This is a genomic window from Blautia sp. DFI.9.10, from assembly GCF_024461705.1.
GTDB lineage: Bacteria > Bacillota > Clostridia > Lachnospirales > Lachnospiraceae > Blautia_A > Blautia_A fusiformis.
In genome coordinates this window covers 1-57,671 of the sequence record NZ_JANGAA010000007.1, presented here as the reverse complement: position 1 = coordinate 57,671, position 57,671 = coordinate 1, and the positions used below count along the sequence as shown (strand labels likewise).

General features: G+C 46.3%; 57 protein-coding genes, 1 tRNA gene, 2 pseudogenes and 1 CRISPR repeat array (1 of these 61 running past the window's edge). Of the genes and pseudogenes, 21 read left to right on the top strand and 39 right to left on the bottom strand.

Going from position 1 to position 57,671, the window contains the following annotated elements:
- The 18 genes and pseudogenes from NE671_RS06165 to NE671_RS06085 all read right to left on the bottom strand — a co-directional run.
- Window positions 1–764, bottom strand: the 5' portion of a protein-coding gene (locus NE671_RS06165) for a sensor histidine kinase (protein ID WP_173739334.1). 592 nt of this gene lie to the left of the window's left edge; 764 of the gene's 1,356 nt are visible here — the first part of the coding sequence; the start codon lies at window positions 762–764; its stop codon lies beyond the left edge, outside the window.
- Window positions 761–1,435, bottom strand: coding sequence for a winged helix-turn-helix domain-containing protein (locus NE671_RS06160; protein ID WP_044961949.1), 675 nt, complete (start codon window positions 1,433–1,435; stop codon window positions 761–763). Before NE671_RS06160 ends, NE671_RS06165 begins: the two co-directional genes overlap by 4 nt.
- A 154-nt stretch (window positions 1,436–1,589) precedes the next feature.
- Entirely contained in the window at window positions 1,590–3,410 is a 1,821-nt protein-coding gene (locus NE671_RS06155; protein WP_256163777.1) for a Na/Pi cotransporter family protein, read from the bottom strand.
- 286 nt (window positions 3,411–3,696) lie between these two features.
- A complete protein-coding gene (greA, locus tag NE671_RS06150) occupies window positions 3,697–4,197 on the bottom strand; it encodes a transcription elongation factor GreA (protein ID WP_015527340.1) in 501 nt (166 codons plus the stop codon).
- Complete coding sequence (locus NE671_RS06145) at window positions 4,194–4,346, bottom strand: hypothetical protein (protein WP_015527341.1); 153 nt, start codon at window positions 4,344–4,346, stop codon at window positions 4,194–4,196. The genes greA and NE671_RS06145 overlap by 4 nt, the downstream gene beginning before the upstream one ends.
- Window positions 4,334–4,867, bottom strand: a complete 534-nt coding sequence (locus tag NE671_RS06140) for a CarD family transcriptional regulator (protein ID WP_110102861.1) — start codon at window positions 4,865–4,867, stop codon at window positions 4,334–4,336. Before NE671_RS06140 ends, NE671_RS06145 begins: the two co-directional genes overlap by 13 nt.
- Window positions 4,868–5,083: 216 nt before the next feature.
- Entirely contained in the window at window positions 5,084–8,098 is a 3,015-nt protein-coding gene (locus tag NE671_RS06135) for a translation factor GTPase family protein (RefSeq protein ID WP_256163776.1), read from the bottom strand.
- 84 nt (window positions 8,099–8,182) lie between these two features.
- A complete protein-coding gene (locus NE671_RS06130) occupies window positions 8,183–9,052 on the bottom strand; it encodes a patatin-like phospholipase family protein (protein ID WP_256163775.1) in 870 nt (289 codons plus the stop codon).
- A 122-nt stretch (window positions 9,053–9,174) separates the two neighbouring features.
- Window positions 9,175–10,731 carry an ABC-F family ATP-binding cassette domain-containing protein gene (locus NE671_RS06125; protein ID WP_021652255.1) on the bottom strand — a complete coding sequence of 519 codons (1,557 nt, stop codon included), beginning with the start codon at window positions 10,729–10,731 and terminating at the stop codon, window positions 9,175–9,177.
- A 222-nt stretch (window positions 10,732–10,953) separates the two neighbouring features.
- Window positions 10,954–11,943 carry a choloylglycine hydrolase gene (gene bsh, locus NE671_RS06120; protein ID WP_256163774.1) on the bottom strand — a complete coding sequence of 330 codons (990 nt, stop codon included), beginning with the start codon at window positions 11,941–11,943 and terminating at the stop codon, window positions 10,954–10,956.
- Window positions 11,944–11,960: 17 nt separating this feature from the next.
- Window positions 11,961–13,518: pseudogene (gene cls, locus NE671_RS06115) on the bottom strand (cardiolipin synthase).
- A 436-nt stretch (window positions 13,519–13,954) separates the two neighbouring features.
- On the bottom strand, window positions 13,955–15,688 hold the full coding sequence (locus NE671_RS06110) for an ABC transporter ATP-binding protein (RefSeq protein WP_256163773.1): 1,734 nt from the start codon (window positions 15,686–15,688) through the stop codon (window positions 13,955–13,957).
- The gene (locus NE671_RS06105; protein WP_330605317.1) at window positions 15,685–16,890 is read right to left on the bottom strand and encodes an ABC transporter ATP-binding protein; all 1,206 of its coding nucleotides are present in this window, start codon (window positions 16,888–16,890) and stop codon (window positions 15,685–15,687) included. Before NE671_RS06105 ends, NE671_RS06110 begins: the two co-directional genes overlap by 4 nt.
- The gene (locus NE671_RS15925; protein WP_330605318.1) at window positions 16,887–17,435 is read right to left on the bottom strand and encodes an ABC transporter transmembrane domain-containing protein; all 549 of its coding nucleotides are present in this window, start codon (window positions 17,433–17,435) and stop codon (window positions 16,887–16,889) included. Before NE671_RS15925 ends, NE671_RS06105 begins: the two co-directional genes overlap by 4 nt.
- Before the next feature lie 3 nt (window positions 17,436–17,438).
- Window positions 17,439–18,416 (bottom strand): helix-turn-helix domain-containing protein, encoded by a 978-nt coding sequence (locus NE671_RS06100; protein WP_244095975.1) that lies wholly within the window; start codon window positions 18,414–18,416, stop codon window positions 17,439–17,441.
- 169 nt (window positions 18,417–18,585) lie between these two features.
- A complete protein-coding gene (locus tag NE671_RS06095; protein ID WP_147602902.1) occupies window positions 18,586–19,362 on the bottom strand; it encodes a ZIP family metal transporter in 777 nt (258 codons plus the stop codon).
- 261 nt (window positions 19,363–19,623) lie between these two features.
- On the bottom strand, window positions 19,624–19,854 hold the full coding sequence (locus NE671_RS06090) for a hypothetical protein (RefSeq protein WP_244095976.1): 231 nt from the start codon (window positions 19,852–19,854) through the stop codon (window positions 19,624–19,626).
- Window positions 19,835–20,038 carry a hypothetical protein gene (locus tag NE671_RS06085; RefSeq protein ID WP_244095977.1) on the bottom strand — a complete coding sequence of 68 codons (204 nt, stop codon included), beginning with the start codon at window positions 20,036–20,038 and terminating at the stop codon, window positions 19,835–19,837. The genes NE671_RS06090 and NE671_RS06085 overlap by 20 nt, the downstream gene beginning before the upstream one ends.
- A gap of 638 nt (window positions 20,039–20,676) precedes the next feature.
- Between NE671_RS06085 and NE671_RS06080 the strand changes: the two genes are divergently transcribed.
- Entirely contained in the window at window positions 20,677–21,192 is a 516-nt protein-coding gene (locus NE671_RS06080) for a DUF2798 domain-containing protein (protein WP_173740653.1), read from the top strand.
- A gap of 92 nt (window positions 21,193–21,284) precedes the next feature.
- On the opposite strand, the gene NE671_RS06075 is transcribed toward NE671_RS06080, so the two are convergent.
- From NE671_RS06075 to NE671_RS06050, 6 genes are all read right to left on the bottom strand, one after another.
- Window positions 21,285–21,506, bottom strand: a complete 222-nt coding sequence (locus NE671_RS06075; protein WP_147602900.1) for a hypothetical protein — start codon at window positions 21,504–21,506, stop codon at window positions 21,285–21,287.
- Between the two features lie 10 nt (window positions 21,507–21,516).
- A CRISPR array of direct repeats spans window positions 21,517–22,014; the repeat unit is 36 nt; unit sequence GTTTGAAATCCTTCCGTATTAACAAGACTCTCAAAC.
- A gap of 49 nt (window positions 22,015–22,063) precedes the next feature.
- Window positions 22,064–22,741, bottom strand: a complete 678-nt coding sequence (gene csn2 / locus NE671_RS06070; protein ID WP_147602899.1) for a type II-A CRISPR-associated protein Csn2 — start codon at window positions 22,739–22,741, stop codon at window positions 22,064–22,066.
- A complete protein-coding gene (gene cas2 / locus NE671_RS06065; protein WP_147602898.1) occupies window positions 22,738–23,043 on the bottom strand; it encodes a CRISPR-associated endonuclease Cas2 in 306 nt (101 codons plus the stop codon). Before cas2 ends, csn2 begins: the two co-directional genes overlap by 4 nt.
- Before the next feature lie 4 nt (window positions 23,044–23,047).
- Window positions 23,048–23,923, bottom strand: coding sequence for a type II CRISPR-associated endonuclease Cas1 (gene cas1 / locus NE671_RS06060; protein WP_147602897.1), 876 nt, complete (start codon window positions 23,921–23,923; stop codon window positions 23,048–23,050).
- A gap of 13 nt (window positions 23,924–23,936) precedes the next feature.
- Window positions 23,937–28,055: a type II CRISPR RNA-guided endonuclease Cas9 gene (cas9, locus tag NE671_RS06055; protein ID WP_256163772.1), complete on the bottom strand. Its 4,119-nt coding sequence runs from the start codon at window positions 28,053–28,055 to the stop codon at window positions 23,937–23,939.
- Window positions 28,056–29,271: 1,216 nt separating this feature from the next.
- Window positions 29,272–29,964: an ATP-binding protein gene (locus NE671_RS06050; RefSeq protein WP_147602894.1), complete on the bottom strand. Its 693-nt coding sequence runs from the start codon at window positions 29,962–29,964 to the stop codon at window positions 29,272–29,274.
- A 199-nt stretch (window positions 29,965–30,163) separates the two neighbouring features.
- On the opposite strand from NE671_RS06050, the gene NE671_RS06045 reads away from it, so the two are divergent.
- The 17 genes from NE671_RS06045 (at window position 30,164) to NE671_RS05965 (ending at window position 41,497) form a co-directional block, all read left to right on the top strand.
- Window positions 30,164–30,742 carry a TetR/AcrR family transcriptional regulator gene (locus NE671_RS06045; RefSeq protein ID WP_147602893.1) on the top strand — a complete coding sequence of 193 codons (579 nt, stop codon included), beginning with the start codon at window positions 30,164–30,166 and terminating at the stop codon, window positions 30,740–30,742.
- A 78-nt stretch (window positions 30,743–30,820) separates the two neighbouring features.
- Window positions 30,821–31,429 (top strand): class I SAM-dependent methyltransferase, encoded by a 609-nt coding sequence (locus tag NE671_RS06040; protein WP_147602892.1) that lies wholly within the window; start codon window positions 30,821–30,823, stop codon window positions 31,427–31,429.
- A gap of 3 nt (window positions 31,430–31,432) precedes the next feature.
- A complete protein-coding gene (locus NE671_RS06035) occupies window positions 31,433–32,221 on the top strand; it encodes an alpha/beta fold hydrolase (protein WP_147602891.1) in 789 nt (262 codons plus the stop codon).
- A gap of 1 nt (window position 32,222) precedes the next feature.
- Window positions 32,223–33,011, top strand: a complete 789-nt coding sequence (locus tag NE671_RS06030; RefSeq protein ID WP_147602890.1) for a class I SAM-dependent methyltransferase — start codon at window positions 32,223–32,225, stop codon at window positions 33,009–33,011.
- A 6-nt stretch (window positions 33,012–33,017) separates the two neighbouring features.
- Window positions 33,018–33,632 carry a class I SAM-dependent methyltransferase gene (locus tag NE671_RS06025; RefSeq protein WP_256163771.1) on the top strand — a complete coding sequence of 205 codons (615 nt, stop codon included), beginning with the start codon at window positions 33,018–33,020 and terminating at the stop codon, window positions 33,630–33,632.
- Between the two features lie 28 nt (window positions 33,633–33,660).
- Complete coding sequence (locus tag NE671_RS06020; protein ID WP_147602888.1) at window positions 33,661–34,404, top strand: alpha/beta hydrolase; 744 nt, start codon at window positions 33,661–33,663, stop codon at window positions 34,402–34,404.
- Between the two features lie 148 nt (window positions 34,405–34,552).
- Window positions 34,553–35,305 carry an MBL fold metallo-hydrolase gene (locus NE671_RS06015; RefSeq protein WP_330641786.1) on the top strand — a complete coding sequence of 251 codons (753 nt, stop codon included), beginning with the start codon at window positions 34,553–34,555 and terminating at the stop codon, window positions 35,303–35,305.
- Window positions 35,302–36,078 (top strand): alpha/beta hydrolase, encoded by a 777-nt coding sequence (locus NE671_RS06010; protein ID WP_147602886.1) that lies wholly within the window; start codon window positions 35,302–35,304, stop codon window positions 36,076–36,078. The genes NE671_RS06015 and NE671_RS06010 overlap by 4 nt, the downstream gene beginning before the upstream one ends.
- A gap of 12 nt (window positions 36,079–36,090) precedes the next feature.
- A complete protein-coding gene (locus NE671_RS06005; RefSeq protein WP_147602885.1) occupies window positions 36,091–36,414 on the top strand; it encodes an L-2-amino-thiazoline-4-carboxylic acid hydrolase in 324 nt (107 codons plus the stop codon).
- Window positions 36,414–36,899 (top strand): hypothetical protein, encoded by a 486-nt coding sequence (locus NE671_RS06000; RefSeq protein ID WP_147602884.1) that lies wholly within the window; start codon window positions 36,414–36,416, stop codon window positions 36,897–36,899. Before NE671_RS06005 ends, NE671_RS06000 begins: the two co-directional genes overlap by 1 nt.
- 13 nt (window positions 36,900–36,912) lie before the next feature.
- Window positions 36,913–37,848 (top strand): acyl-CoA thioester hydrolase/BAAT C-terminal domain-containing protein, encoded by a 936-nt coding sequence (locus NE671_RS05995; RefSeq protein ID WP_147602883.1) that lies wholly within the window; start codon window positions 36,913–36,915, stop codon window positions 37,846–37,848.
- The gene (locus NE671_RS05990) at window positions 37,845–38,477 is read left to right on the top strand and encodes an L-2-amino-thiazoline-4-carboxylic acid hydrolase (RefSeq protein ID WP_147602882.1); all 633 of its coding nucleotides are present in this window, start codon (window positions 37,845–37,847) and stop codon (window positions 38,475–38,477) included. Before NE671_RS05995 ends, NE671_RS05990 begins: the two co-directional genes overlap by 4 nt.
- A gap of 1 nt (window position 38,478) precedes the next feature.
- Window positions 38,479–38,607: a hypothetical protein gene (locus NE671_RS05985; RefSeq protein WP_255639047.1), complete on the top strand. Its 129-nt coding sequence runs from the start codon at window positions 38,479–38,481 to the stop codon at window positions 38,605–38,607.
- A gap of 9 nt (window positions 38,608–38,616) precedes the next feature.
- Window positions 38,617–39,186, top strand: coding sequence for a hypothetical protein (locus tag NE671_RS05980; protein ID WP_147602881.1), 570 nt, complete (start codon window positions 38,617–38,619; stop codon window positions 39,184–39,186).
- Window positions 39,183–39,329: a hypothetical protein gene (locus NE671_RS05975; protein ID WP_173740655.1), complete on the top strand. Its 147-nt coding sequence runs from the start codon at window positions 39,183–39,185 to the stop codon at window positions 39,327–39,329. Before NE671_RS05980 ends, NE671_RS05975 begins: the two co-directional genes overlap by 4 nt.
- Window positions 39,330–39,661: 332 nt before the next feature.
- Window positions 39,662–40,087 (top strand): MarR family winged helix-turn-helix transcriptional regulator, encoded by a 426-nt coding sequence (locus tag NE671_RS05970; protein ID WP_147602880.1) that lies wholly within the window; start codon window positions 39,662–39,664, stop codon window positions 40,085–40,087.
- 69 nt (window positions 40,088–40,156) lie between these two features.
- Window positions 40,157–41,497 (top strand): MATE family efflux transporter, encoded by a 1,341-nt coding sequence (locus tag NE671_RS05965; RefSeq protein WP_244095978.1) that lies wholly within the window; start codon window positions 40,157–40,159, stop codon window positions 41,495–41,497.
- Between the two features lie 52 nt (window positions 41,498–41,549).
- Here NE671_RS05965 and NE671_RS05960 read toward each other — a convergent pair.
- From NE671_RS05960 to NE671_RS05895, 14 genes and pseudogenes are all read right to left on the bottom strand, one after another.
- Window positions 41,550–41,852: pseudogene (locus NE671_RS05960) on the bottom strand (hypothetical protein); the annotation flags it as partial.
- A 68-nt stretch (window positions 41,853–41,920) separates the two neighbouring features.
- The gene (gene rpsI / locus NE671_RS05955) at window positions 41,921–42,313 is read right to left on the bottom strand and encodes a 30S ribosomal protein S9 (RefSeq protein ID WP_021650596.1); all 393 of its coding nucleotides are present in this window, start codon (window positions 42,311–42,313) and stop codon (window positions 41,921–41,923) included.
- A 16-nt stretch (window positions 42,314–42,329) separates the two neighbouring features.
- Window positions 42,330–42,758 carry a 50S ribosomal protein L13 gene (gene rplM / locus NE671_RS05950; RefSeq protein WP_021650595.1) on the bottom strand — a complete coding sequence of 143 codons (429 nt, stop codon included), beginning with the start codon at window positions 42,756–42,758 and terminating at the stop codon, window positions 42,330–42,332.
- A gap of 243 nt (window positions 42,759–43,001) precedes the next feature.
- The gene (gene truA / locus NE671_RS05945; protein ID WP_173722439.1) at window positions 43,002–43,739 is read right to left on the bottom strand and encodes a tRNA pseudouridine(38-40) synthase TruA; all 738 of its coding nucleotides are present in this window, start codon (window positions 43,737–43,739) and stop codon (window positions 43,002–43,004) included.
- Window positions 43,740–43,896: 157 nt separating this feature from the next.
- Window positions 43,897–44,700 carry an energy-coupling factor transporter transmembrane component T family protein gene (locus NE671_RS05940; protein ID WP_015527359.1) on the bottom strand — a complete coding sequence of 268 codons (804 nt, stop codon included), beginning with the start codon at window positions 44,698–44,700 and terminating at the stop codon, window positions 43,897–43,899.
- Window positions 44,697–45,584: an energy-coupling factor transporter ATPase gene (locus tag NE671_RS05935; RefSeq protein WP_015527360.1), complete on the bottom strand. Its 888-nt coding sequence runs from the start codon at window positions 45,582–45,584 to the stop codon at window positions 44,697–44,699. The genes NE671_RS05940 and NE671_RS05935 overlap by 4 nt, the downstream gene beginning before the upstream one ends.
- Window positions 45,569–46,420 carry an energy-coupling factor transporter ATPase gene (locus NE671_RS05930; protein WP_015527361.1) on the bottom strand — a complete coding sequence of 284 codons (852 nt, stop codon included), beginning with the start codon at window positions 46,418–46,420 and terminating at the stop codon, window positions 45,569–45,571. The genes NE671_RS05935 and NE671_RS05930 overlap by 16 nt, the downstream gene beginning before the upstream one ends.
- A 14-nt stretch (window positions 46,421–46,434) precedes the next feature.
- Complete coding sequence (yihA, locus tag NE671_RS05925; protein ID WP_015527362.1) at window positions 46,435–47,046, bottom strand: ribosome biogenesis GTP-binding protein YihA/YsxC; 612 nt, start codon at window positions 47,044–47,046, stop codon at window positions 46,435–46,437.
- Between the two features lie 69 nt (window positions 47,047–47,115).
- A complete protein-coding gene (lon, locus tag NE671_RS05920; RefSeq protein ID WP_022426170.1) occupies window positions 47,116–49,428 on the bottom strand; it encodes an endopeptidase La in 2,313 nt (770 codons plus the stop codon).
- A 17-nt stretch (window positions 49,429–49,445) separates the two neighbouring features.
- The gene (gene clpX / locus NE671_RS05915; protein WP_022426169.1) at window positions 49,446–50,759 is read right to left on the bottom strand and encodes an ATP-dependent Clp protease ATP-binding subunit ClpX; all 1,314 of its coding nucleotides are present in this window, start codon (window positions 50,757–50,759) and stop codon (window positions 49,446–49,448) included.
- Between the two features lie 111 nt (window positions 50,760–50,870).
- A complete protein-coding gene (clpP, locus tag NE671_RS05910; protein ID WP_015527365.1) occupies window positions 50,871–51,452 on the bottom strand; it encodes an ATP-dependent Clp endopeptidase proteolytic subunit ClpP in 582 nt (193 codons plus the stop codon).
- Window positions 51,453–51,476: 24 nt separating this feature from the next.
- Entirely contained in the window at window positions 51,477–52,763 is a 1,287-nt protein-coding gene (gene tig / locus NE671_RS05905; protein WP_015527366.1) for a trigger factor, read from the bottom strand.
- Window positions 52,764–52,919: 156 nt separating this feature from the next.
- Complete coding sequence (locus tag NE671_RS05900) at window positions 52,920–54,200, bottom strand: InlB B-repeat-containing protein (RefSeq protein ID WP_173740656.1); 1,281 nt, start codon at window positions 54,198–54,200, stop codon at window positions 52,920–52,922.
- A complete protein-coding gene (locus tag NE671_RS05895) occupies window positions 54,197–54,754 on the bottom strand; it encodes a DJ-1 family glyoxalase III (protein WP_147602973.1) in 558 nt (185 codons plus the stop codon). The genes NE671_RS05900 and NE671_RS05895 overlap by 4 nt, the downstream gene beginning before the upstream one ends.
- A gap of 182 nt (window positions 54,755–54,936) precedes the next feature.
- On the opposite strand from NE671_RS05895, the gene NE671_RS05890 reads away from it, so the two are divergent.
- The 3 genes from NE671_RS05890 to proC all read left to right on the top strand — a co-directional run bounded on the left by NE671_RS05890 (window position 54,937) and on the right by proC (window position 56,429).
- Window positions 54,937–55,386 (top strand): CYTH domain-containing protein, encoded by a 450-nt coding sequence (locus NE671_RS05890; protein ID WP_173740657.1) that lies wholly within the window; start codon window positions 54,937–54,939, stop codon window positions 55,384–55,386.
- 109 nt (window positions 55,387–55,495) lie between these two features.
- Window positions 55,496–55,566, top strand: a tRNA-Gly gene (locus NE671_RS05885).
- A gap of 68 nt (window positions 55,567–55,634) precedes the next feature.
- Window positions 55,635–56,429, top strand: coding sequence for a pyrroline-5-carboxylate reductase (gene proC / locus NE671_RS05880; RefSeq protein ID WP_015527371.1), 795 nt, complete (start codon window positions 55,635–55,637; stop codon window positions 56,427–56,429).
- 90 nt (window positions 56,430–56,519) lie between these two features.
- Here proC and NE671_RS05875 read toward each other — a convergent pair whose 3' ends face one another.
- Entirely contained in the window at window positions 56,520–57,542 is a 1,023-nt protein-coding gene (locus NE671_RS05875; protein ID WP_022426165.1) for a threonine aldolase family protein, read from the bottom strand.
- Window positions 57,543–57,671: the final 129 nt, after the last annotated feature.

Below are 57,671 nucleotides of genomic sequence, written 5' to 3'. Positions count from 1 at the left end.
ATGCCGTTCATCATAAGCTCCGCATAACCGGAAATGGACATCAGCGGGGTCTTCAGCTCATGGGAAACATTTGCAGAAAATTCCTTCCGGATCTCCTCTGCCTCCTTCAGTTCTTTTACCTGCTGCCGGATCTGCCGGTTCTGTTCATCCACCCGCACAAGAAGGGGACGCAGCTCCTCATAGCACACATTGTTCAGCGGATGCTCCAGATCCAGATCGTTGATCGGACGGATCAGCTCTCTGGTCTGTCTCTGTGCAAAAACAAACTCCAGGATCAGTACCAGGAGCATCAGAAGTCCCAGCACAGCAAGACTTGAGATCCATGTGGAATATATGGAGTCTACGGTTTTTCCTACACGGAGCACGTTTCCGTCATCCAGCTTCACCGCATAATAAAAGGTCTTTTTTGCAAAGGTTTCTGAATAACGGATACTTTCGCTTTTTCCATTTTTTTCTGCCTGTATAAATTCCGGACGATCACTGTGATTTGCCAGTTTTTTCGGAGAGGCCTCAGAATCGTAGAGAACGGTTCCGTCTTTACGGATGAGAGTCACACGACTTGATGATACTGTCTGAAGCTTTTTTGTGAGAAAGGAATCTCCATACTCATCCATGGCAAGGCAGATATACTGCGCTTCCTCACGGACTCCCCGCTGCATGTATGTGTTTAATTTATTGTAGGTGACCACACTTGCTGCCAGAAACGTGACAAGAACAGCAAAAATGATCATAATGCTTGTATGATGCAGAATTTTCTTTTTCATACATGATCTCCGATCCGGTATCCCACGCCACGCACTGTCTCGATCAGATTTCCGGCTTCCCCCAGCTTTTGTCGGAGAGTCCGTACATGAACATCTACAGTCCTTGTTTCTCCGTCAAAATCATAGCCCCACACATGGCACAGGATCTGGTTTCTGGACATGACCAGTCCTTTGTTCTCCATAAGATATTCCAGAAGCTCGAATTCCTTTCTGGTCAGCTCCTTCACCTCACCCTGATAGCTGACTTCATGACGGGACACATTGACACGAAGACCCTTACAGTGCAGCTCCCTCTCTTCGCTCTGCCTTGCGCAGCGCCGAAGGACCGCTTTAACCCTGGCTACAAATTCCATCATCCCGAAGGGCTTGGTGATGTAATCATCTGCGCCGCCCTCCAGACCTTTTACCTTGTCAAACTCCGCTTCTTTGGCTGTGACCATGATCACCGGGATATCCCGGGTCCTGGTGTCACTTTTCAGTCGTTTCAAAATATTATACCCATCTTCACCCGGGAGCATGATATCCAGCAGGATCAGTTCCGGCATATTTTTTTTCATGGCTGTGTCAAGTTCTGCCCCGGTTTCAAAACCTTCTGCCTCAAAGCCTGTTGTCTCCAGGGTATAGACAAGAAGCTCTCTGATATTTCTCTCATCTTCCACACAGTAGATCATTCTATATCCTCTCTGTTCGTTTTTTGCCGTTGGCACTTCATAATCGTCTGGTCTTTTTTGTTCCATGCCTTCAGTATAACTGCTTTCTTTTTACTGCACAAGCCCTGGCCGTCTGCTGATACAGATAACCAGGGCATAGCATTTCGATATCTTTTTATTGGCTGCCTGCCGCTGCCATCTGGGCTGCCGCCTGCTCATCCTTTATTTCCGGAAGCTGATACTGATTCCGGATCACCTCCAGCGCACGGTAGAAGGTTTCGTCCGGCCCATGTTTGATCTGCTTCAGGTGCTGATGTGTATCAAAAGCATCTTCATGAACCTGTGTCACACAAACACCGATATTGGAACAGTGATCTGCCACACGCTCCAGGCTGGTAGTCACATCGGACAGGATGAATCCCATTTCAATGGTACATTCTCCGGCGCGAAGTCTCTGGATATGCCGGTACTTCAGTTCCTTGCTGAGTTCATCGATTACTTCCTCCAGTGGCTCGATCTCTCTCGCAAGCTGCACATCCTGATTTTCGTAAACCTTGTAAGCAATATCTACAATGTCTTCCACCGCATGCTCCATGACACGTAACTCTTCCAGCGCCTTATCCGAAAACTTCAGGCCTTTTTCATAAAGCTCCTGTGCGGATTCCATGATGTTCACACCGTGATCGGAAATCCTCTCGAAATCACCGATACAGTGGAGCATGATGGAAACACTGTGACTGTCATGAACGGAAAGATCCTTCTGGTTCAGTTTTACAAGATAGGTTCCAAGTTCATCCTCATAACGGTCTACCTTTTTCTCTGCTTCTTCCACCAGAGCCTTTCCTTCTGCGCTGAAATTCTTCAGAAGGTCCAGGGCGGTAAACAGAGTTCTATGAGAATCCTCTGCCATTTTTTTCGCTGCATTCCTGCTCTGCTCAACTGCAAATGCAGGTTTCTCCAGAAAACGGCTTTCCAGGATCATGAAATCCGGATCTGCTGCCACCTTCTCCTCCTCTTCCTTCCTGTCGCGGATAGTAAGACAGGCAAGCTTCTCCAGAGCCTTTCCAAACGGAAGAAGAACAAGAGTTGCCGTGATATTGAAGGCACTGTGCAGGATCGCGATCCCGGCCGGAGTCGCTGCCTGTGCCATAAATGAAAAATGTACTGCTGCATTTATCGCATAAAATACTGCCATGAACAGCATGGTTCCGATCAGATTGAAATACAGATGGACCATAGCCGCACGTTTTGCGTTTTTGCTGGCTCCGATGGCTGAAAGGATCGCAGTGATACAGGTACCGATATTCTGTCCCATGATAATAGGAAGTGCTGCACTGAACGGTACCATTCCGGTAAGGCACAGTGCCTGGAGGATACCAACCGATGCGGAAGACGACTGGATGATCGCTGTCAGCACTGCTCCGGCCACAACTCCAAGGATCGGATTGGAGAATTTCACCAGCATTCCGGTAAACTCCGGTACCTCTGCAAGAGGTTCCACAGCTCCGCTCATGGCATTCATTCCATACATCAGGATCGCAAAGCCTACAAAGATCGCTCCCACGTCCTTTTTCTTCTGGCTTTTTGTAAACATGATCAGAACCACGCCGATCAGTGCCAGTATCGGTGAAAATGACATCGGCTTAAAAAGTCGGATAATAGAGTTATCACTCTGGATACCTGTAAGACTTAAGATCCATGAGGTTACGGTAGTACCGATATTGGCACCCATGATGATTCCCACAACCTGGGACAGCTTCATGATTCCCGAGTTTACAAAACCAACGACCATAACGGTAGTTGCCGAGGATGACTGGATCACTGCAGTCACACCCATTCCAAGAAGAACGGCTCTGATGGGATTGGAGGTAAGTGTCTCCAGGATCCGCTCAAGCTTTCCGCCTGCAACCTTCGCAAGCCCGTCTCCCATTAAGTTCATTCCATAAAGGAAAATAGCAAGGCCGCCAAGCAATGCCAGTACGCTGAAAAAGTCCATAATACTCTCCTTCACTTTCTCTTTTTGATATGTTTGATTTCCTTTTTTCTCATTTCAACGATTTTCATAATAGCGGCCTATTGTAAAATTTTCCCCACTGGAATGTAAAATCTGTGTAAAAAAAATAAAACAGAGGATCCTGTTACGGGAAACCGATTTCCCGTCAGGATCTCTCTGTCCTATATATCGTACAGTGGTTTTTATCCTTATGATGTGTTTTGTGCTGCGGATATTCTCATTCCGCTGAGCTGCATGCTCATGAGCAGAGCTGCCCTGCGATCTGTGATCAGAATCCGCGGATCTCCTCATCCTCAGATCCGGTCTTGTCGATGGATTTTATTACAAGGTAATAGCTGTAATCATCATTGACCTTTACTTCCACCCGGTCTCCTACACGATGACCGCGCAGTGCCTTGCCGATAGGCGATTCAATACTGATACGGTTTTCCATGGAATTTCCGCGGATGGAAGTAACCAGCTTGTACTTCTCCACCTCATTATCTTCTTCAAAAAGAACTTCCACGATATCGTCCATTCCCACTTCGTCAGATCTGGAAGCATCGGATACAATGGATGCCGTCTTCAGCATCCTCTCCAGATAACGGATGCGGCTCTCGTTCTGATTCTTATGCTTCTTGGCTGCATAATACTCAAAGTTCTCACTTAAGTCTCCCTGGGCACGTGCCTCCTTGACCGCCTCAATGGCTTCCTTACGTACTACCAGTTTACGGTGTTCGATCTCCTGCTCTATTTTTTCAACATCCTTGCGGGTAAGCTGTTCTCTCATTTCTCTGGCATCTCCTTTTCTTTATAACATTCAGACTGATCCTGAATCTGTTCTCCACTTCCTGTGAAGCTTCTGTCACAGATACAGGATTTCTGGAAGGTTACCGGAAATACCATAGCAGATACGCTCTGCTTTGTCAAACAGCGCATACCTGTTCTTCGGCTTCCTCCTGCTGGTGTACTCGCTGTTCAATATAATCTGCCATATGTTCTTTGGGGATATCCAGTAACATGGAAAATTCAGAATAGAGATGATCCTCTGCAAGCTTCAGATACCGCTCGTCTGTAGCGGTTGTTTTTTTGCCATGAGATAATCTGGCCTGTTTTCTGACGTAGATCGTCTTGATGATCCGAAGAAGATCTCTGCATTCACAGGTACGGATGCATTTCTTGTAGCTATCCTCCCGGAATTTCTCATTCTCAATACTCAGTGTCTCAATGGATGGAATCTCATCGATAAGCCTCTCCGCTTCTTCCCTCGTAATGATTCCGCGAAGCACCTGCTTTCCACCTTCCACCGGTGTAAATATCTTCCCATCTGTTTCTCCTCCGGGCCTCAGTACATAATAAAGCTTCTCGCCGGAGGAACCATCCACCCTCATTGTGGTAACTCCTGTTACCTGGCAGATGCCGGTACGACCATACACAACATATTCGCCTGTTTCAAACATTTTTCCACTTCCTTTCATTTTTTTACTTTTCTTTTGTTATCCTGGCGCTTATTGTGCTCTAATGAAAGCTCCCTGCCAGGTTATATATCCAGACAAGGAGCTTCTCACTGAGGATTCTATCCTTATTTTACTACTTTTCCCATTTATTTGCAAAAGAATTCAAAAAGTTTTTTTATTTTTGTGAAATATGCCCACAATGAGGGCATATATTTTTTGTTATAATTCTTCTTTTTTCTTTCTTCCCAGACGGATGTCTTCCATATGAGATTTCAGTTCCGGTGTCATACTGTCAAAGAGATAGGTTTTGCTGTTGTCTCTGCGCTCCTGCCATTCTTCTCTCATCTGCTGTTTTGCGGAAGCGATCTCATCTTTGAATCCGCGCGCTGAGATCCTGGCGGCTCCCTGTCCCATAATGATGATCTGCTCCAGTCCGTCTGATGTGGCAACTGTCACGTTATGCTTCCGTCCAATTTTATGGACAGTGCGTTCAATATACTGGTCTGCAGTTTCCGCTTCTTTTGTATAGACAACATGAATGTTATGATACTGGAAGGTTTCCTCCGGATGGCCCTCCACACGGTAGGCATCAAATACCAGGATCAGGATGCAGCCCTTGATTCCCTGATAATCGCTTAATATATCCATTAACCTGGACTGTGCCGCATGAAAGTCTGCCTGTGCCAGATCTCTTAAATCCTCCCAGGCAAATATGATATTGCAGCCGTCCACCAGCAGATAGTCCTCTCTGTGGATGGCCGGACTGCTGTTTCTCCAGGCGCCGTGATCGGATTTTGCCGGAAGGCCAGAATCTGCTGCATCTTTGCCTCCCTTCCCGGAAAAGCTGCTTCCGCTTTCCGTATTTCCGAAGCTTCGGCTGTTACTGCTGTATTTTTTTGAGCTCACCGGACCAAAGGTTTTCTCAAAGATTGCCTTCAGTTCTTTTTCCTCTTCGTAGCTTCCATACATGGAGGTATATTTTCCACGGCCGGCATTGGCTGTTCTGTGATCCGGACTGTTTTTGGCTGTTCCCTGAACTGAACGCACTCCTGCAAAGCTGTTGTCGGAATCCTCATAGGTATCATTACTGTCCGAAAGCTGAGCTCCTTCCAGATGCATATATTCTTCTACCTCATACCAGGGAACCACGAAGCCTGCTCCATGGGCACAGAATACAGAGCCTGTAGGATTCTCAAGATCTCTCTCGGAATCATAGCCGATCTCCTCTGCGATCTGCTCCTGATCCTGACAGGGTTCATAGCCCTTCAGAGTACAGGTCAGATGACCTCTGCCTCTTGTGTAGGAAACTACCTGGCTCTGATAATCCCTCATTTTTGCCACCGGCGCACTTCCTGTGATCACCGACAGCTCTCCCTGGGTTTCCGGCCCCTGAAAGGTTCCCTGCATCCTCTGGATATCCGTCATGGCACGTCCTACATTTTCTGCCGGAACCTCAAGTCGGAAGCTGTAATAGGGTTCCAGAAGAACTGTCTCCGCTTTCTTGAGGCCCTGGCGCACAGCACGGTAGGTCGCCTGCCGGAAATCTCCACCTTCCGTATGCTTCTGATGTGCCCGCCCGGTGAGAAGTGTGATCTGCATATCGGTGATGGGTGATCCGGTAAGGACTCCCAGATGCTCTTTTTCCTCCAGATGTGTCAGGATCAGCCGCTGCCAGTTCCGATCCAGCTGATCTTCATTTGCCGCGGTAAAAAACTGCAGTCCGCTTCCTCTCTCTCCCGGTTCCAGAAGAAGATGCACCTCTGCATAATGACGAAGCGGTTCAAAATGTCCCACGCCTTCCACCGGTGCGGCAATGGTTTCTTTGTATACGATATTACCGGTTCCAAATTCTACTGCCACATGAAAGCGCTCCCAGATCAGATGCTTCAGGATCTCGATCTGTACCTCGCCCATCAGCATGGCGTGGATCTCTCCCAGCTGCTCATCCCACATGATATGAAGCTGCGGTTCTTCCTCCTCCAGCTCCTTCAGGCTTTTCAGCATCCTGTGAGCGTCACAGCCCTCCGGAAGGATGATCTGATAATTCAGTACCGGTTCCAGCACCGGCATGGCAGAATCCGCCTCAATGCCAAGTCCCTCTCCCGGATATGTTTCGGTAAGACCTGTAACTGCACAGACGGTTCCTGCCTCTGCCTCTTTGAGCATTTCAAATTTTGCACCGGAATAGATACGGATCTGATCTGCCTTTTCCTCCCAGATCTCCTCTGCCGGAATACCATTTCTTCCTGCATTGGTCAGCGTCTCCTTAACCTTCAGGCTGCCGCCGGTGATCTTCATATAAGTGAGACGGTTTCCCTGCTCATCTCTGGCGATCTTAAAGATCCTGGCTCCGAATTCTGCGGGATAGGACGGTACTGCCATGTAGGTCTCCATTCCATGGATAAAAGCATCTACGCCTTCCATCTTCAGGGCAGATCCAAAGAAGCAGGGAAAAAGCTTTCGCTCCAGGATCAGCTCTGCCACGTCCTTTTTTGCGATCGTTCCTGTTTCCAGGAAGCTTTCCAGAAGGTTCTCCTCACACATGGCGATATTTTCCAGAAAATCATCCGTTCCATTTATTTTATCAGAAGCGCCCTGCGTTCCGGATATATTCTCTTTTTCTGCTTCACTGGCGTTGTCTTTCAGCTGCATTCCTTCAGCTGACGGATATTTCCCGGAGTTATCCACAGGATTCTCCTTTTTCCCTGCTGCTTCTGCACCGGAGCATTCCAGTTCTCCACTAAAATCCACACAGCATCCGCTTAATTTCTTCTTCAGCTCCTCAAGAAGTCTTTCCCTGTCTGTTCCTTCCTGGTCCATTTTATTTACGAAAAGAAATGTTGGGATCTTATACTGTGTCAGCAGTCTCCACAATGTCTGTGTATGCCCTTGCACACCATCTGCGCCGTTGATCACCAAGATCGCATAATCCAGCACCTGCAGGGTACGCTCCATCTCAGCAGAAAAATCCACATGCCCCGGCGTATCCAGAAGTGTCACTTCCATATCCCCCATGGAAAAAACTGCCTGCTTTGAAAAAATGGTGATTCCTCTCTCCCTCTCAAGCTCATAGGTATCCAGATACGCATCCTTGTGATCGACTCTTCCGATTTTCCGGATCCTTCCGCATTTAAAAAGCAGGCCTTCCGATAATGTCGTCTTTCCTGCATCCACATGGGCAAGCACGCCCAAGCTTATATGTCTGTGTTTTATATTCTGAGGTTTTTCTCCCATTGAAAATACCCCTTTCTGTTGTAATGATATCCAATATCATAACATAGAAAGGGGTATAAGTCGAATCTTGTTTCGGTCTGTGATTCAGGAATCCAGGTAGGCTTTCAGCTTCTCCAGATCCTTTTTCATATCTGCTCTTCCTGTCTGGTAGATCCGCTCCAGATTGCTCTCATCACGCTCGATCATCGCCGCCTGGATGGGACTGCTCGGACGGATGATATGAACGCGCCCCTCTTTTTCCAGAGAAGCCAGTTCCTCCAGTGTTTCATTATAATGGATATGCCGTTCCTCCAGATCCTTCAGAAAAGCCGGATATTTATGTAATACTGCTTTCAGAAAAAGCTGCATCTTCGGGTTTGCTTTTTTTCGGTACTTCACATCTCTGGTAAGCACCACTACGTTTTTTTCGTATCCCCTGGAAAGCATCCACTTAACCGGGATCGGATCAGACACACCACCGTCCAGAAGTCTCTTTCCCCCAAGCTTCACCGGTCGGGAGGCTACCGGGATCGATGCAGACGCACGCATCCATTCAATATCCTCCACATCTCCGTTGGGACATTCATGATACACCGGTTTTCCTGTATCCAGGTCCGTACACACCACTGTAAATTTCATGGGATTTTCCGCGTAGGTCTGACGGTCAAAAATATCCAGCTTCCAGGGCAGTTCATAATATCCGAATTCCCGGCTGTATACATCTCCTGTGGTGATCCAGTTCCGGATGCTTGCAAGTCTTTTATCCTTGCAGTACTTTTTGTTATAGCGAAGAACTCTTCCGATCTGCCTGGACTTATAATTGCATCCAAAAACAGCTCCAGCCGATACGCCCACCGCACTGTCTGCGTAAATCTCATTTTCCATCAGAACATCGATCACACCGGCGGTATACAAGCCTCGCATACCGCCGCCCTCCATAACGATACTGAATTTTTTCAATTGTGTTTCTTCCATTTATTTGTCCTCTGTATTCTGTCTGGCAGACTCTGCTGCCCTTATGCTGTCATCTTTTATGTCCCATTTATTGTACTTTTCGAATTATATCGGTCTTTTCTGCCATACATCTATATCCATTATCAGAATATCTTGGTTGTCCACTTGCTCATATCCCAGACTTCATTTACCACATCCTGGTAAAATTCCGGTTCATGGCAGATGAGAAGGATACTTCCGCGGTATTCCCGGAGAGCTTTTTTCAGCTCGTCTTTTGCATCTACATCCAGATGATTGGTAGGCTCGTCCAGAAGAAGAATATTGGTGTCACGGTTCACCAGCTTGCAAAGACGCACTTTTGCCTGCTCACCACCGCTTAAAACTCGTACCTGGCTCTCAATATGCTTGGTCGTCAGGCCGCATTTCGCCAGTGCGGAACGCACTTCATACTGGGAAAATGACGGAAATTCCTGCCAGAGTTCTTCGATACAGGTAGTTCGATTCTCACCTTTAACTTCCTGCTCAAAATATCCGATCTCAAGGTTCTCGCCCTGCTCCACACTTCCGGAAAGAGGCTTAATCAATCCAAGAAGGCTTCGAAGAAGTGTTGTTTTTCCTATTCCATTGGTTCCCACCAGTGCGATCTTCTGTCCTCGCTCCATAGTAAAATTCAGCGGCTTGGAAAGCGGCTCATCATAACCGATCACAAGATCATGTGTCTCAAAAAGCATCTTTCCTGGTGTTCGGCCATAACGGAATTTGAACTCCGGCTTCGGCTTCTCTGCCGCCAGCTCGATCACATCCATCTTGTCCAGCTTTTTCTGGCGGGACATAGCCATGTTTCTTGTGGAAACACGGGCCTTATTCCTTGCTACGAAATCCTTCAGCTCACTGATCTCCTGCTGCTGTTTGCGGTAAGCAGCCTCCAGCTGTGCCTTCTTGACCGCATAGACCTCCTGGAAATGATCGTAATCTCCTACATAACGGTTCAGTTCCTGATTTTCCATGTGATAGATAATGTTAACTACAGAATTCAGGAAGGGAATATCGTGGGAAATAAGGATAAAGGCATTCTCATAATCCAGAAGATATCTTTTCAGCCATGCAATATGCTCCTCATCCAGATAGTTTGTAGGCTCATCCAGAAGCAGGATGTCAGGCTTCTCAAGAAGAAGCTTCGCAAGAAGTACCTTGGTTCTCTGTCCGCCGCTTAGATCCGTAACATCACGGTCAAGCCCCAGATCCAGAAGGCCCAGAGCTCTGGCAACCTCCTCCACTTTGGCATCGATCGCATAAAAATCGTGAAGTGTCAGTTCGTCCTGGATCGTTCCAAGCTCTTCCATCAGACCATCCATCTCGTCAGGATCTGCAGTTCCCAGCTTGTCGCAGATCTCGTTCATCCGTTCTTCTTTTTTGAGAAGAGGATCAAAAGCGGATTTCAACACCTGGCCGATGGTCATCCCCTTTTCCAGAACTGCATGCTGATCCAGATAGCCTGCGTGAACATTTTTTGCCCACTCTACCTTGCCCTCATCCGGCATCAGTTTTCCGGTCACGATACTCATAAATGTGGACTTTCCTTCGCCATTAGCGCCTACAAGTCCGATGTGTTCTCCCTTAAGAAGCCGGAAAGATACATCTTCGAAAATCGCTCTGTCTCCAAACCCGTGGGTCAGGTGTTCTACATTTAAAATACTCATTTGTTATATTCCTTTATCATTGTGGTTTTTCTGTTTTCCCGGAAGGGATTTTTAATAATGCTATAGTATTATACTTGATATTTTTCTCTGCTGTAAAGTCAAATCTCTGTATACACTGCGATCGGCTGACTGGCAGCTTTTTGTATTACCGGTTAAGCTGCTGAATACTATTGAATAATTTTCCATCTTCCTATCTCATTATCTTCTGTAAAAATCCTGTTCTTATTTATTATGCCATCGGATCTCACCGTTTAATATGATCGGATAACGGATCAGCTTGTCTGAATCAAGGTTTTCCGCATACATATCTACTGCGGTTATCTGGTGATTATCATATGTGGTATAATAATAGATTCCCTTTGTCGTGTTGCAGCATGAAGTATAGATCGTGATCTCATATGCGCCCTCTGATACCTCACAGCATCCCCGCTGCTGATCAACAGAGCCTAAAATATGGAAAAACTGGCTGACACTTTCGTTTTCCCCATCTCCGGATATTGCGTTTAATTTTGTAAATGCAACCTTTACAAATCTTGACTGGCTTGAAAGATCTCCCGGAATTCCCATTCCGCCCATTCCTCTGCTGTATGGATCCAGCTCCAGCACTCCTGCAAATGTACTTTCCGGCTGCTTTCTGGATACACCCGCATAATTGTTAAGTGCAAACATCTGACCGGGGAATGGAGGATTATTTGTAAGTACGCCAACAGGACCGTCATAGATGTGCATTCCGTCTTTCATGGATTCTACAACGATGCATTCCTCCTTGTCTGCGATCATCCAGTGAAGCTGTGCCGTTGGAAGCTGTTCACTGAAGGGTGTTCCCATAAGCTTCATATTGGAAAGCATCCTCCTTGCTTCAGCCACCGAAGCACACTGGGTAAGGATCCATGGAATAAATTCATATTGCGCCACCTGGACAAGATCCTTATCTGCCTCTGTCACTTCATCTGCATATGCCGCATTCCCCACAAAGTTAAGTCCTGCCATACCCAGTCCCTTTTCATTAGCCGCGTCATAATAAAGCGGATAATCTCCTGCTACAAACGCCATTCCTATGAGAGCATAATGTGTTTTTGATTTTCCTGCATATCGAAAATCGAACTCATAATTTCTTGGGGTTATGGTCACCTCTTCTCCATAGGAAAACTCATAGTCAAGAGTTCTTCCCATATAAAAATCCTTTGTCTGATACGTTGCTGCTGTACACATAGATCTACACCTCTTCCTTACAATAATCCTGCAAATAATCTCATGAAAAGCTGTCCCAGACGAAGATATGCACTGCGTCCTGTACGGTATTGTTCTGTTACTTCCCGACATTCCTTCATTGTTTCTTCCAGGTCATTTCTTATAGATAACACAGCCGGACTGTCTGCCATAAAGCATCCGTTTTCAAAATGATGATAAAGACTTCTGTAATCCAGATTTATGGTTCCGCAGGTTGCCATACAGTCATCTACCACGCTCATCTTGGCGTGACAGAAGCCAGGTGTCCACTCGTAGATCCGCACTCCATTTTTAACCAGTCCATGATAAAAGGAACGTGTAACACTGTAAATCATTTTTTTATCCGGGATTCCCGGTGTAATGATCCTGACATCAACTCCCCTCTTTGCAGCAAGACACAGCGCATGTGTCATTTCATCCGTAATGATCAGATATGGCGTTATAAACCAGCAGTATTTTTCAGCTTTGTTGATCATGCTGATATAAACTTCCTCTCCTACCTGTTCATCATCCATTGGACTATCTGCATAAGGCTGTACAAATCCGTTCTGAGTTGCCTTATATTCTGATCTTATAAAATATTTGCTGAAATCCTCATTATTATTCCTGTCATTGGCTGCATTCCACATTTCAAGGAATGTTGCTGTCAGCGACTGAACTGCATCGCCTTCAAGACGGATCCCGGTATCCTTCCATTGTCCGTAAGGATTGGTGTAATTAAAATTATTCATTTGCCAGATTATAGCCGCCTGTGAAAGCTACTTTTCCATCGATCACAGTTATTTTTCGATGATCACGGTTGTTCAGAAATACATTCAGTCCCGGCATAAACGGATTAAATACCCGGCAGTGGATTCCGATCCGCTCCATCTTTTTTACAAAATCCGTATTAATAAAGCCAATAGAGCCCATATCATCATAAAATACTCGCACTTCCACGCCTGCCTGTACACGCTCCTCCAGCACTTTCTGGATCTTTTTCCAGGCCTCTGCATCTTCTATCGCATGGTATTCCATAAAAATAAACTTTTCAGCCTTTGACAGTGCTGATAACTGTGCTTCTAATCCCTTTACCGCCTCATCATAATAAACAATATCCGTATTCTGGTATACGGGATAACCTGCATTTTTCCAAATATACTCACTGATATTTCCTGCTTTGGGGATTTTATTTTTGATATTTTCCAGTTTTTCCCGATTATCCGGCAGAAGCGGCAGAAGCTTTCTGTCGATATCCGCATATCGTTCTCGCATTTTACGGGTTCCGCCATTTAATCCGATCAGCAGATACAGCGCTACTCCCATGATCGGAAACACAAGTATCAGAATGATCCACGGCATTTTCATGGAAGAGGTCTGATTGGATGCATATAGTGCCAGAACCAGAATTCCTGCAAAGACTCTAGTCAGCAGATTAACGATCTCCGCATATTCATTCAGCCTTGTGATCACGATAATGATAAAAGCTGCTTCCAATAAAATACAAAGCACCGAAAAGCATAATCGAATGACACCGTTTTTCGTTTTTGCTCTGCCCTCCAGTGTATCCTGCCTCATAAAACCGCCCCTTTCTGCATTGAATGAGAATTTTCTGTTGTGCGTAAGCCTAACTGAATATTCCTGTTTCGTAGTAAACTCAACAATTATCTTTTGTACTGCAAACAGCGCAGCTCTTACCTGGTGGTTACTTATCCACTGTAATAAAAAATGAAATAAGAAGAAAGCCCTGGAAGCTGCAACTTCGAGGGCTTTTGCTTTTTCTGTTATAAACACTTTAATTCTTTTTTGCCTGCGAGCATTATATCATATGCGATTTTTCTTCGCAATATACTCTGTATATTTTTCAGTTCATAAATACCACATGGCTTTTTCATATTATAATCAGCAGTATGCAGATACATCTTTGCAATTTCTAACGGTTTAAAAGGAAAATTCCACCGTTGCAATCCACGATTGGGAGTTTGTTGTCGTTCTTGTTGTTTTCTTCTTTCTTTTATACTTTCCAGCCAACGGCCAGTTCTCTGGACTCCACAAATCTACGATAGATACCGCCTTGCTGCATGAGCTGTTCGTGAGTACCGCTTTGGACAATTTTGCCACCGTCAATAACGAGGATGTTGTCAGCGTGGCGAACGGTTTTCAGTCGATGGGCAATCATGATGATGGTTTTCTCTTTGGTCAGTGCTTCAATGGCATTGGTCAGCTCCTGCTCGCTTTCCGGCTCAACATTGGCAGTTGCCTCGTCCAAAATGACAATGGGGGCATCCTTCATAATGGCTCTGGCAATGGAAATGCGCTGTTTTTCACCGCCGGAAAGATTTGCGCCGCCCTCACCGATAATGGTTTCATACCCATCGGGCAGTGCCATGATGAAATCGTGACAGCAGGCCTTTTTCGCTGCTTCGATAACCTTTTCCATCGGTGCATCCGACTGACCGAAACGGATATTGTCGGCGATGGTGTCCTGGAACAGATAGACGCTCTGGAACACAAAGCTGAAATTGCGCATCAAACTGTCCATGCTGTATTCCTTTACATCCACACCTCCTAAGCTAACGCAGCCCTTATCCATATCCCAGAACCGGGCGATGAGATGGCAGAGCGTTGTTTTGCCACCACCGGAAGGACCCACGATGGCTGTGGAGGTTTTCTGCGGAATATGCACGGAAATGCCGTCAATAATCTTTCGCTTGTCGTAAGAGAACTCCACATTCTCCACATCAATATCGTAACTATCCGGGGTAATATCTTTTCCGTCAATATCCATAGTAGGCATATCCAGCACAGAGTTTGCCTTGCTTACATTCAAGTCAACATTTCGCAGGAGTGCCGAGTAACTGCCAGCACTGTCCAGTGCGCCGAACAGAATAAAGGCGGCAATGACCATGACCACGGCGTTCAGAAGTTCCATTGTGCCGTTCAGATAAAACGCAACGGATACGCCCGCAATGACCACGCCGATGAACTTGGCTGTCAGACTTTGCAGGAACATGATGGGGACAAAAGTAATCTCCGATTTTATGTTTGCCGCTGTGTTTTCGTCGATGGCCTGATTCAGGGCCTTGCTCTTTTCTCCGGTCAGATTGTAAGACTTGACTTCCGCAATACCCTGAATGTACTCCAGCACCTTTTCCACCAGCTTGCGGTCAGAAGCATCCTTTACCGGTGCGACCGTCTTTGCTTTCTTCTGCAAGCAGCTGTTGACGGCAAAAAACAGGAGCACACCAATTACTGCGATGCCGCCAATCCGCAGGTCAAAGTACAAAATCATCAGCGCAACTACCGCCGTGGTCAAAATGCCCTGGGTCACCATCATGACGACACGGGTGGCAACATCTGCCAGAGCCTCCATGCTGTTGGTGGCGACGGAGGTGATGTAGCCAAGGCTGTTTTGGTTGAAGTAGCCCATAGGGAGATACTTCAAATGCTCGGCAATTTCAATGCGTTTGTCGGCACAGGTGCCGTAGCCAGCCTCGCATTGGAGCATGGTGGAGCGGTAATTCGCAAAGGCATTGCCTGCGATACTAAGCAACATAATACCGAAAGACAGCAAGATACTCTTTACCGTCAGATTTCCGCTCAAAACGCCATGTAAGGTCACGGCGATAGCCGGAATTTTCAAAGCCTCAAACAGAGCCTTCAGCACACCGAGGAAAATGGACTTTGTAAATTTGCGTTTGTTGATCTCACCGCAAAAATCGAAAAAACGTCTAAATATCCGGATCATTGTGCTGCACCTCCTTCCTCCATATCCCGCACAGCAATATGAGAACGCCACATCTGTGCGTACAGGCTGTCCTTTTCCAGCAGCTCCTGGTGGGTACCACTGGAGCGGATATTGCCATCCTCCACCACAAATATCCGGTCGCTGTTGGTGATAGTGGAGAGCCTATGGGCTATGACCAGCAGGGTCTTTCCTTTTGTCAGCTTGGCTACGGAGGACTGAATGAGGGCTTCATTTTCCGGATCGGTAAAAGCTGTTGCCTCGTCCAGAATGACGATAGGAGCGTTTTTCAACATGGCACGGGCAATGGCGATACGCTGACGCTCGCCACCGGAGAGATGCCCACCGGCACCGCCCACAATGGTCTGGTAGCCGTGATCCAAACTCATAATAAAGTCATGGCAACCGCTGTTCTGGGCCGCCTCAATAACTTCTTCGTCCGTTGCGCTCTGATTGCCCATACGAATATTTTCCATGACGGTGGTGTCAAACAGATAATTGTCCTGAGAGACATAGGCAATGTACCGATTGTAGTCCTGCTGGGTCATTTGGCGAATATCCACGCCACCGAAAGAAATACTGCCTCCGTCCACATCCCACAGTCCCGCAATGAGTTTTGCAATGGTGGATTTCCCGCTGCCGGAAGGACCAACGAGGGCGTTGACCGTGCCTTCCCGAATGGTCATGTTGATGCCATGAAGCACCTCTTTCTCGTGGTAACCGAAGGTCACGTCATGCAGCGTAATATCGTTATTTTTCGGCTGAGCTGCGGAAACCTGCGGGCGGGTCTGCTCCTCCTGCTCTAAAACACCGGTCACTTCTCCGATGATGGTACTCAGCTTTGCCAGATCGTCGCCGTAGGACATAACGGTGATCAGGGATGCGATCAACAAAATGACCTGAATAAAGGTATTGGCATCCAGCGTACCGGCACGGAACAGCAGACCGCCGATGGGAAGAACCGCCACCATGGTCGCCGGGAAAATGGACATGGCAAGGCAGAAATAGATATTGCATCGCCGCATCCATTCCACATAACAGCTTGCGCCCTCTTTGGCGGCGACCACGAATTTTTCATAGGAGCTTTGTGCCTTGCCAAACGCTTTGATGACCTCAATGCCGTTGATATACTCTACCGCAGTATCATTGAGTATCTTGGTTTTATCCACGGTGTTCTGATAGCTTTCCGCATAGCCACGGGTCATTCCTGCATAGCACCCGAATCCGATGGCACTGTTACCAGCACAGCCAGAGCCATGCGCCAATCCAGTACAAAGAGATACACCAGCAGGGCAATAGGCACCAACAGGTTTGATGTAAATTCGGGAGTGATATGCGCCATAGTGGTCTCGATGCTGTCGATGCGCTCCACCAGTACATTTTTCACCGAACCGGAGGGCATATCCAGCACCGTGCCCAGCGGCACACGAGTCAGCTTCTCACATACCCGTTTGCAGATGTTACCCAACACCGCAAAGGTCGCCTTGTGAGAAAGCGTGGTGGAAATGCTGTGAAAGCCGCATCGCCCCACCCAAAGAAGCGCCATCACAAGGCAGTGTTGTAAGTAAATATTCGTGTCCCGGCATCCACCCAGTAAATCGCCAATCATATTTGCCATGACGAAATAGGGCAAAAGGCCGCAGATCACGCCGCACACAGCACTGAGAACGCTGAGTACATAACGGGAGCGATATTCTCCCGCAAAGTCCCAGATCCACGTTGCTGTGGAGCGTTTCATTTTTGTGTTCATGTTCTATCTCCTGTCATTTCTGTATTCAGCAGGGGTCGTATCAAAGATTTCCCTGAAAGCCGCTGCAAATTTACTTGGGTTATCGTAGCCGACAGCAGATGCAATCTCAATAATCCGCTTTTTACGGTCTGTTACCAGCATGGACGCTGCCACATTCATCTTGTAGTTGCGGATATAGGTATAGATGGGGCTGCCATACACACCCTTGAAGCCGTTTTTCAGGGCCGATGTGCTGAGATCAAATTGCTTTGCCAGTTCTTCGGTGGTGTAATTTCGGGTCAAATCGTTAGTCAGCAGCTTATGTACCGCCCTGATCTTCTCAGCCTGGCTGGAATAGAAGTACGGGCGTTCATCCTTGTACTCAGACAGTTCCAAAGCCCGCAGGAACACCAGCAGCTCCATGACCTTAATTTTGAAATAGTCCATGCGTATCTTTGCCGGAACATTGTAAAGCTCCGAGAAGATATGCTCAATGGAAGGGTGTTTGCGCAGGATATAGATACTGTCCTTACCGCAGAATTTGTCTGCCAGTTCCGATAAGTCAAAGGACACACCAGGCATTGCCTCCCGCACGGATTGTTCCGCATGATCGAGGAAGAAGCCAACCGTGATACCATGATAGTGAGACACAGGAAAATACATATCGCCGCTGTGATGCACCCGGCGATCCATTCGCAAATCGCCCTGTTCCATGTAATACCGCATATCTTTGTCCGTCCGATGCTCAATACGTCCTTCCCGACAATGGTCAATGCTGAAGATGCGGGACGAACTGTTAAAACGGCTGTAACAATGGGTCATGTGAAAATCGTTATATATCAGGTACACACCGTCAAATACCCGATAAATGGTCATAAGTCCATCGCCGCTGGGATCGTTCATCCGCAGCACCTTGCAATCCTCAGTCTCCACCATTTCTTCCAGATTGTCACCCAGGTCCGTACTGTGAAACATTGCCCAGGGACTATATTCATTTTCCAAATTAACACCTCCTCAAAGGCAAGTTATAGGTAGCTAACTTGCATTGATTAAGGAAAGCCGGTTTTCACGGCTTCCGTAGTAATTATATTCATTTTACAGTTTACTTTCTAATCCGATCCGCTTTTTTCGCTCCATTTGGTAAAAAATATTTGCAGCAAAGCTGAAATTCTTATCCCAGCACCACATCCAGTACCATCATCACGCTGAATCCCAACGCAAAGAATACTGTACCGATGTTGGAATGCTTTCCAGCAGACATCTCAGGAATCAGTTCTTCCACTACCACATAGAGCATAGCTCCTGCGGCAAAACTCAGCAAATACGGCAAAGCGGGGACAACAAACTGTGCTGCAAGAATTGTTAACACCGCCCCCAGTGGCTCTACAATGCCGGATAGGACACCGCTTAGAAAGGCTTGCCCTTTCTTCATTCCCTCTGCCCGCAGAGGCATAGAGATAATGGCACCCTCCGGGAAGTTTTGAATGGCGATACCGAGAGATAATGCCAACGCACCCGCGGCTGTAATTTCACCGTTTCCGGTCAAAAGGCCTGCATAGACCACGCCTACTGCCATTCCTTCGGGAATGTTATGGAGCGTTACTGCCAGCAGCAGCATAGTTGTCCTGCCAAATCCACTTTTTACACCTTCCGGCTGGTCAGCATTGCGGTGCAGGTGTGGGATGAGCCTATCCAAAATCAGCAGGAACAGGATGCCAAGCCAGAAACCGGCTGCGGCAGGAATCACCGCACCTTTGCCCATATCCGCCGCCTGTTCCATAGATGGAATCAGCAAACTCCAGATAGAGGCCGCCACCATAACCCCGGCGGCAAAGCCGGTCAATGCCCGCTGCACTTGCGTTCCAAGTGATCTTTTCAAAAAGAATACGCATCCGGCTCCCATTACAGTTCCGAAAAACGGGAGCAGGATTCCATAAATAATCGTCATATATCAATTCCTCCTGATAAACAGCAATGAGCACCCATTCACATATTCGGGGGGCTCTTTCAGATATTCATCCCTGTCTCCACATATGCTATAATCGCACTTACATTTGCTTATATGCCTTGTGGTCTTTCTTCATAAAGTGGTCATAGATTTTCGCTGTGCGATTCCAAAATGTTACCTTCATAATATCACTCCTGCGCACTGATTAGTCTCCTCTAACTTGCTATCTTTTAAAAAGCCGCCAGACGGCAGCTTTTCGATTTAATCAAATAATTCCCTGCAAGCACTATGCACCAGCATTTCCAACACCTGCGGATACAGTTCGTCGATTTCCCCCTGATGGGAGACAGTTAAGGTCAGTCCACGGATGGTGGCGGCAGCCAGATCCATTCCGCCTTTCAGCACAAGTCCACTTGCCTCCAGAATTTGGCGAATATGAACTCCGTCATCGTGATAGTGGTCAGCTTTGATGTCAGATGGTATCCGCCGCAACAAATACTCCGCATTGTTTTCGATGAAGGTCATAGCTTTGGTATCGGAAAGGTATTTGCAGGCGGCAAGAATGAGTGAGCTGTTCCACCGATGTTTTTCGCACCCCGATGGTCACGGCACAACGCAACGCTTCGTCTAACAAATCCTTACGGATCATTTCATTTTTCTGTTCTGTAAACGCCAAGTGATAACCTCCAAATCGTTTTGACCACTTTTGTTTTTTCGGTCATAACTATACTCTTTGCATTCGCCCCTGTCAATGAGTTTCAAAGAAAAGTTACAAACGTGGGTTTCAATGATATATTTCTTAATGGTTTTATCGGTTTTAATGCTTTTTCTGTCATTTTTCACCTGCTATAAAAATCTGCGTGTACAGAAAAAAGGAGGACCCTCAGGTCCTCCGTCCGGTCACAGGCATCGCAAGTCTCTGCAACCTGATCACTAGCAGACGTTCTAACATAAGCCTTTATAAAAGGCAAGTGCTTTTTTCGAACATCCGTCAGTATCTATTATATTCCTGTTTTTATATTACATTCCCACCTTTATGTCTTAGAAAGCTGTCTCACATTTTACACTTTTGAAATACTTTAGACACTTTTTCGTGCCAGTTCTTAGTACTAATTATTCTGCAAAGCTTTCATAAAGATTCTACAGGATTTTTTGCTTTTCATTTATATTTTGTGCAAAATCCCTATGACATCGAACTCCAATACCTGATAAAATAAATATGACATAAAATGTCGCTTATCCATTGTCAGACGGATAGGCGACATTTTTGTGTTTATATGAATTTTTTTATTATTTTTTTAAGGAGGGCTTACTATGCCAAAAACAAAATTTCAGGAATTCATTTTTACTCTTATCACATCCGGTTGTATGATTTTTATCATGGGTGCTTATAATGTCGCCATCCACACCGGCGGACTTCAGGCTGCTACCTTCAAACATGCACTGCATTCTTTCCCATTGGAATGGTTCATCGGGCTTCTCTGTGCATTCTTCATCGCCAGCAAAACATCCAAATACTTCGCATTCCGCATAGCAAAACCAACTGACCGACCAATCTTCATCATCCTCTGCATCCAGACCTTCACGGTCTGCACAATGGTGCCACTTATGAGCCTGCTTGGAACCATCGAATCATCAGGAATCACTTCAAACCTGATTTTTATCTGGCTCCAGACTATCTGCCTGAACTTCATTATGGCTTACCCACTGCAACTCTTGGTTGTTGGTCCGTTCTGCCGCTTCATATTCCGCCACCTGTTCGCCTCCACCAACCAAGGAAATGAATCTAAAGTCGAAAACGAAATGGAACGGCAGGGATTTGCAGAATAATCTATTGATGATACCGTATACTATAGTGCCTCCTGTGAGTTATCTTTTTCCACACAGGAGGTCTTATCATTTATTCTTCCATATTTCTATTTTCAAATGTAACTATCTTTTTCGCATACCAGTCTTTCATAATCCAGGAATCCCCGAAGGGCGATAGAGCTGGTGTCATCGCGTTCCAGCTTGATGTACACGCCAAAGCCGTCTGATTCGGTGAGCGCGTCTGTCCCGGATGGGGTGCTGTTCTTTGGCTCTGTCAGGCTGGTACACCCTGTCATAAGAACAGATACCAGCAATACTGCTGTGATCAGCAACATCGTAATTGTTGTTTGAAATCCTTCCGTATTAACAAGACTCTCAAACCAAAGCCGGGGAGTTATCAAGGAATTTTAAGTTTGAAATCCTTCCGTATTAACAAGACTCTCAAACAGATACATTCATTTCAGTTCGCAGAATGTTGTTTGAAATCCTTCCGTATTAACAAGACTCTCAAACGAAAAAGAGTGAAACCTTCCGCGCTATTGCGTTTGAAATCCTTCCGTATTAACAAGACTCTCAAACACTTCACAGAAGACGGAGACCAGCTGATCGGTTTGAAATCCTTCCGTATTAACAAGACTCTCAAACTTTCTCCGTAGTTTTCCGTTTCTCTGACCGGTTTGAAATCCTTCCGTATTAACAAGACTCTCAAACCGTTGATGAATACGGAAACCGATGTGAATAGTTTGAAATCCTTCCGTATTAACAAGACTCTCAAACACATCAAACCGCACAAAATCCCGGTTTTATGTTTGAAATCCTTCCGTATTAACAAGACTCTCAAACCTCAAATCCGGTTCTCGCCGAGTCGTTATCTTCTTGCAATAGAAGGTTGTTAATACACAAGGTCCAGCACACAAAGATCTTTATCTATAATAACATATCTGTCACTTTCGATGGGGTCTGATTTTACTCCTTCCAGATTAATCAGATACATCTTCGTATAAAAACAGTGTTTATAGATTTCTCTCAGATCCTCGGTACTGAAATATTGCTTCAGATTCAACACAAAAACAATATCAACATTACAGATCTGCTTCATGGTTCTCAGATAGTCTATAAACTTTTCAGTCAGATTATCATAACAGGAATCCATATGTACATTACAATATTTTATCAGACCTGCTGCCTGAAAATCAACATCATATGTCAGATTATATTCGGAAGAACTCGTAACCTTATCCATAAACTGGATAACCTTCTGATTCACAGTCGCAAATTCTTCAAAATGATCTTCTAATATTTTTTCTGAAAGATTTTTATAAAGCTGAGATAGAATCCTTTTTTCCTCACAATTAACCGTCAACGGATTATTAATCACTACCGTCCTTTTTCCCATAGACAGTTCCTTTTCAATATCCGAAAGGATGAATTCTCCTTCTTCTCCTCCTGCCTGTCTGCAAATATGATATACAACCTCTGAAAATTTTACCGGTGATTCAACGGTTATGTTCAAAACCTGATTTTCGGATAACTCCACTTCCAATCCTAATCTGGGATTCACAAGTTTCATATGATCACCACTCTTTCGTCTGTGTCGAGAATTTCGCTTTTTTTCGTTCCAACAATAAATTCCATTTTTCCAAATTGCTTCTCCGTTATCTTCAGCACCTGTACCAGTCCATCCGCAGGCTTATTTTTCCTGATATTTTCCACAATTGCATCTGCCATTGTGAAATTTTGTGCCAGCCTACAGTACACCGATTCCTGCATCATCAGAAATCCTGTCTTTATCAGATACTTGTGAAAATCCCTGTAATCTTTACGGTTTGCACTGGTGATAACCGGAAGATCAAAAAATACCATTACTCTCATATATCTATAACTCATTTGTCCTATAAAATTTTATCTGCGATACATCGTTATCATTTAATGCATCAAAGACACTCCTGGTATATATTTTTATCGCATTCGTCAAATACTCGTTTCGGTTACCGATTGTTACTTCTTCTTTTAGTAACGAAACCATCTCATGTTTTTCTTCCTTTTCAAAAAACGGGAAGGCCATCTTTTTCACTTTCAGATCCACAAGCGGGCGAAACGGTTCCATCAGATCACAGGCCAGATTGAACTGATTAAATACATTATCATGGAAAAGCCCCAGCTGTGTGATATACCCATTGGCCACCACGCAGCGATTAAATGTTGACAACAGCAGTGAATAACCATAATTCAGCGCAGCATTCGTAACATTTTCCGCACTTCTGGTAAAATCCATACCAAACAGAGCATTAAAGTAAACTTTCGCCGCATGCCCTTCCCGATTCGTAACATCCCCAAATTCTATTTCGTTGATATACTGATAAAGCAGATCTGCTTCCTCTCGTTTCCAATGCTGCAGATGCAACGCCTGTATCCGTATTTTCTCCGCCACAATTTCTGTCCATACATGTTTTTTTATATCATCGTTCCATGCAATCTGATTCCTGACTTTTAATGAGGTATCATGCGCTCCATAGTAACTGATGAGTTCTGACGAAGGATTTCTCTTTTCATCACAGAAAATCACTTTGATCTTTTTCTTTGTCAGCTCACATAAGAGGGTCGCGGTCAGTGACACCGATGTGGATTCTATCATTACTGTTTCAATTTCCGAAAGATGAATCTTTGTCACATCATCTTTTCGGATCACCAGATATCCCATCTGGTAATCCAGCTTCGCCGTGCTGGATATGATCACCGTCCGCCAGCTCATACTTATCCCTCCCTTATTTTTTCAGTAAATCCATTTCTGTTTTATACATACCGGTAATCGAATAATTGATAAGTTTACATTCTTTTGCCTCTGTCATATTTCCGGATATTCGGATTCTTCCTACCTCTTTGGGTCCTCCAAGAACTTTCAATGAGAAGACTCCTCTCTGAAAGGATGTATACTGAACGATATCACATAAGATCTTCACCTGTTCTTCGATATCAAGAAGCTTAAATGCTCCTTCTCCCTCTGCAAGACACTTTCCTATGCTTCTTGGATGTCTTTGATAGATGGAATGCAAATGTTTTTCTGTAAGTTCTCTGTACAGTTCCAGATTGCTTTCACAGGTGATTCTTTCATCCCAGTGTAAATTTGTTTTCTGTTTTTCTGATAACAAAATCGCCTTATTCATTTTTTCCAGCTTGCAAACATATTGTATATATTTATTCTTCAAGCACATTGCTGTTGCATTGGAAAATTCAATATTTTTTCTTGCATCCATTCCAATAATGTATAAGAAATATCCATTGTATTTTATGAGTGCATTCTTTTTTATCCCGTCATTTATCACTCTTGGATTTTTATAGCCTTTTTGTAGCAGAAAATCAATCAAATCCTTTTCCGTTTTTATCTGAGCAGCATAATAGCTATGTATCACTTCAAAACATTTCTTTCTCTTTTTTTCCGGTCCATGTTCTATAAAGATAAAATAGGAAGGATTCAGAGAAGTGTAACCACCATATTTGCATACGTCCTGCATTTTTTCATCATATATTTTTAGTGGAACATAATTATCCTTATTAGCAGAATACTTTCCAACCGGCTGAAGATTAAACAATTCTCCCCTCTGTTCAAATGCCTGTCTTGTAATGATCGGCGTATTCCTTCCCATCGTTTCCTTTACCTGACGAATCGTTCCCGGTCCCTGTTCGCTTGTTGCGATCCAAGCTTTTTCTCCATTTCTTATGATATCTTTACTGTACATTTTGTACAGATTATAATCATAGTTTCTGCCTTCACGTCTTGCTTCTTTCTTTACAAAATTCATAGGATTTCTGGTGAATTTCATAAAATAAACATTTCCTACGATAATATTCAAATATGCATCCTGTGCGTGATGATAATCATTGACTAATCTGCTTTTTAGCATCTTGTATTCTTTTCTGAAGTCAGATACATTTCTTGCCTTCGCATATACAATATCCGTTCCCGGTAGCATCGCCTTCAGAAGCTCTGCGATTCCTTTTGCTCCCTGTGCAGTTTCTACCAACTGTCTTGCGATAAATCCGGCAAGCTGATCTTCTGACAGACGTTCCGTGGATGTCAGGCGATTGTATTTTTCATCATTCATAAATCCCATTTTATGAAATGTATGCCACAGATCCCGGACTTTTTTATTCGTTCTGACCTTTTCCGGGAGCGGATAATCATTCTTTTTCTCGTTCTGGTTGATTGTTTTTGACACCAGAACAAGATTATTTTCAATACTATTGTCATTTGTCAAGCTTCTTGGATAAATATGATCGATATCATATCTGCTGTCATCAAATAGATCTTCAATATCAATGGGTTCTCCCGTATATACATCCCTTCCCATCTGCAGATAATAAAGATACATTTTTTTACTGTTTAATTTTCCGGATGCATTTGCATTTTTTATTTCTGCGGCCCAGTTTCTTTCGTCCCTGATGCTTTCATACAATTTTAACAGACGTTTTTCTCTTGAATTCTTTCTTCCCTGTTCTCCTTTTTCTTCTTCTGTTCTAGTCATCTCAATAAAGATACGTTTTGGATTATGTCCCATGATCTGCGTAATTTCTTTTAATGCCTGAACAGCCTGCCAGATCATACGTTTCACAGGTGCACTGTAATAGTACTCGTCCAGATCTTCAAATTGAAATTCCTGCAAGGTTTTTCCTAACGCTTTTCTTCTCTCTTCCAGTTCTTTTTGAAAAGTAAAATCTTCGCTGTAGATTAACTCCATAAAGTTCAGATTATGTTCCCACATGGCCCGGATCAGAGAAATTTTCTCACCTGTGCTTTTATCACATCCGCTCAGACATAACATACTTCTGGAAAGTCTTGCCCAGTCCTTAAATTTATAACCGGAAACTCGCTTTGCCTGGGATTCTGTCATCCATCCGTCAGAAACATACTGATTCAGTTTTTTTCGGAACATCGCCTTGGCATCCCCATAGATGGTTCCGTAATAAATAATTTTTTCTGCTATCTCTTGAACTGCTTCTTCTCTCAGACGTTCTCCAAAAACGCCATACATTTTTCCATAAGATGGCAAGTACGCATTGATCTCTTTGTCAATACCTGAAACTTCAGATTCTTCCGTAATCAGTCCTCTGTTTATCAAATATGTGCAAATATTCTTTTTTGTAACTTTCTTTCCCAGTCTGGCGCCCTGGAATACTTCCCTGTAGATATCCTGTTTTAATTCCGGTACGATTCGTTTTCCATGAATGCGTAAATTATTAATTTCATTGAGAACGCAATAGCTCTCATATAATAAAGACTGCTTTGGCAAGACTTTTTCTCCGGAAAGGTACGTACATTCCCGGATGAGATTCGTGATAAAACGTTCTGAAGTCTGTTCCATATCAATCTTCTGTTCCATATTCCAAGGTAATACCTGTCCTGATTCCTGTATCTTTGCCCATCCTGTTTTTGATCCGCTGCCTACAGGTCCGACATAGTATGGAATGTTACTGGAAAACAGCATCAGGATCCGCTCAGATACCGTATATCCACTTTCATCTTTTTCTTTTAGAAAATCGAGATGGTGCTCTGCATTTTCAAGAATTTTCTTTAATTCTTTTCGGTGTACCTGGTTTGGAATGATTCCATTTGCACCGGTAATCTGCTTGGGCAGAAAACGTTCTAATTCCATCTCTTTGCGAATAGCATCTGCATCCGCGTCATGAACCTCTTTCAGATCTTTCTTGATCCTGTCATAGAGATCTTTCTGGCTTCTTTTTTTCATATTTCTTCTGTACTTTTTCGCTTCTGCCAGAGAATCCACTGAATTCGTGGAATTGGAATACGCACAATAACTTCCCTCTTCTCCTGAGCGGAACATCCTATCATACATTTCCCGATCCAGATTTTTTCTATATACCTTTTTCAAAAGATGCAGATCTTCTTTATGTTTTTCGTACATCTGCACTCTGGCGTCTGAAAGATAATCGAATCCATTCAATACAGACTGCAGCTGACTGTAATCATACAGTTGTTTCATATTTTCTATGATCAGATAGCGGTCTTCTCCAATCGCAACTTCGATTTCTTCTTTCTCATCTTCAAAAGCAGCCTGCTGAAATGCGATCTTAATCTTTTCATCTGCCTCGAGTTCAAACATGACTCTGGCATCTGCTTCCATACCGCACAGGCATTTGATCCGTTCCATCTGTGCTTTCTCCGATTTTTTGATATCGACTTTAGATGCTATCTGATCCTTCTTAGCAGTCCTTGAAATATTCTTATCTTCCAGAATTTCTATGATTTCCTTATAGGTAACCGAACCATATTCCGAAACACCACAGATAGCATTCATCACCAGTTCACCTACATCTTTTATCATATCTGCATTCAGATCACTGGATTCTGTATTCAAAAGAAAGTGTCCACGATGTTCGAACATGTTGATAATCGCCAGATACAGGAAGCGTGAATATCTCTCTTCGTCTTTTATTTGATCTCTTAAAAGTGCCTGCCGCAGATGAAAAATCGTAGGGTATTCTTTGTCATCGTGATATTCTTTGTCTCCATAACCCGGGTCTGCAAAAAGGCTGTCTTTTGTAGTCAGTCTGGCATCTTTATCTTCCTGGTAATATTTGCTGTTATCCTGTCGAATATAAAACAGTGGATCATGTTTCAGTACATCCTCTGCAAAATATGACCGGATCAATCCGATCCTCGCCTTATGACGCTGTAACCTTCTTTTTGCGATCCGATGGGTTCTTCTGTCTAATTGGGATTTTGCAGTTTCATATTCCCTTACAAACCAAAAATCTTTTCCTTTTACTTTCAACAGATGATACTGTGTATCCGTAACAGCACCACCCAATGATCCCGTACCCATATCTAATCCCACATAATAATCTTCTCTTTTATCAGAATTCATAAAAAAGCCTCCAAAATATATTGACATTTGAAATTTCTGATGCTATGGTAATCATGTATTAACAAGACGAGTTCAAATAAGGGGAAACCCGAAACCGCCTTCTGGCGCCGCAGGGTGCGGCATAAAAAAGTCGTGTGCAACGGCTTTTTTGTTTTCTATTATTCTATCATACCTTAGTCATTTTAACCATTTTTTTATGTATTTATATTTATTTTTATCATTTTTTCACAACATTTACACTCTATGCTGATTGCACTTCTCAGGTTACTGTTCACTCCGTACGATTCCTGTCAGAAAAGGGGGACGCTTATGAGTACATACCAAGAATTCATGGTGATTTTATGACCTTACCCATTGTAGCGCTTCTGAATTATAAAAAATAATTTGTAACTCTTACCTTTTCACCAGAGCGGATAGGCTTCATCTATCGCCCGGCTTTCCCGGGAAGTGTATTATAAACTGGCTATCCAGCATGGACAAGGCTCACAGTGCAGCCAGTTCCTGTTCGTCTGCATACTGCTCAATCACTCCCCCTTCATTCTCTCCACAATCGTTCCTTTCTTCTCCAGAACCATCCAGGTAATCACCGTACATAACAGGAGACTGATGCCGACCACAAGCAGCAGGGGAATCACCGGGACAAAAATGCAATTTCGCGATAATTCATGCATTCTATCCATTTTTTGCGATTTCTGATTAATTGGTTAATATCAGCTGCTGTTTTGACACTAACCCCAAAATCCACCATATCTTTCATTTTATCTAGAATAAGATTTACATACTCTCTTGTTTGTTGCTGTTGTTTCTGGACGAGATTGTAATCTCGTTATCGCGGTATTTGTCGAATAGATATGCTTGCATATCTACCGTCAGATTTTTTTGTGTGTTTGTGGTGTCTGATAGATTTATCGGAATATAAAGAAATCCCCGAAAACTCGATGTTTTCGGGAAAATTTGCTCTTTTCTGATATTCTGTTGAATTATCTCTTTGAGAACTGAAATTATCGTTTGCATAGTGGAGAAGTGGCGTATTTACGGGATTCTCTGCATTGTTTGTTGCAAATGCGTTACAAACCCACTAAGCCTCATTACTACATAATACACCTATTGGCTGTGCAGGGAACTGCATGGCCTTTTTATTCTAGGTTGATAGCCTCGGCTATCATATATCATAGGAACTTGTATTTGCCTTTTCCATGCCCAGAGACAGGTTCGATCAGTTAGCTGCGTGCATCTTTTTGATCATATCTCCTGCCGGAGCTGGGGACAAACCAACTATCTCTATAATATCTTTACGTCCAAATATATTATCTCCAACTGTCTCATATAAAAGCCGAATATTAACTTTTACTCTATCCTTACAATTCATATTAGATACTATTGCTTCAAATATAGTTCTTGTCTGATCCGTTGCACCAATCGATGGTTTTGCAGATGAAACATCAACTTTATCTTCATCAAACGATGGTTTTGTTGATGAATCAATGGTTTTGTTACTGTCAAACGATGATTTCATTGATGAAACATCACTATTTCCATCCCCAATCGATGGTTTTTCCAGAAACGCTGGATGAATCGGTATCTCCACCGTCACTGCACGCCTGTCCTCATCTGTGGTAAATGTTGCTCTTGGAGATCCGTTTTTCCGCAGTTCTTCCTGTATGGTCGGTATTCCGGTTGATTTACCCTCTGACAATTCCAGTTCCTTCAGGAACTCTCCCAGACGCTTATTCCGATAATATCTTGATGAAAAACGTTCCCCTGCCTCAATCACACGCATCGGGATAGAGCGATCAATGCCTGGAAAACTAATTATACGGATCAATTCCGGTTCGATCTCTATGATTATTGCCTGATTTGACGGATAATCTCTATGATAATGTAGGATCAAGCGTTCCAATAACAGCACGCAGCGTCTTCAACAAGATGCTTTTATTCGCACCTGTAAGTTTCAAAGATTTTTCTATTTCAGGATACGCAAAACGATATCTAACAGCACCTACCAACTTCTTAAGTGCTGTAGCGGTTCTGGTTGACAGGGACAAATACAAAGAGTACAATTATGACTGAAAGAACAAAAATGATCAAATCGTTTTGGAGATTATCACTTGGCGTTTACAGAACAGAAAAATGCAATGATCCGCAAGGATTTGTTAGACGAAGCGCTGCGTTGTGCCGTGACCATCGGGATGCGGAAAACATCGGTGGAACAGCTCACGGAAGCGGTGGGCATTGCAAAGGGTTCATTCTATAAGTTCTTCCCTTCTAAAGAGTTGCTGTTCTTTGCTGTGCTGGAAAATATTCATGCGGAAACGTATGCCGTAGCGGAGAAAGCCTTGCAGGATAATGTAGAAATCCCTCCAACAGAGCGGACTGCAAAAATCATTCTGGCTACCTGTAAATATCTTTCCGACACCAAAGCCATGATGTTTATTGAAAATGATGCGGAGTATCTGCTGCGGCGAATACCGGCTGACATCAAAGCCGACCACTATCATAATGACGAGGTACACATCCGTCAGATTTTGGCGGACAGTGGACTTATACCGAATGGTGGTGTCGAGTTGGCTATTGCAACTATACGAGGGCTGATCTTAACCGTCTCCCATCAGGGTGAAATCGGCAATTTGTATCCACAGGTGTTGGAAACGCTGGTGCATGGTGCTTGCAAAGAATTATTTGAGTAAATCGAAAAGCTGCCGAATGGCGGCTTTTCAAAAGGTCGTTAGTTAGTCAAAGCTAATTTTAAGGCAGGAAGTGTTATTATGAAGAAAACATTTTGGGATCGCACGGCGAAAATCTATGACCGCTTCATGCGCAAGGATGCGGCAGCTTACGAGCGGCTATACGAGCTGCTGCGCCCTGTGGTGCGGCACAAAACGGTGCTGGAGTTGGCCACCGGCACGGGATCGATTGCCAAAAATATCGTGAGCAGCGTCAATCATATCGAGGCCACGGATGCATCGTCGGAGATGATCGCAGAAGCGCGGCGGGATAATCAATCTGCGAAGCTGCACTTTTCGGTGCAGGATATGTTTCACCTCCCCTATGCCGACGAAAGCTTTGACGTGGTGATCGTAGCCAATGCCCTGCATATTGTGCCGGAGCCGGAGAAGGCTCTCTCCGAAATTTGCCGGGTGCTGAGGGACGACGGCGTTCTGGTTGCGCCGACCTTCACCCACGCGGATAATTCTTTCTTCGGCAAGGTCAAGGCATTTTTCATGAAGCTGGCGGGCTTTCCACTGCACAGCAAGTGGACGAGCGAAGAATATCTGGAATTTCTGCGGAAAAACGGCTGGACGGTGCAGAAAAGCACCGTGCTGAAAGCCTCATTTCCGCTGGCTTACACAGAGTGCGTAAAATCGGAGGGATGAACCATGCAGATATTGGAACACGGGCAGGAACATGGGCGGACGCTGCTGTTTTTCCCCTGCACGGCAGAGCCGGTGTGGGCTTTTGCCGACACGATCGCACAGCTATCTCAGAGCTGGCACGTTTTTCAGGTGGTGTATGACGGCCATCAGCCGGAGTACCCCGGGGACTTCACCTCCGTGGAGCAGACTGTGGATGCGGTGATCTCTTACCTGAAAAGCTGCGGCATCTCACAACTGGACGGGGCCTATGGCTGTTCCATGGGCGGAGCCTGTCTGACCCGTATGCTGGCATTGGGAGAAATGCCCATCGGCCGAGCCATCATTGACGGCGGGATCACACCCTATCAGCTGCCCTTCTTGATGCGAAAGCTGCTGCTGGCGCGAGATGTGCTGTCTTTCAAAATGGCGGCAAACAGCCGAAAGGTACTGGAAGCGGCTTTTCCGCCGAAACGGTTTACCCCAGCAGGGCATGACCCTAAAAAAGAATACGACGCCATGGCAGCCTATCTGAAAACCTTTTCAGACCGAACGATCCGTAGCATATTCTGGTCTGCCAACAACTATGCGCTTCCGAAGCTCCCAGCGAAAATTGGCACAAAGATCACCTACTGGTACGGTGATGACGAAAAGAAGGATCGCAGGCGGGATATCCGGTTCATCAAGGGCTATTTCCCCCAGACGCGCATTCATGGCATCCCCAAGATGGCTCACGCGGAGCTGGTGATGGTGCATCCGGGGAAATTCTGCCGGTATGCGGAAAAATTTCTGACTTTACAAGCGGAGGAAGTATGACATGAAAGAAAAAATCAAGCTCTCCGGCGTGCCGGAGACCATGCTGCAAACCGTTTATGCAAGAGCGAAAGAAAGTCGAGGCCGCGGAACCATTCACGATGCAAAAGCAGAGGAAATCATTGAAAAGCTGGACTACGATTTTTCCCTTGCCGACAAGGATACCGCCATGCACAGCGGCGTTATTGCCCGCACCATTGTGCTGGATAAGCTGACAAAATCGTGGCTTTCGACGCATTCAGGTGCGGTGGTCGTCAATATCGCCTGCGGGCTGGACACCCGGTGCTATCGGATGTCTGGTTACTCGCATTGGTATAACCTCGATCTGCCGGAGACGGTGGTGGTGCGGGAGAAGCTCCTGCCGGAAAGCGGCACAATTTCGCAGATTGCAATGTCCGCCATGGACGATTGGGGAGGCGAAATCAGCGAGCAGACTGTGCCGGTGCTGATCGTCATTGAAGGGCTGACCATGTACCTGAACACAAAAGATGTGCAGCAGATTTTTGCAGTGATTTCCAGCTGCTTTGAGAAAGCCACAGTATTTGTGGAAACAATGAACCCGATGATCGTGAAGCGCTTCAAGGAAAAGTCCATTGAGGGCAGCCATGCAAAATTCACCTGGGGCGTGAAGAACGGTTCGGCTCTTGCGGCGCTGCTGCCGGACTTCCGATTTGTCGAAGAACACAGTCTTTGCGAAGGAATGGCGGCGTTTGCGCCAATTTACAAGTTACTGGACAAGTTGCCCGCCGTGCGGAATATTTCCAATAAGATCATCGTTCTGGAAAAGGAGTGAAGGAGAATGTCATTTTTTGAGAACACCCGCAAACCTGTAGGACTTGGTGGCAGAATCATGGCTTCCATGATGAATCTTGGGCATACACCTGTGGCATCATGGGGACTTGAATTTCTGCATCTTTCGCCGGATGCCAACGTGCTGGACTGCGGCTGCGGCGGCGGGGCAAACATCAAAAGGCTGCTGAAAAAGTGCCCGAATGGAACTGTGACCGGTATCGACTATTCCTCCGTCAGCGTAGAGAAGTCTAAAAAGCTGAACGCAAAGACAATTGCGGAGGGACATTGCCGTGTACTGGAAGCCAGCGTTGCGATGCAGCCCTTTGAAAATGAAAAATTCGATGTTGTCACTGCCTTTGAAACCGTCTATTTTTGGCCGGGTCTGCCGAAATGCTTTCAGGAAGTCTACCGGGTACTGAAGCCCGGCGGAACATTTCTCATCTGCAACGAGAGCAACGGCGACACGGATAAGGACGAGAAGTGGACGGAAATCATCGGCGGCATGACCATCTACAAAGACATTGAGTTAAAAGCGTATCTGGAGCAGGCAGGCTTTTACGAGGTGCAGATACACAAAAAGAAAAGCTGGCTGTGTGTGATGGGGAAAAAACAGAAGGAATAAGGAATGCTGCTGTAAAGGAGAAAGCAAAATGGAAATCAAACGTTTTGGCAATCCGGTCGAAAAAAAGATCATGATGCTGCACGGAAATCTGATGTGCTGGCGGCAGTTTGAAGATGTGATTCCGCTGCTGGAAGAAGAATTTGATGTTTATGCCGTCAGCTTTGACGGCTTCGACGGTACCGGAAAAACGACCTATACTACGGCACAGGAACAGGCTGACAAGCTGGAGGACTATCTGAGCCAGAACTGCGATGGTACGCTGGATGCGCTTTATGCGGAGTCCCTCGGCTGCGGACCGGCCGTATACCTGAAAGCGTCGAAAAACATCCAAATTCGCAGGATGATTCTCAGCGGGCCGGAATATCTGGATTTTGGCATTTGGAACCCGTTGATTCTGAGAATAATGCCCCAAAAGCAGTATCAGACGGCGAGAACAAAGAAAATGCCCGCATGGGCGCTGCGCTTCATGGGGCAGACGGAAGCAGGCATGCAAACTATGCTGGATAGGATACCGGACCATGTCAGTCTGGAATCCGTTTATGCCACATGGAAGATTGGACTGTACCTGTACCGCTGTATGCCGGAACCTCAGCCGGACGCGGAGATGGCCTGCTGGTATGGGCAGCGGGAGGGGCATATGAAAAAAGCCATTGAAAAGCTGCGGATGGTTTACCCAAAACTGACAGTTCAGTGCTTTTCGGATTTTGGACACGGGGATATCCTCAACCATCCGGCGCTGCTTGCTGAGAAATTGAAGAATGAGATAATCTAAAAATAGATTTGCGTTATAAAAGTGAGGAGGATGCGCCATGTCAAAGAAAGCGACCGAGTTTCAGAGAAAAGCCATGAGCAAGATGTACCGGAGCAAGGAGATCTTCAAGCCCCTGAACACGGGCTGGGTGGATGAGCACGTGGCCTGCGTGCGGGAGTGGGTGGCCAACATCTTTTTCTATCGCAAGGGCGACACCACCATCATGATCGATGCCGGGTACAATTACGACCGTCTGGAAGAAAAAATGGGCTGGCTGGAGATCGATCCCAAGTCCATCCGGCACATCCTCATCACCCATCAGGACACCGACCATGTAGGTGCAGTAGAGGCGGACAGCCCCGGCCTGTTCAGGGATGCAAAGCTCTACATTGGTGAGATTGAAAACCGTTACCTTACCGGAGAAGTCCGCCGCAAGGTGATCTATCATCTCTATAGGCTGCCGCAGGTCACTATCAACAATGAGAAGGTGCTACTTACAGAGGGGCAGGTTCTGGACATCGACGGGATCAGGATCGAGTGCCTTCTCGTCCCCGGCCACACCTGGGGGCATATGGTCTATCTTATTGATGACAAATACCTGTTCACCGGTGACACCATCTGGTTCGGTGCGGACGGTGGATACAGCTTTATCTCCGCTCTGGCAGAGGATAACAAGCTGGCGGTGAAATCGCTGGCGGCTTTGGAACAGAAGCTGCAAAGCCGTGGACTTCACCCGGTGTTTCTCACCGGCCACACCGGCTGGACGGACAATTTTGAATTTGCGTTTGCACACAGAGAAGCGTTGTGCTCCCCGTTCAAAAAGAGAGCACATGACCCGTCTGCGCCCTATGATGCCTATGACGAATCGGACGACACAGAAAAAATGGCAAAAAGCGGTTTTCTGAAGGGAGTGGGGAGATGAAAATCTATTCCTTCGGCGCAGAAACTGCCCCGGTCATCCTGCTGCTTCCCGGCATCTGCTGCCACTGGAAGAGCAACTTTGGAAAAGTTATCCCGCTGCTGTCCGATACCGTCCGTGTCCTCTGCGTCAGCTACGACGGCTTTGACGAAACGGAACGCACGGAGTTTTCCGGCATGATAAAGGAAACGGAAAAAATCGAGGCATATATTCGGGAGAACTGCGGCGGCCGCATCTGTGCGGCTTATGGCTACTCGCTGGGCGGCTCGTTCGTTGGACTGCTGGCGGCGCGGCAGAGGGTTCATATAGCCTATGGCATCCTCGGCAGCTCCGACCTTGATCAGGCATCCCCGTTTGTGGCAAAGCTGCAAACAAATCTGCTGCTGCCGCTGATCTATCCGCTGCTTCGGGACGGGCAGTTTAAAAGCCGCCTCCTCCAAAAGTGCCTTGAGAAGCGAAAGGCGGAAACGAGCAGCTATGTGCAGGCGTTCATGGATATGTTTGGCGGTGCACGGCCCTATGTGACCATGCAGAGCTGCAAGAATCAGTTCTATTCCGATCTCGTCACCCCGCTACCGGACAAGATCGACGTTCCGGGAACAGAGATCCATATTTTCTATGCGCTCAAAATGGGCGAGAAATACCGCAAACGCTATGAACGGCACTTTGCAAACCCAGTTATTCACGAGCAGGACTTGCAGCACGAGGAGCTGCTGGGCTGTTATCCAGAGCGCTGGGCGCAGTTGGTAAAGGATATCATGGCGGGAAAGCAATGAAACACCTGCACTTTGCTGTGGGCGCAGCGGCAGTATGTGGAATATCTCTCGGACTGGCGCACGGATCTTGGGGGAAAGAAGAATCAGCCCATCTATTACGAGTTTACTGCCTGCCCCATTGCGGAATTTGCCAAACAGCATGACCTATTGGAAGTTATGCCTGCCATCTGCAATCCCGATTATGCTGCTATGGAGCTGCTCCACGCACGGTTGGTGCGAATGACAACCTGTGCGGACGGCTGTAAGTGCGATTATAGCATCTGCGGAGACAGGGATGAATATCTGAAAGAGCACCCCGAATATGTGGATGAGGCTGGATTTAGGAGGAATACATAATGTTACTGCAAGTGATTTTGGAAGGATTAGGATTGGGCGCATTGCTGGTATTGGTCTGTGCCATCGGCATCCGCAAGGGCGCTGTCGGAATGGTGCATCTTTATAGTGACACGGTGCAGCAGCGATGCATTGAACTGGGACTGACTACAAAAGAAAGAATCAGGCGAAAAGCCATCGTGTTGAAAATTGTTTGCCTGTCGATTTATATAGCGTATGTGTGGCTATGCGTGTATACGCTCAATGGCGCAAGTGGATTTTTGACTGTATTCTGGCAGTGCTTCGTCATCCTGTCCGTTATGAATCTAATTGACCGGTTTGGCATTGACGGCTACTGGGTCGGACATACCAAGGCGTGGGTGATTCCGGGGACGGAGGATCTGATGCCGTACATCTCAAAAACTGACAAATACAGAAAATGGCTTGCCGGTACAGTTGGTATGGCGGTGATTTCCATAATCCTTGCGGGGATCGGAATGCTGCTGTAAGGAGGAATACATTATGAAACACATCCATTTTGACGTTGAAACAGATGGCTTTTACGGTGCATATTGGGCGTGTAAAACGCCATCTGATTGTGCCATGATCACCATGATTGGGGATGACCCGGAAGATTATATGGCTCGTTCCTGCGTGAAATGGCTTTTGAAGCAGGACATCCATGTCCTCACCATGTCCCCGGCAAAAAAGGATTATGGTCATCACAACTATCCATTGGAGCGTGTGGAAACAGCAATTAACTGGCTAAAAAACCACGGTATCCACAAAATCGGTATTGTGGGTGCATCTACAACGGGTACACTGGCGTTGACAGCGGCATCCTACTTTGCGGATATTACCCTGACCATCGGCATGACACCCAGCGATTTTATCTGGCAGGGATTCATGCAAGGCAAGAAAGACGGTTGCAAAGAATGGCCTATTGAGGGTGAATCTCTCTTTTCTTACCGAGGAGAGCCTTTGCCTTATATGCCATTTGTTTATCAACACCCGCAGTATTGGCAGTGCATTGCCGCCGAAACCAAGCGTACCGGCGATATGGTCAACTCATGGAAACTTTTTGACGATTCCGAAAAGGCACATCCTATTACAGATGCCGAATTTATCAAGGTGGAAAATATCAAGGGGAAGCTCCTGCTCATTGGCGCAAAGGATGATGTGCTGTGGGACACAGCGAAATACATTCGGCGCATGAAAAAACGATTGGCAGAACGCCCACACACCTGCGAGGTAGAAACAGCGATATATCCTTATGCTACGCACTTTGTTTTCCCCGAAGGTCTGATAAAGATCATGCTGCCTGTTGGTTCGGGTCTGTTTGTGAAAATGGCATTTCAGAGTGCGAAGAAGCACCCGAAAGAATGCAAATCGGCTCGTGTGGATATTGACCGGCGTATCACCGCCACCATTGAATCATGGAAGGAGGCTGCGATATGAAATACATAGGAATGCCTTTCGGTATGTGGACGCTGTTTGTGCCGTCCTTCCGAAACCAGTTGACAGCGGTATTCGGCTATGATACGGACACCGCAAAAGCCATCACGAAAAAAGCAAAGCCGAAATACAGGGAAATTATCTCCGAGCTGCCCGAATTTGAAAAGGACGACCGGTTCAAGATGAACCTCGTCAACTGTGCGATGATCGGTGCGTTCATTCTCTCCATGCCGAAGCGCCCGGATACAGAGCGGCTGACCGTCTACTACGCTAACGCCATGATGACAAAGCCGATGCAATGGTTTTGCCGCAGGAGCGGAAAAAGCAAATTTACCGCAAAGGACATTGCTGCCATGAAAGCCACCGCTGCGCAGAGAGCCGCCGACCGAAACCCCTATTCGTGGAACATGGACTTTTACGAATATCCCGACGGCAGCGGCTACGAGGGACGCTTTACCAAATGCGGCATCTGTGTGCTGATGAAAAAGCTGGGGCTATATGACCTCACTCCTGCGCTGTGCCGTCTGGACTACACCATGAGCGAGGCAGGCGGCGCAACTGACTTTGTGCGGCAGTACACGCTCGCCTCCGGCGGTCCTTACTGCGACTGCGGATACAAAAAGAGGACCTGATATGAAACTGATCGTCACTTTTGCATTTTACTTTCTTTACTGGTTTATCTGCTTCCTTGGCACGGGTGCGGACAGGAAAAATCTTGCCGGACTCCGTTCCTATCCCGATGCCGTCCAGAAGGCGGTATGAGAACATCCGGTGCTGGGGAAAGCTGCACCGCAGGAGAAATCCATCATAGCTATCCTGCTTGCCAATTTGCTTCTTTTTACAGTCGTGTTTTCTGTTTTAGGGTTGGCATTGAAAAATATCCTCGACTTGAATAGCTTTGTAACAGCCTTTTGGTTTTTCCTGACTCTGGGCGAAGGGCTGGGAGGGTTTGATCTTGTCATCATTGACCTGCTGTGGTGGCGAAATACCAAGCGTATCCGCTTCTCCTTCCTGCCGGAGCAATCCCACTATCAAGACCCTACCAAGCACGTCAGCTCTTTTCTGCGGTTGTTCCCGCTGTTATCGTCTTTTGGCTTCCTGTTCCTGCTGATTTTGGATAGGCTCATTCCGCACCAGCACCGCAATGCTGACCATGTTTGGATTCGGCGTGATGATGGTGCTGGATGTCGAGTTGGGATAAAGATTTCAGTACTGCCGCATAAGTTTTTTTGCCAAATGGAGCGAAAAAAGCGGATAGGATTAGAAAGTAAAAACATAACCCATTGTTACAGCCACTTTAACAGTTCTGCTCGTCGCCCTTACGGGGACTGGCGAAGATGAACCGCACTCTGGATATGCTGAAATTCAAATGCTGGTACTATGAGCAGGCAATCAAAGACGGCAGTGAGGGCAGACTAAAGGCACTGATTCCTGACCGCTTGCCGGATGGAATTCGAAAAGCATATGAAAATGCGCATAGTTAACCTTTCCATACTCCGTATCGTCTGATTCGGAGCAAAAATACCCCGTAGTTTTCCCAACGAGGCATCAAAGATGATTTCATTCTGTTTTCTGTAAACTGTTATCCATTTCTCCTGATAACCATTTAAGTCCCGGCCAATGTATCAAAGAGCATTCCAAGCTCATCTCAGCAAATCAGACAAGCACTGCATATACGGCAAATAGCGATTGATTCTTTGCCTAAACCAAGGCGCGCCCTTGTTGCACCTACGGTCGCGTAAAAATTAATAGCCTGCTATTGACTTTAAAACGAAAGCGTGCTATCATTATTGTGAATTTAAAAGGAGGCGGTTTTATGGCGAATATAATTCCCAGCGGACAGCTGATTAAATTGCTGCATGACCGGCTGGAAAAGCAAGCGAACAACACCCTGAGAGGCAAAGACCTGACTATGATGCAGATTTCGGTCCTAATGGAGCTGCAAAAAGCCGAGCAGAAGCAGCGCTCCATGAAGGAGCTGGAACGGAAATTCTGTGTCGCGCAATCTACCGTGGCAGGAATCATCTCCCGCTTGGAGCAAAAGGGCTTCGTGGAGGCGTTCGGAGATGCTTCCGATAAGAGAATCAAATTGGTTCATATCACACCCGACGGAGAAGCCTGCTGCCGGGAAGCAGCTGGATACATGGCAAAAGCGGAGCAAATGCTGCTGCATGGATTTTCCGAGGATGAGAAAACCATATTCAATCAGCTTCTGGCAAGAGCCGCAAAAAATATGAAGTGAATACCCGCCGCGCATGGCGGGTTTCGCTCAGAACAAAATGATAGCGTGCTATCGTAATTGGAGGATATTATGGAAAATAATAAGTCGATGGAAGTCTTTGCGAAGGCACCGATTCGCAAAGCGGTTTTACAAAACGCACTGCCCGCAATGGCGGCAATGCTCATGGTGCTGATCTACAATCTGGCGGACACGTTCTTTATCGGGCAGACCCATGACGATTTGCAAGTGGCGGCAGTTTCCCTTGCCACGCCGGTTTTCCTGCTGTTTATGTCTGTGGGAACGGTCTTCGGTATCGGCGGCACCTCGGTGATCTCCCGCGCCTTGGGCGAAGGACGGAAGGACTACGCAAAAAAGGTCTGCTCGTTCTGTATGTGGGGCTGTGTTGCTGTCGGAGTGCTGATGTCTGCACTGTTCCTGATTTTCATGGATCAGATCCTTGCGCTGATCGGAGCAAGCGCAGAAACCTGGGAGTATGCGAGAACCTATCTGACGATTGTAAGCTTCTCCGGTCCGTTTGTCTTGATCGCCAACTGCTACTCGAATGTCATTCGTGCCGAAGGACAGTCCGGCAAGGCGATGATGGGGCAGCTTTTGGGAAATCTCTTGAATGTCATTCTTGACCCCATTATGATCCTTTTGTTCGGCTGGAACATTGCCGGTGCAGCCATTGCAACTGTCATCGGAAATGTGGTGGGCGCGGGATATTACATTGTCTACTTCCTGAAAGGCTCGTCCTCCCTCAGCATCAGCCTCAAGGACTTTTCCGTGAAGGAAAAGGTTGCCTCCGGTGTTCTGGCAATCGGCATTCCTACTGCCTTGGGAAATCTTCTGATGAGCCTTTCCAGCATCCTCATGAACAGTCAGATGGCAAAATACGGCGATATGGCGGTAGCCGGTGTGGGCGTTGCCATGAAGGTTACAATGATGACAAGCATGGTTTGTATCGGACTTGGGCAGGGCGTTCAGCCGCTGCTCGGTTATTGTGTCGGTGCGAAAAACTGGGAGCGTTACAGAAGCGCCTTCAAATTCTCGCTGATATTTGGCTTTTTCCTCAGCGCCGTGCTGACGCTGATCTGCTATCTCTTTACCGGACAGATCGTCAGCGTATTCCTCACGGATGCGGCGGCGTATGACTATGGCGTTTCCTTTGCCCGCATTCTCCTTTGCACCAGTTTCCTGTTTGGCGTATTCTATGTGCTGGTCAACGCGCTGCAAGCCCGCGGTGCGGCAACGGAATCCCTGATTGTCAATATCTCCCGTCAGGGGCTTATCTACATTCCGGCTATGCTCATCCTCGGGACGATCTTTCACGAAACAGGACTGATCTGGGCTCAGCCTGTGGCGGATGTGCTGTCTCTGGCGCTGTCTATTGGGCTGTACTTCCGTATTTCGGAAAAAGAGAACGGTTAAATTCAAAATGGCTTGGGACTATCCCAAAAATGAAACCAGGGGGTTTCGGAGGTCAGCCGGAACGCTCTGGTTTTTCGATGTGGGTACTCACCGGATTTGCTTGCCACTCTGCAAGGAAATCCCGGAATTCCTTGTTATCTTCAGTCAGCTTGCTGTACGCCGTCTCACTGAAATAGCGGGAGTGTGCTTTTTCTCCGTGTACCAGAAGCACGGCAGAGCGAATCTCGCTGCTGTAATCCGCATCCGGGTCCGGCTGATTTTTTCTGGATGCAGGCTTTACACCCTTCATCTTGATATAGAGATAGCCGCCGACACCGGCTGCACCAATCACAAACAGAAGCAGCATAATTATCGGAATATAAAGAAATCCCCGAAAACTCGATGTTTTCGGGGAAAATTGTTCTTTTCTGATATTCGGTTGAATTATCGTTTGCTGAACTGCGGAGCACGACGAGCTGCTTTGAGACCGTATTTCTTACGCTCTTTCATACGTGGATCACGTGTAAGGAATCCAGCAGCTTTAAGAGCTGGTCTGTAGTCTTTGTCTGCCTCAAGGAGTGCTCTGGAAAGACCATGACGGATTGCTCCAGCCTGTCCTGTGTATCCACCGCCGTGAACATTAACGATCACGTCGAATTTACCCTCTGTCTCTGTTAAAGCCAGTGGCTGACGAACGATAACCTTCAGAGTCTCAAGTCCGAAGTACTCATCGATGTTTCTTTTATTGATAGTGATTTTACCTGTTCCAGGTACCAGGTAAACTCTTGCGATTGATTTCTTTCTTCTTCCTGTTCCGTAGAATTTTGCGCTAGCCAATGTTTTCTACCTCCTATTAAAATGTTAAAACTTCAGGCTTCTGAGCCTCATGTTTGTGCTCTGGTCCTGCGTATACGAAAAGTTTCTTGTTCATAGCTCTTCCAAGAGGTCCTTTCGGAAGCATTCCCTTAACTGCGAGCTCGATAACCTTCTCAGGTTTCTTTGCTAACATTTCTTTTAATGTGGTTTCTTTCATTCCACCAACATAGTCGGAGTGGTTATAATAAATCTTCTGCTCAAGCTTCTTGCCTGTAACTTTGATCTTATCAGCGTTTACAACGATTACATAATCTCCTGTGTCAACGTGCGGTGTAAACTGAGGTTTGTTCTTTCCTCTTAAAACACTTGCAACACCGGATGCCAGACGTCCCAGAGTGCAACCCTCTGCGTCAACTACATACCATTTTCTTTCGATTTTATCCGGATTAGCCATATAAGTCTGCATGGTCCTACCTCCTGTTATTTATCAACGATAATGTTTCTCAAACCGCGGTACTTCCGCGAAAAAAAGTAAATGGAAACGCGGGTGCAAAATAAATCGCGGAAATGTCCGAAACCGCTGATAAAATGCCGTCGCCGGGGCTATTGGCTCAAGCATCTTCGCACTACGTCACATTGAGTTATTATATTATAAGGCACCTTGCCTGTCAACTGTTTTTTCTTGTAATTTTCAACAAAATTCCTGTTTTCAGAAAAACTCGATTCCCATCAGCGTCAGACCCTGAGCCGGAGCTGTTGGTCCTGCTACTGCACGGTCACAGGCTTTTAAAATCTTGTCCATGCGTTCCGGCGGATACTGCCCGTTTCCGATCTCGATCAGGGTTCCGGAAATGATACGCACCATATTGTAAAGGAAGCCTGTTCCTGAAATGCGGATGGTCACCATGTCACCATCTCTCCACACGTCCATGGAGGTCACGGTACGGATGGTGGTCTTCACCTGTGCGCCGGAGCCGCAGAAGCTGGCAAAATCATGGCGTCCGATCAGATAAGATGTTGCTTCCTTCATCTTATCCACATCCAGTTTATAATGGTAAAAATAAGAGTACAAACGCTCCGTTGGCACCGGAAACCGCCGGTTCAGGATACGATATTCATATGTTTTTTCACTGTCACAGTAACGGGGATGAAAATCCGGCTCCACCTCCTCAGAAAGCTGGATACGGATATCCTCCGGAAGTCTCTGGTTCAGTGCATAGGAAAATTTTTCCCCGGGGATCCTGGATTCGGTATCAAACACCGCCACATTTCCAAGAGCGTGCACTCCTGCATCTGTACGGCTGGCACCGATGGTCTCGATCTTTTCCCCAAGCAGCTCACTTAAGGTATCGTTTAAAACGCCCTGAATGGTGATTCCATTTGGCTGTGTCTGCCAGCCTGAGTACTTGGTTCCATCATAAGCTACAACAAGTCCTACTCGTTTCATAAAGTATATTCCCTCCTGATACAGACATCCCTGCAGTACTTTCTATCCCAAAACAGACATACCGTCCTGCAAAATGCCTGCCTGATCCGGTTACAGTTCCGCTGTGCAAAATGCAACGCTTCGGACCGTTCCATGTCTGAGTACCGGCAGGATTTGGCTACAGTCCCGCCACACGGAATGCAACACCCACCGCAAGATATGCCACAAGGATTCCATAGGCCGCATAATCTCTTTTTTCATAATGCAGCGGCTTCATCTGGGTTCTGTGCTCTCCACCATGGTAACACCTTGCTTCCATGGCCATTGCCAGATCATTGGCGCGGCGGAACGCTGAAATAAACAGCGGCACAAGAAGGGGTACCATATTTTTCGCCTTCTGGATCAGGTTTCCGTTTTCGAAATCCGCACCTCTGGCGATCTGTGCCTTCATGATCTTATCCGTCTCCTCCAGAAGGATCGGGATAAATCGAAGGGCAATGGACATCATCATGGCGATCTCATGTACCGGCACCCGGATCTTGTTCAGCGGACGGAGCAGTCTCTCCAGACCATCTGTCAGCTGATTCGGCGTGGTAGTCAATGTCATGATGGAAGATCCGATCACAAGGTAAACAAGACGGATCGCCATTCTTCCTGCAAGAACAAGGCCTTCCCTTGTGACCTTGATGATTCCGAAACGCCACAGCACTTCGCCAGGCGTCAGGATGATATTGAACACAACCGTGATCAGAAGGATCATAACGATAGCCTTCAGACCCTTGAACATGAATTTCACCGGAACCTTGGATATTGCGATCATGGCTACCAGAAATGCTGTTGCCACCGCATATCCGAGAAATGTATGGAACAGGAACACAGAGATCAGAAATCCCAGAGTTCCCAGAAATTTGGTCCGTGGGTCCAGTCTGTGAAGAACGGATTTGGCCGGATAATACTGGCCAATGGTAATATCTCTGATCATTTTTCCGCCCCTCCTTTGTTCAGTAATGGAGAGTTCGCCTGCGCAAGTGCGGCAAGGATACTGTCTCTGGCTTCCTCCACCGTTGTGGCATCTGCATCCACATGCAGCCCATGTTCCTTCAGCGCATGCATGATATAAGTGATCTGCGGTGCGGCAAGTCCCATGGTTTCCAGTTCCTTATAATGGGAAAAAACCTTCTTCGGCTCATCATCAAATACAGCTTCTCCGTGATTCATAACAATGAGGCGCTCCACGTATTTCGCAATATCCTCCATGCTGTGGGAAACCAGAACAATGGTTATCCCTCGCACCTTATGAAGCTCTGCGATCTGATCCAGGATATCATCCCTGCCCTTCGGGTCAAGCCCTGCTGTGGGCTCGTCCAGGATCAGAATCTTCGGGTTCATGGCAAGAACCCCTGCAATAGCTACCCTTTTTTTCTGGCCTCCGGAAAGCTCAAAGGGTGATTTCTTGAAATTGGACTCTTTTACTCCAACCTGAGTCAGCGCCTGCTTCGCTTCTTTCTCTGCTTCTTCCCTGGAAAGTCCCTGATTCATAGGTCCGAAACATACATCCGAGATCACATCATTTTCAAACAGCTGATGCTCCGGGTACTGAAACACCAGACCAACCTCGCTGCGGAGCTGTTTCCGGTCATATTTCTCAGCCCACACATCTTCTCCGTTATACAGAACCTGGCCGGATGTTGGCTGTACCAGCGCATTCAGATGCTGGATCAGCGTGGATTTTCCGCTTCCTGTGTGTCCGATGATCCCGATAAACTGGCCGTCCGGGATCACAAGGCTGACATCCTTCAGCGCATGGCTCTCATAGGCTGTCCCGGGGCTGTAGGTATAGGTTACATTTTTTAATTCGATTGACATAATGCGCTCACCAGCTCCTCTGTAGTCAGTATTCCATCCGGAACATCCACGCCGGATTTCTTCAGTTCATATGCAAGAAGTGTTACCTGTGGTACATCCAGTCCATACGCCTTAAGGGTATCCACCTGGGAAAAGATCTCTTTGGGATTTCCCTGCATCACAACATTTCCGCTGTCCATGACATAAACACGGTCAGCATGGATCACTTCCTCCATGTAATGGGTGATCAGAATGACTGTTACCTTTTCCTTACGGTTCAGCTCCCGCACTGCCTCCAGGACTTCCTTTCTTCCGTTAGGATCCAGCATGGCGGTAGGCTCATCCAGAATGATGCACCGCGGGCGCATGGCCATCACGCCTGCAATAGCCACTCTCTGCTTCTGCCCTCCGGAAAGTTTGTTTGGGGACTGATAACGATAGGCTGTCATACCGACTTTTTCCAGGCTGTCATTCACCCGTTTCCAGATATCATCTGTAGGAACTCCCATATTTTCCGGACCAAAGCCTACATCCTCTTCCACAACGGTTCCTATGATCTGGTTATCCGGATTCTGAAATACCATTCCTGCCTTCTGGCGTACCTTCCAGAGTTTGGTCTCTCTGGCGGTATCGATCCCGTCCACCAGCATCGTTCCCTCTGTTGGGATCAGAAGCGCATTCATATGCTTCGCCAGTGTGGATTTTCCAGATCCGTTATGTCCCAGAACTGCCACAAATTCTCCTGCTTTAATGTCCAGGTTCACATCATTGACTGCACGCTGCATGTCTACCACATTGCCGTCATCATCGTATCTCTGATAGTCAAATCCCAGCTTAAGCGCCTTGATAATTCCCATCTTTTCTGCTCTCCTTAATCCTCTGTAGCTGCCGGTTCACCAAGGCCGGTCAACTCATCGATCAGTGCCCATATCTCGTCTCTTCCCTGCTTCGTCTCCGCAGAAAACGGAAGGATCTTTCCCTCTTTCGGAAGGCCCAGTCCGATGCGGATCTCCTTCAGGCTTTTTGCCACCTGGCTGCGTTTCAGCTTGTCAAGCTTGGTCGCGATGATCACCGGCTCATATCCGTTGTGACAGATCCAGTCATACATCTGCTTGTCATTGGCGGAAGGCTTGTGGCGGATATCCACCAGGAGAAAAACCGCACGGAGCTCTTTGGAATTATGAAGATAGCCCTCGATCATTTTTCCCCATTTTTCCTTCTCTGCCGCAGAGACCTTGGCGTAGCCGTAGCCCGGCAGGTCTACGAGATACATTGCTTCATTAATATTATAAAAATTGATCGTCTGTGTTTTTCCCGGCTGTGCGCTGGTTCTTGCCAGGGCCTTGCGGTTCATCAGACCATTGATCAGGGAGGATTTCCCTACATTTGATTTTCCCGCAAAAGCTACCTCCGGCCTTCCTGTGTCCGGGATCTTGCTTGTGATGCCGCAGACGATATCCAGCGATACGTTTTTGATTACCATTCGTTATTCCTCCCTTTTCTTTTAAAAGCCCTGTCCTGAAGGTCAGGGCAGGGTTTTTCTGTTTTTTGTTTATGCAAGAGCTTCACCGAGAACTTCTTTCATGCTATCCACAAACCGGATATTCAGTCCCTGGATGATCTCTCTGTCCATCTCCTCGATATCCGGACGATTTTTCTCCGGAACAAGGACTTCTTTGATCCTGGCATATTTAGCTGCAAGCAGCTTCTCTTTCAGTCCGCCGATCGGAAGCACACGGCCTCTTAAGGTGATCTCACCGGTCATGGCAAGATCCGCACGTACCGGTTTTTCGATAATTGCAGACAGCATGGCAGTTGCCATTGTAATACCTGCGGACGGGCCATCCTTCGGAACGGCACCCTCCGGGATATGTACATGCATATCATGCTTCTGGAAAAATTCCGGATCGATCTCATATTGGTCAGAAACCGAACGGATATAGCTGATACCTGCCTGTGCAGATTCCTTCATCACATCTCCAAGCTGTCCGGTGAGAAGCAGCTCACCTTTTCCGGGCATGATATTGACCTCGATCTGCAGGGTATCACCGCCTACCTGTGTCCATGCAAGACCGCGGGCGATCCCGATCTCATCCTTCTCATTGGCCATCAGATAGTTATATCGTTCTTTGCCAAGGAATCTGGAAATATTTCTGGATGTGACAACTACCTTATCCTTACCCTCTTCCATGATAGCACGTGCAGTTTTTCTGCAGATACGTCCGATGCTTCTCTCCAGAGAACGGACTCCTGCTTCCTTGGTATAGTTGTTGATCAGCTTGCCAAGAGCTGCCGGCTGGATTACCAGCTTGCCTTCCGGAATACCGTTGATCTCCATCTGCTTCGGGATCAGATGTTCCCTTGCGATATGTTCCTTCTCATTTTCCGTATATCCCGGAATTTCCATCAGCTCCATACGGTCAAGAAGAGGTCTCGGGATTCCCTGAACATCATTTGCAGTGGCAATAAACAGTACCTCGGAAAGATCCTGGGGAATCTCCACATAGTGATCATTGAACTTACTGTTCTGCTCCGGATCCAGAACCTCCAGAAGTGCTGCGGAGGTATCTCCTTTATAATCGCTGCTGGTCTTGTCGATCTCATCAAGAAGCATCAGCGGGTTGCTGACTCCGGCTTCCTTCAGTGCGACTGTGATCCTTCCTGGCATGGCACCGACGTAAGTCTTTCTGTGGCCACGGATCTCTGCCTCATCACGGACACCTCCAAGACAGATGCGGACGTATTTCTTGTTCATGGCCTCTGCCACAGAACGTGCAATGGAAGTTTTTCCGGTTCCCGGAGGTCCCACCAGACAGAGGATCGGACTCTTTCCCTTGTGGGTCAGCTTACGTACAGCAAGGAATTCCATGATACGCTCTTTGACCTCTTTCAGTCCGTAATGCCCCTCTTCCAAAACCTTCCATGCGTTCTCAAGATCCTCGGAATCCTCGGATTTCTTATTCCACGGAAGTGCAAGAACAGTTTCCAGATAGCCTCTCTGCACCGTTGCCTCTGCAGCACTGGCTGCCATTCCTTTAAAACGGCTGATCTCCTTAGAAATCTTCTCTTTTACTTCATCAGATGCATCCAGCTCCTTCAGCTGTTTTTTAAATTCATCGATATCATCAGCAGTATTCTCCTCGCCCAGCTCCTCACGGATGGTTTTCAGCTGTTCCCGGAGGATATACTCTCTCTGATTCTTGTCGATATGGGATTTCACCTTGCGCTGAAGATCTTTAGTGATATGGATCACCTCGATCTCGCTGCCAAGAAGCGCTCCGAGGATCTCATAACGGTCATTCAAAGACACTGCTTCCAGAAGCTTCTGCTTGTTCTGATACGCCATCGGAAGATTTACTGCGATCTGGTCGATAGTTTCCTGCACATCTTCGATGTTCATGATCTGGGTTACCAGATCCTTGCTTACTTTTCCGCTTTCTCTGCAGTATCTCTGAAAAAGCTCCCGGATGCTGCGAAGCATGGCGTCCTTTACCGGTTCCGGGTAATCCTCTTCCTGTGCCGTAACGATCTCGCATTCCGCCTTCAGATATGGTTCCTCCTGCTCCAGGCCCAGAACCTCTGCCCTGTCCAGTCCCTCTACCAGAACCCGGTAAAGATCCTGCGGAAGCTTCACCACCTGCTTGATATAAGCGACGGTTCCTACCTGATACAGATCCGTAAGTTCCGGTATTTCCACCTCAGGATCCTTCTGTGTCAGCAGAAAGATCTTCTGGTCATGGAGCATGGCTGCTTCCACGGCACGGATAGATTTCTCCCTGCTCACATCAAAGTGTACGATCATATCCGGAAGGACTGTAGTCCCACGGAGAGCGATCATTGGCAATATATTGACCTGATTTGTCATTTATGTCATTCCCTTCATCAAGCTGTTTCCGGCTTGCCTTTCTTTCTCGAACGGGATGTTTTGCGTCCTGCTTTTTTTGCAGGAGCCTTGGCCTCCCCGTGGATGATCTCCGGCTCTCCGGTTCCCTCCACTGCCTCTTTTGTGACGATACACTTACGGATGGTGTCGTCCGATGGTGTCTTGTACATCAGATCCATCAGGGTATGCTCCATGATGGCACGAAGTCCTCTGGCACCTGTTTTTCTCTCAAGAGATTTCCGGGCAACTGTCTCAAGTGCTTCATCCTGGAACTCAAGCTGCACGCCATCCAGCTCAAAAAGCTTGTCGTACTGTTTTGTGAGAGAATTCTTAGGCTCCTTCAGAATACGGATCAGTGCTTCTTCATCCAGAGAATCCAAGGTTACCACGACCGGAACTCGTCCGATAAACTCCGGGATCAGACCGAATTTAATAAAGTCCTCCGGCATAACCTCCTTCAGAACTTCGCCCACATTGCGGTCTTCCTTCTCGGAAACCTCTGCTCCGAAACCAATGGATTTGGTATCCTGTCTTGCCTCGATGATCTTCTCCAGTCCGTCAAAAGCACCACCGCAAATGAACAGGATGTTTGTAGTATCGATCTGGATAAATTCCTGATGAGGATGCTTTCTTCCTCCCTGAGGAGGTACGCTTGCAACGGTTCCTTCCAGAATTTTCAGAAGTGCCTGCTGTACGCCCTCACCGGACACATCTCTGGTGATGGAGGTATTCTCGGATTTTCTTGTGATCTTATCGATCTCATCGATATAGATGATTCCGTACTGGGCACGCTCAATATCATAATCGGCTGCCTGAATGATCTTCAGAAGAATGTTCTCAACATCCTCGCCAACATAACCTGCCTCTGTGAGAGTAGTGGCATCTGCGATGGCAAAAGGAACATTCAGCAGTCTTGCCAGTGTCTGTGCAAGAAGTGTCTTACCGGAACCGGTCGGACCAAGCATCAGGATATTACTCTTCTGCAGCTCCACGTCCAGGTTTCTTGAAGCAAGAATCCTCTTGTAATGATTGTAAACAGCTACGGAAAGTGCCTTCTTGGCATCATCCTGTCCGATCACATACTCATCCAGGATACTGTGGATCTCTTCCGGTTTCAGAAGGTTGATCCCTGTTTCATAATCTGCCTCATGATCATACATACTGAATTCTTCTTCCATGATCTCGGAGCAGATCCCGATACATTCATCACAAATATATGCTCCATCCGGACCTGCGATCAGCTTGCGTACCTGATCTTCAGTCTTATGGCAAAAGGAGCATCTTACCTTTCCTTCTTTTACTTTATCTGCCATATCTTTTTGTTTCCTTTCTAAGCGTAAATGTCCGTCTCTCGCAGACATTTAAAATTCCTTTTTAAAGCAAGATAAGACTCCTGTGTCTTTACAGGAGTCTTTTCTTACGCATTATTTGTGGATCACAACACCGTCGATCAGGCCGTATGCCTTAGCTTCTTCCGCTGTCATATAGTTGTCACGGTCAGTATCTTTTTCCACAATCTCAAGAGGCTGTCCGGTATTCGCAGAAAGAATCTCGTTCAGCTTCTTTTTGGTTTTTGCGATCTGGTCAGCTACGATCTGGATCTCTGTAGCCTGCCCCTGTGCACCGCCTGATGGCTGATGGATCATGATCGTCGAATTCGGCAGTGCATATCTCTTGCCTTTGGCACCGGATGACAGGAGGAAAGCTCCCATGCTGGCTGCCATTCCAAGGCAGATCGTAGATACATCGCACTTGATATACTGCATTGTATCATAAATTGCCATTCCGGCAGTTACAGAACCACCCGGGCTGTTGATATAAAGCTGGATATCCTTGGAAGGATCTTCTGCTTCCAGGAAGAGAAGCTGCGCAACGATCAGGTTCGCACTGACATCGTTTACCTCTTCTCCAAGGAAAATGATTCGGTCCTTAAGAAGTCTTGAATAGATATCATAACTTCTTTCTCCTCTGCTGGTCTGCTCAATGACGTAAGGTACTAAACTCATTTTGCCCTCCATTTCCGAGGTTTATTACGCCTCTACAGCTGCATCGGCAACTAATGTAACAGCTTTCTGAACAGCCATATCTTTCTTCATCTGCTCCATCTCGTTCTCACCGATGAGATCTTTTAATTTGTCTGCTTCCATCTTGTACATCTCTGCCATCTTGGAGATCTCTTCGTTAACCTCTTCCTCTGTTGGCTGGATGTTCTCTACCTCAGCGATCTTCTCAAGAACAAGTCTTGTCTGGATTCTCTTAAGAGCCTGTGGCTTCATGTCTTCCATCATCTTGTCAACGCTCTGGCCTGTGAACTGGAAGTACTGCTCCATGGAAAGACCCTGGGACTGCATTCTTCTTGCGAAATCGTCAAGCATCTGACGTGTCTGTGTCTCGATCATTGCCTCCGGAATATCCATCTGTGCATTCTCGATCACTTTATCTACTGCTGCATCTTCTTTTGCACGACGTGCATCTTCTGCTTTCTTCTCTGTCAGGTTCTTCTTAACGTCTTCCTTGTACTCAGCAAGTGTATCAAACTCAGATACATCCTTAGCGAAGTCATCGTCAAGCTCCGGAAGCTCTTTTGCTTCGATCTTCTTAACATCGCACTGGAATACAGCTTCTTTGCCAGCCAGCTCTTTTGCCTGATACTCCTCCGGGAATGTAACCTTAACTTCTACGTGATCACCTGTGTTAGCACCAACAAGCTGCTCCTCGAATCCCGGGATGAAGGTGTTGGAACCAAGTGTCAGCGGATAGTCTGTTCCTTTACCGCCCTCGAATGCCTCACCATCTACGAAGCCCTCGAAATCGATAGTTGCTGTATCGCCGTTCTGTGCTGCACGATCCTCAACTGTAATGGTTCTGGAGTTTTTCTCCTGCTCTTTCTTAAGCTCAGCCTCAACTTCCTCGTCTGTTACCTCTGTCTCAGACTTCGGAACCTCAAGTCCTTTATAGTCACCAAGAGTTACCTCTGGTTTAGTAGCTACTTCTGCTGTAAAGATAAATGGTTTGCCAGGCTCAACCTGTGTTACATCGATCTTAGGCTGGGAAACGATCTCAAGATCACACTCAGCAAGTGCTTTGCTGTAATGCTCAGGGATCAGAGCGTTTGCAGCGTCCTCAAGGAATACTCCCTTTCCGTACATCTGCTCGATCATTTTTCTTGGAGCTTTTCCTTTACGGAATCCCGGAATAGAAATTCTGCCTTTTGCTTTCTGATATGCATTCTGCATTGCTTTGTCAAGATCCTCGGCGGAAACCTCGATTGTAAGTTTCGCCATGTTTTTCTCCATTTTCTCCACCTGTAAACTCATGTTTCTTGTTCCTCCTTAATCATATCGAGTAAATACCTTATATAAAATAGTTAACACTCGCATTATATATTTACAGTCATTTCTGTAGTATAGCATAACCACTGTAAAAACGCCAGTATTTTTTTCAGTTTTCCATATGCCCCCACAGGGCATTTCTCAGCTGCCCACGTCCTCAATGTTAAAGTAATTTTCTGTCTTTCTTATGTTGTTAAGACAAAATGTAAAAATCCTTTTATAAGTTTTAGGCGTATAATGAACACCATCGTCTGTACCGTCTCCCGTATTGGATACAGTACCATATCCGGTCCGCATCAGATAACTATAAACATCAATATAGTGGTACTGACTTCCAAGCTCACCGGCAAGACCGCTGTTAAAAGTCCGGATATCCTCACATCTACGATTCTGGGTACTTCCCTTTTCCCCTCCATTGATCGGATTCACAGACATATAATACAGACTGCAGTTTTTCATGGAAAGCTTTGTTCCCAGTTTTTTCATGTAATACCCGTACTGTGATATCTTATCATTCAGATCCTGTTTTCCGTTAATATCTCTGAGATCATTGACACCATGATTGAACACCACCGCGATCTTTGCGTATTTTTCATTTTTACGATATTTTTCCAGTTCTTTCAAAAGAGCCTGTGCGCCCGTTGACTTCAGCCAGTCCAGTTCTGTATTAGAACAGCATACAAAGCTGACATAGCTGTCCACATACTCCTTTCCAAACTGTTCGTACAGTACCTTCTGAAGACCATATGTCCTGGAATCTCCCACAAAGATGATCCTTTCGTAATTCTCAGGATAATGAAAGCTGTTCCTGACCAGATTCGGTTCCTGATACCGCCAGAATCTCACCGCATAGAGATGCATGGTCCCACTGACTGTGATCACCTGTCCGGCTTCATACCTTGGTGCGGTCTTCTGACCTGCCCTGGTAGACCATCCAAGGAATGTATAATTCTCTTCATTGGCCATCACCGGTAGTTTCAGTTTTCCGCTTGGAGCCTGGATGATCTTGTAGATATCTCCGTCATTCCTGTGCAGGATCAGTTTGGGATTGTTCTTCTTTTTTATCACTGCATAAAACGTTACATTTCTTTTTACAAAATATTTTTTTCCCGGCTTATATCTTGCCTCCGCTCCTCCTTTTTTCAGAGACCATCCTTCTGCCTGATATCCTGCTGGGACCTGCGGCACTTTGGGAATCGTGATCATGGAACCATATTTCTGTTTCTTTTCCAATTTTTTATATATAGCAGAGGAGGCTCCTCCGCCTGACCTGAAAGATACGGAATACACTTTTTTGCAAGCATTCCCGAATGTATCATCCGACCAGTCAAAGCCGGCAGCTGACACCAAATTTCCTGTGACTGTCATCAGTATAACAAAAAGCGCCACTACCCACAGGACCTGTTTCATCTCTTTTTTCATGCTCTTACATACACCACCGATTCAGCGATCTCTTCTGCCTTTGCGCTTCCCTCCAGCTGTCCGATCAGGGAAAGGCTGAAATCGATGGCTGTTCCAAGGCCTCTGCTGGTAGTTACATTTCCATCTACCACTACAGGCTCCAGAGATGTTCTGGCACTTTTAAGCTGTTCCATAACAGATGGGTACGATGTAGCATTTCTGCCTTTCAGGAATCCAAGTCTCTCGAATATACCTGGTGCCGCACAGATAGCTGCTACCTTGCCGCCATTCTGATAGAAATCTGTCAGAAGCTCAGTCAGCGGTTTATATTTCTCCAGATATTTTGTTCCCGGCATTCCTCCCGGAATTACAAGCATATCCGCATCAGAAAAATCACATTCTCCAAAGGTACGGTCTGTAAGAAGATCGATCCCATGAGAGGTTCTGATCTCTTTTGTCTCTTTGATAGATACTGTCTGGATGTCGATCCCGGCTCTTCTCATCAGATCTACCACGGTCAGTCCTTCAATATCTTCAAAACCATCTGCGAAAAAAATATATACTTTACTCATGATCCTGTTCATCCTTTCTTTTATAAAATCCATAAATATTTTCTGTATTCCCCATTCCCTTCCATAATGCTTTTTCTATCTGAAAATGTCAAGAAATTTCAACAGATATGCCATTGCAAATCCTGTTTTTTTCCTGTAGACTGAACATAATATCTTTTCATTTCACAAATCCGGAGGTTTTTTATATGGAGATCGAACGTAAATTTCTGATCCGGAAGGATGACCTTCCGCAGGATCTGGCTTCTTATCCCTGCCACAGGATCGAGCAGGGGTATCTTTGCACTTCCCCTGTCGTCCGCATCCGCCGGCAGGATGATGACTATTTTCTTACTTACAAATCCAAGGGTCTCATGAGCCGTGAAGAATATAATCTTCCGCTCACCGCTGAAGCCTATGAGCATCTGAAGCCTAAAGCAGACGGTATCCTCATTACCAAGGACCGCTATGTGATTCCGGAAAAAGACGGACTTTTTATTGAACTGGATGTGTTCCACGGAGAATACGAGGGAGTTCTTCTGGCTGAGGTGGAATTTCCTACAGAGGAAGCCGCCAATGCCTACACTGCGCCGGACTGGTTCGGAGAAGATGTAACTTATTCCACCAGATATCATAACAGTACCATGAGCCAGGGCTAGCAGAGCGATTACTGTTCACCCCGTTCTCAGTAACATGCTTCGCGATGCACAGAATTTATGCTAATCGCACTTGTATTTCTTATTTCAGGTGGTATAATTAGTAATGCAGGCAGATATAGTTCATCGGTAGAACATCAGCTTCCCAAGCTGAGGAGGCGGGTTCGATTCCCGTTATCTGCTTTCATTGCCAAAGAGGGCACGCAGTCAGGCGTGTCCTTTTTTATAAATTTCAAGGAGGATTTTTGTTTATGAAGATTGGATTTATCGGATGTGGAAATATGGCCTCTGCCATGATCGGCGGTATTCTCCGTCAGGGGATCTTTTCAAAGGACGAGATCATTGTTTCCAACCTTACAGACGAAGGCAGAGCGCGCAGTGAAAAAACTCTTGGTGTTGTCACCACTCTGGATAACAATGAAATAGTCAGATCTGCAAAAACTGTCGTTCTTGCAGTAAAGCCGCAGTTTTATGAGGAAGTTCTCACAGAGGTCCACGACAGTCTCACGACAGAGCACACCATCATCGGAATCGCTCCCGGCAAGACTCTTGCATGGCTGGAAGAAAAAGCCGGTCTTCCTCTGAAAGTTGTCCGTTTTATGCCTAATACTCCTGCACAGGTTGGGGCCGGAATGACTGCTGTATGTACCAATGACCGGGTTTCGGAAGACGAACTGGCAGAAATCCTTAAGATCACAGACAGCTTTGGCTGTACCGAAGTGGTACCGGAGCGTCTGATGGACGCCGCAGGCGCTGTAGGCGGCTGTTCACCGGCTTATGTGTTTATGTTTATCGAAGCCATGGCAGATGCCGCTGTCAGCCAGGGAATGCCTCGTAAGCAGGCTTATAAATTTGCTTCCCAGACTGTTCTCGGCAGCGCAAAAATGGTTCTGGAAACCGGCAGACACCCGGGAGACCTGAAAGACATGGTCTGCTCACCGGCAGGAACTACCATTGAAGGTGTCCGCACCCTGGAAAAGAGCGGCTTTCGCAGTGCCGTATTCGAAGCGCTTACCGCAGCTGCTGAGAAGGGTAAGAAGTTATAATTTTCGAAAACAAAAACTCCGTGAGGTCTGCATTCACCCGGACCTCACGGAGTTTTTCCATCTCATCTCTTTTATCGTCTGCCGACAGCCCTACAGCAACTCGATCAGCGCGTCAATATCTTCCATTTTTGTTCCCCAGCTTGTGGCAAAACGGATCACTGTATGATCTTCATCATATTTTTCCCAGAAATCAAACTGAACTTCTTTGCCCAGTTCTTCTTTCTTTTTATTTTCCAAAACTACAAACTGCTGGTTCGTGGGAGAATCTAGGAAAAGCTGATATCCTTTTTCCTGAAGGGCTCTTTTCAGCTTCATAGCTGTTTCAATAGCATTTTTGCTGATCCTTGTATACAGATCATCGGTAAACAGTGTGTCAAACTGGATTCCCAGAAGACGGCCTTTTGCCAGAAGGGCTCCCTGCTGCTTCACCATAGTCATAAAGTGCTTCGGAGCTTTTTTCGTAAAGACCACTGCCTCACCGCAGAGTGCACCGACCTTGGTTCCGCCGATGTAGAACACATCTGTACATCTGGCGATATCCTCAAGTGTCACATCTGCTTCCGGACTTACCAGACCGTAGCCAAGTCTTGCTCCGTCCAGAAACAGCGGAAGCTCGTATTTATGGCATACCTCGGAAATTTCCTCCAGCTCTTTCTTCGTATAAAGTGTTCCGTACTCTGTCGGATGGGAAATATAAACCATTCCCGGAAATACCATATGGTCGTGACTTTCATCCCCATAAAAAGTTTCCACATAATCTGTGATACTTTCTGCTTTGATCTTTCCGTTTTCTGCCGGAAGTGTCAGTACCTTATGTCCTGTATACTCGATTGCTCCGGCCTCATGACAGCTTACGTGTCCGGTCTGCGCCGCAAGAACACCTTCATAACGGTTCAGGACAGAACCTATGATCGTGGCATTGGTCTGAGTTCCTCCCACCAGGAAAAACACATCTGCATCCGGGCAGCCACAGGCTTTACGGATCTTCTCCTTTGCAGAATCACAGTATTTGTCTGTGCCATAGCCGGAAAGCTTCTCCATATTGGTTTCCAGAAGCTTCTGGAGGATCGCCGGATGGGCACCCTCGCAGTAATCGTTTACAAAAAATAACATTTTATTTTCTCCTCATCTGTATTTTCATTTTATTTGACACTCCCACAGCTAAAGCAGGGGGATTCTTGCTTCTCCCACTACTGCATTGGCAAACACCTTACGGTACTGCAATGTCTTACACAGTGTCCA

Coding starts and splice junctions, on each gene's coding strand:
- NE671_RS06160 (WP_044961949.1), bottom strand. CDS start 1,435: ATGATCTACTGTGTGGAAGATGAGAGAAATATCAGAGAGCTTCTTGTC.
- NE671_RS06155 (WP_256163777.1), bottom strand. CDS start 3,410: ATGGACTTTTTCAGCGTACTGGCATTGCTTGGCGGCCTTGCTATTTTC.
- greA (WP_015527340.1), bottom strand. CDS start 4,197: ATGAGAGAACAGCTTACCCGCAAGGATGTTGAAAAAATAGAGCAGGAG.
- NE671_RS06145 (WP_015527341.1), bottom strand. CDS start 4,346: ATGCGCTGTTTGACAAAGCAGAGCGTATCTGCTATGGTATTTCCGGTA.
- NE671_RS06140 (WP_110102861.1), bottom strand. CDS start 4,867: ATGTTTGAAACAGGCGAATATGTTGTGTATGGTCGTACCGGCATCTGC.
- NE671_RS06135 (WP_256163776.1), bottom strand. CDS start 8,098: ATGGGAGAAAAACCTCAGAATATAAAACACAGACATATAAGCTTGGGC.
- NE671_RS06130 (WP_256163775.1), bottom strand. CDS start 9,052: ATGGAAGAAACACAATTGAAAAAATTCAGTATCGTTATGGAGGGCGGC.
- NE671_RS06125 (WP_021652255.1), bottom strand. CDS start 10,731: ATGAGTATTTTAAATGTAGAACACCTGACCCACGGGTTTGGAGACAGA.
- bsh (WP_256163774.1), bottom strand. CDS start 11,943: ATGTGTACAGCAGCAACGTATCAGACAAAGGATTTTTATATGGGAAGA.
- NE671_RS06110 (WP_256163773.1), bottom strand. CDS start 15,688: ATGATCCGGATATTTAGACGTTTTTTCGATTTTTGCGGTGAGATCAAC.
- NE671_RS06105 (WP_330605317.1), bottom strand. CDS start 16,890: ATGACCCGTGGCTATGCGGAAAGCTATCAGAACACCGTGGATAAAACC.
- NE671_RS15925 (WP_330605318.1), bottom strand. CDS start 17,435: ATGAACACAAAAATGAAACGCTCCACAGCAACGTGGATCTGGGACTTT.
- NE671_RS06095 (WP_147602902.1), bottom strand. CDS start 19,362: ATGACGATTATTTATGGAATCCTGCTCCCGTTTTTCGGAACTGTAATG.
- NE671_RS06080 (WP_173740653.1), top strand. CDS start 20,677: ATGCCAAAAACAAAATTTCAGGAATTCATTTTTACTCTTATCACATCC.
- NE671_RS06075 (WP_147602900.1), bottom strand. CDS start 21,506: ATGTTGCTGATCACAGCAGTATTGCTGGTATCTGTTCTTATGACAGGG.
- csn2 (WP_147602899.1), bottom strand. CDS start 22,741: ATGAAACTTGTGAATCCCAGATTAGGATTGGAAGTGGAGTTATCCGAA.
- cas2 (WP_147602898.1), bottom strand. CDS start 23,043: ATGAGAGTAATGGTATTTTTTGATCTTCCGGTTATCACCAGTGCAAAC.
- cas1 (WP_147602897.1), bottom strand. CDS start 23,923: ATGAGCTGGCGGACGGTGATCATATCCAGCACGGCGAAGCTGGATTAC.
- cas9 (WP_256163772.1), bottom strand. CDS start 28,055: ATGAATTCTGATAAAAGAGAAGATTATTATGTGGGATTAGATATGGGT.
- NE671_RS06040 (WP_147602892.1), top strand. CDS start 30,821: ATGAAGAAAACATTTTGGGATCGCACGGCGAAAATCTATGACCGCTTC.
- NE671_RS06035 (WP_147602891.1), top strand. CDS start 31,433: ATGCAGATATTGGAACACGGGCAGGAACATGGGCGGACGCTGCTGTTT.
- NE671_RS06030 (WP_147602890.1), top strand. CDS start 32,223: ATGAAAGAAAAAATCAAGCTCTCCGGCGTGCCGGAGACCATGCTGCAA.
- NE671_RS06025 (WP_256163771.1), top strand. CDS start 33,018: ATGTCATTTTTTGAGAACACCCGCAAACCTGTAGGACTTGGTGGCAGA.
- NE671_RS06020 (WP_147602888.1), top strand. CDS start 33,661: ATGGAAATCAAACGTTTTGGCAATCCGGTCGAAAAAAAGATCATGATG.
- NE671_RS06010 (WP_147602886.1), top strand. CDS start 35,302: ATGAAAATCTATTCCTTCGGCGCAGAAACTGCCCCGGTCATCCTGCTG.
- NE671_RS06000 (WP_147602884.1), top strand. CDS start 36,414: ATGTTACTGCAAGTGATTTTGGAAGGATTAGGATTGGGCGCATTGCTG.
- NE671_RS05995 (WP_147602883.1), top strand. CDS start 36,913: ATGAAACACATCCATTTTGACGTTGAAACAGATGGCTTTTACGGTGCA.
- NE671_RS05990 (WP_147602882.1), top strand. CDS start 37,845: ATGAAATACATAGGAATGCCTTTCGGTATGTGGACGCTGTTTGTGCCG.
- NE671_RS05985 (WP_255639047.1), top strand. CDS start 38,479: ATGAAACTGATCGTCACTTTTGCATTTTACTTTCTTTACTGGTTTATC.
- NE671_RS05975 (WP_173740655.1), top strand. CDS start 39,183: ATGAACCGCACTCTGGATATGCTGAAATTCAAATGCTGGTACTATGAG.
- NE671_RS05970 (WP_147602880.1), top strand. CDS start 39,662: ATGGCGAATATAATTCCCAGCGGACAGCTGATTAAATTGCTGCATGAC.
- NE671_RS05965 (WP_244095978.1), top strand. CDS start 40,157: ATGGAAAATAATAAGTCGATGGAAGTCTTTGCGAAGGCACCGATTCGC.
- rplM (WP_021650595.1), bottom strand. CDS start 42,758: ATGCAGACTTATATGGCTAATCCGGATAAAATCGAAAGAAAATGGTAT.
- truA (WP_173722439.1), bottom strand. CDS start 43,739: ATGAAACGAGTAGGACTTGTTGTAGCTTATGATGGAACCAAGTACTCA.
- NE671_RS05940 (WP_015527359.1), bottom strand. CDS start 44,700: ATGATCAGAGATATTACCATTGGCCAGTATTATCCGGCCAAATCCGTT.
- NE671_RS05935 (WP_015527360.1), bottom strand. CDS start 45,584: ATGTCAATCGAATTAAAAAATGTAACCTATACCTACAGCCCCGGGACA.
- NE671_RS05930 (WP_015527361.1), bottom strand. CDS start 46,420: ATGGGAATTATCAAGGCGCTTAAGCTGGGATTTGACTATCAGAGATAC.
- yihA (WP_015527362.1), bottom strand. CDS start 47,046: ATGGTAATCAAAAACGTATCGCTGGATATCGTCTGCGGCATCACAAGC.
- lon (WP_022426170.1), bottom strand. CDS start 49,428: ATGACAAATCAGGTCAATATATTGCCAATGATCGCTCTCCGTGGGACT.
- clpX (WP_022426169.1), bottom strand. CDS start 50,759: ATGGCAGATAAAGTAAAAGAAGGAAAGGTAAGATGCTCCTTTTGCCAT.
- clpP (WP_015527365.1), bottom strand. CDS start 51,452: ATGAGTTTAGTACCTTACGTCATTGAGCAGACCAGCAGAGGAGAAAGA.
- tig (WP_015527366.1), bottom strand. CDS start 52,763: ATGAGTTTACAGGTGGAGAAAATGGAGAAAAACATGGCGAAACTTACA.
- NE671_RS05900 (WP_173740656.1), bottom strand. CDS start 54,200: ATGAAAAAAGAGATGAAACAGGTCCTGTGGGTAGTGGCGCTTTTTGTT.
- NE671_RS05890 (WP_173740657.1), top strand. CDS start 54,937: ATGGAGATCGAACGTAAATTTCTGATCCGGAAGGATGACCTTCCGCAG.
- proC (WP_015527371.1), top strand. CDS start 55,635: ATGAAGATTGGATTTATCGGATGTGGAAATATGGCCTCTGCCATGATC.
- NE671_RS05875 (WP_022426165.1), bottom strand. CDS start 57,542: ATGTTATTTTTTGTAAACGATTACTGCGAGGGTGCCCATCCGGCGATC.